A 57,671-nucleotide genomic window follows, 5' to 3' on the forward strand; every position below is an offset into this window, starting at 1 on the left:
TGACCACGGCAGCCTTGATGTCCGTGGATCCCCAGCTGGGGTGCGCGGCCCGGACCAGTGCAGCGATCCCAGCCACGTGCGGCGATGCCATCGACGTCCCCGACAGCGACTGCGGCTCGTTGCCGGACCCGGAAGCGGCCGAGAAGATCAGCGAGCCCGGTGCGGCGACGTCGGGCTTGGACCAGCCGAGCGAGCCGTGGGTGCCGCGCGCGGAGCTCGGGTTCAGCACGTCACCGGCAGACTCGTCCTCCACCGAGGCGGCCAGGTCCGGCCCGATCTCGGCCGTGAGCGTCCCGTTCTTGATCTCGGGCAGCAGGAGGTCCGTGGTCCCGGCGGTCATCTGCAGCCCGGGGATCGCGGCGATCCCGGAGATGCCGGCGGTGAACACGGCCGACTCGGTCGGGAGCAGCACGCCGACCGCGCCGGCGGCGGCCGCGTAGCCGAACCGGACGACGGACCCGCACCGGCGGGTCGAGTCGTTGTCGTCCCACCACAGGTAGGCGATCTTCCCGGCGACGGCCGCAGCCTGCTGCGGTGTGAACGCGGTGCAGCCGTCGAAGTCGCCACCCGGGTCGCCGACCGGTGCGGTGACGTCCGGACCGGTGTAGGCGATCGAGTTCTGGCCGGGGTGGAGCCCGACGAGCGCAGGGTTCGCGGCCGCGGTGACCTTCACGGCGTCGTAGGTCAACGGTGAGCCGACCGACCAGGCCACCGTCAGGGCGCTCGCCGAGTTGCCCGGGGAGCCGTCGATGTCGGTCACGTCACCGGAGTTGCCGGCCGAGTTCACGACGACCGTGCCGAGGGCGGTCAGCCGGTCGACGAGCAGGTTCTCGGGGTCGTCGGCGGGCGCGCCGTCCTCACCGAGGGACATGTTGACGATGTCGAGCCGGTCGCCGAAGTCGCCGTCGCCGTTCGGGTCGGCGGCCCGGTCCAGCGCCAACGAGACCAGCTCGGTGGAGCCGCCGGAGTCGCCGAACACCTTGAGGGAGTAGAGCCCGGCGCCGGGCGCGGTGCCCGGTCCGACCTGCCAGTCGGCGACGCTGCCGAGCGCGGAGTAGTCGCCGCGGAAGGTCGTGCCGTCGGGCAGGACGCCGAAGCCCGCGGCGGTGCCCGAGACGTGCGTCCCGTGCCCGTCGTTCCCCCCGGTGTACGGCGCGTCGATCGGGTTGTTGTCGGGCACCGGCACCGGGCTGGACCCGTCGATCAGGCCCTCCGGGTCGTAGTGCGGGCCGGCGAAGTCGTACCCGCCGATGAACTTCGTCGGGTCGAACGACCCTGCCGGGATCGGCTGGGAGCCGTCGACCCCGTACGCGGCCTGGTACGCGGCGACCGTGCCGGCCCCGCCGAAGTCGGCGTGGGTGTAGTCCAGGCCGGTGTCGACGACGCCGATCCGCACCCCCTCCCCGGTCACCCCGGTGTCCTGCCAGGTGGCCAGTGCGCGCGTGAACTCGACGGAGTGCGCGTTGTCGAGGGACTTCGGGATGACGCGATACACGGCCACGACGTCCGGCGACGACGCGAGGTTGCGCACCCGGGCGGCGTCGCCGGTGACGAGCGTGCCGGCCACGAGGTTGGTCAGCGTCGCGATCTGCTTGGGCGCGGGCGACGCCATCGTCCGCTTGGTCAGCTGCTGCGGGACGACCTCGTCGGCCAGCGCCTCGGTGCTGTCGGCCGCGGCCTGGACCTGTGCGGGGGTGCCGCCGTCGGCCGCGACGTCGGCGCCGGCGGCAGCGTCCAGCTGGACGAACGCGGTGACGGTACCGGTGACTCCGTCGAGGCCCTTCAGCTGGGCGGTGGCCCGCTTCGCGTCGGGCCGCGGGGGGAGCGACCCCGCCGCAGTGGGGCCGTCCGACGGTGGGGGCGCCGCCGCAGCCGTCCCTGCTCCGAACATCGCCACGCTGACCGTGAGCGACAGCGCTGCGAGTGTGGCGACGACCGATCGACGTGACATGTGTGAATCCCTCGTTTGCTGCGGACCGGCGAGCAAACACCCGGCGTGACCGGAGTCACACCGAGTGCCCGACTCGTGCACGTTACTGAGGAGTTTCCGTATTCGCCATCGCCGGGGCCACATCATCCCGCCTGGCGGCGGCGAACCGCTCAGCGCAAGGGCACGAAGCTGTACGAGCCGTGCGAGGTCACGGTGGTGCGCCCCTCGGCCCGGAGCACGACCTGCAGGGTGGATCTCACAGGGATCACCATCCGGCCGCCGTCCTCGGCGAGCTGCGCCACCAGCTCTGCCGGCATCGACCGGGGCGCCGCCGAGACCAGGATCCGCGGCCAGCCGCCCTCGACCGGCCGTCCGAGGACGTCCGGCGCGGCCGGCTCGAGCGTGGCCCACGGCATCCGCTGCGCGGCGAGGTTGGCCGCGCCCCACCGTGCGAGCTGCGGGTCGAGCTCCAGCCCGAGCACCGACCCGCCGGGGCCGACGAGCCGGGCGAGCAGCGCCGTCGTCCAGCCGGACCCCGCGCCGACGTCGAGCACGCGACCGCCCACGGGCACCTCCAGCAGCCGCAGCATCGTCGCGACCGTGCTCGGCTGGGAGTTCGTCTGTCCGTGCCAGAGCGGCAGCGGGCGATCCTGGGCGGCGTACGCACGCTGCTCGGCAGGCAGGAAACCCGTCCGCGCGAGCGCGCGCATCGCGTCGGCCACGTCGGCGGCGCGCTGCGGGTCAGCGCCCATGCCCATCGTCCGAGCCTACGAGCGCGCTCCGCCATCGGGGTGGTCGCGACCGTGGAGGTTCAGTGCCCGTGCCGTCGTGCCGAGGTCCAGGGCATGGGCGACGTCGACTCCTGGCTGGTGTGCGCCCCGACGCCGCGCGCCGGGGCCGCTCCGGTGCTGCCCGGGTCAGCCGGCGCGCTGCTCGCGCTCGCGGACACCGTGGTCGGCCTCGTCGTCGCCACCGCCGTTCTCGACCGGCGGGACCACCGGAAGCATGCCCGTGCGCGGCACCTCGGCCGCCGCGGGTGCCGGGACGAACTTCGGCTTGCGGCCCGGACGGCCACGCTCGCGACGGGTCTCGATGCCCTCCAGGGCGGTCGCGCGCCAGACCGCTCCGCCGTTGAGCCGGCCGTCGGGCTGGGGCAGCCACGGCACCTTGCGGGACAGCCAGACCCGGATGGTGGCGTGCTCGACGCCGAGCCGCTCGGCCAACCGGGCGATGTCGTAGAGGTCGTCGAGACCGGTCGGTGTCGGCGGCGCGGTCGAGTCGTCGGAGCGGTCGGCAGGGAGCACGGCGGAAGCCTAGCGGGCCCTCGCTGTGAATTGTGTGACGACACCGTAACGAGATGCGCACGAGATCTCCCCCGCGTTCGGGCTCAAGTTCACCTGGACGACCGTCCGAAACACTTAACGTGTCACGCGTGAGTAACAAGTTTCTCCGACGAGGTCGGCCCGAGAGCGGTCGGCACGCCTCAGCGCGCCCTGCGCCGGTCGTGCCGAAGGTGTCCCTGCCGCGTCCGGCCCGACTGGCCCAGGGAGGTGTGGTCGCCGCCCTCGCGGTGAGCCTCTGCGCCACCATGGCCGCGGGTGCGAGCGCCGGCAGCGCCGGAGCGCCGCTCGGCGCCTCCCACACCGCCCGCGCCGCCGCTGAGGTGGCCGCCGCCCGTCACGGCGCCGTCGACGTCGCCACCGACGCCCTCGAGGTCGCCCACGCCGTGCAGGCGGAGGGCAGCGAAGCCGCCGTCGACGCCGCGCAGCTCGCCGCGCTCGAGGCCGCGACCGCCAAGCTGAACCGGCTCGTCGCGGCGGTCGACCCGGTCGCAGCGGCCGAGGTCGCGGCCGCCACCGTCGCCGTCCCCGCGCCGGCGGCCCCTGCTGCCGCCCCCGCCCCCGCCCCCGCGGCGCCCGTCGCCCCCGCGACGCCCGCGGTGACCGACCCCGGCCCGGTCCCCGCAGCGGAGCCGGTGCTCGAAAAGTCGGCCGCCGACGCCCTCGTCGCGCCGACGGCGAAGGCAGCCACCGAGCAGCCGGCGCCGACGGACTCGCCGACGACCTCGCCCTCGGCGACGACCTCGCCTGTCGCGACGATCCCGCCGACCGACGGCATCGAAGACACCGCCACAGCGCAGCTGCGCGAAGCCGTCGCCGCGGTCGCCACCCTCACCGCCGACGTGCGCACCAGCGCCGAGGCGAACCGCCTCGCGGCCGCCGCTGCAGCCCAGGCCGCTGCGGACGCCGCTGCCCAGGCCGCCGCAGCCGCCGAGGCCCAGGCCGCCGCGGACGCCGCAGCAGCCGCCCAGGCCGCGGCAGCCGCCGCGCAGCGCGCCGCATGGAAGCAGTCCCTGCGGGGCTACTCGAACGGCCGCATCCCCGAGGCCGCCCTCTGCGGCGTCACCTTCGACGCCTCCGTGCACCTGCGCTGCGACGCCGCCCAGCAGCTCGACGTCCTCAACACCGCGTACCGCGCACACTTCGGCACCGACCTGGTGATCTCCGACTCGTACCGCTCGTACGCCGGACAGATCTCCTGCCTGCGCACCAAGGGCTACCTGTGCGCCACTCCCGGAACGTCCAACCACGGCAACGGCATCGCGGTCGACCTCGGCGGTGGCATCGAGGCCTTCGGCACCAGGCAGCACGCCTGGATGGACGCGAACGCACCCGGTCTCCAGTGGGTCCACCCCGGCTGGGCCGAGATCCGTGGCACCAAGCCTGAGGCGTGGCACTGGGAGTACTCGGGCTGACCGGTCCTACGATCGGGCCATGAGCTCCCCCGGGCACGGACGGACCTGGCCCCTCGTCGGCCGGGCTGCTGAGCTCGACGATCTCGACGACCTGCTCGCGACCGCGGCCGGCGGCCAGGGCGTCACCGTCCTGCTCGAAGGTGAGGCCGGGGTCGGCAAGTCCAGCCTCGTCGATGCCCTGCGCGGCTCCGCCCGGCTCCTCGACGTCCAGCTGAGCACCGCGCGGGCGTCGAGCATGCGACCGTGGCCGTTCGCGGTGCTGTCCGACGCGCTGCTGCAGAGCCCGTCGCGAACCCCGTTGGAGATCGAGCTCGCCGGGCTCCTCGACGCGTTCTACGCGGCGCCCACCGTGCCGGACGACGAGATCGTCCGCGCGGGCGCCATGTTCGCCGACCTGCTGCGCAAGCGCGGTGCCGCGCGCCCCTGGGCGCTCGTGCTCGACGACGTGCACGAGTCGGACGCGGCGTCGCTCGACGTCCTGCACGAGCTCGCGCACGAGGGCGCTCTGCACAACGCGCTGGTGATCCTCACCATGCGTCCCGTCCCGTACCGGCCCGAGCTCGCCGCCGTCGTCGCGGCCTGGACCCGTGCCGGCGCTCGGCACCTGGAGCTGCGGCCCCTGAGCGGTCGCGCGACGGTCGAGCTGGCGGAGCACCTCGTCGGCGGTCCGGTCGGGCCGTCGCTGCGAGGGACCCTCGCGACGACCGGCGGGAACCCGCGGTTCGTCGCGGACGTGGTGCGGACCGCACGCTCGTCGGGTGCGCTCGTGACCACGGAGGGCGTGCACGACGCGACGGGTTCCGTCTGGCTCGTCCCCCTGGACGAGGTGGTCCGCCGACGGATCGAGTACCTGGGCAACGACGTGCTGGTCCTGCTCGGTCAGGCGTCCGTGCTCGGCACGTCGTTCGTGATGACGGACCTGGCGATGCTCGCCCAGGAGCCTGTCGCCGACTGCTGGCGCACCCTTCGGCACGGGCTCGCCGCAGGTGTGGTCCGCGCGCGCGGCGACCGGCTCGTCTTCGGGCACGACCTGGTCCGGGCGGCGTTGTACAACGGACTGCCTCCCGACGAGCGCCGCGCCCTGCACGCCCGGGCTGCGGTCGCCCTGAGCGAGGCCGGCGCTCCGGCGCAGATCGTCTCGATCCACCTCGATCGCGCGCGCTGACGCCCGTCCCCTCCTAACGTGGACCCCTCGTCGACGTCCATCGAAGGAGTACCCATGGCTACCCGTACGTCTCGCACCGCGTGGAACGGCACCCTGCAGGAGGGCAGCGGCCAGGTCGAGCTGACCAGCTCCGGGCTCGGCACGTTCGACGTCTCGTTCCCCCGGCGCACGGCCGAGACCGCTGACGGGACGACGAGCCCCGAGGAGCTCATCGCCGCCGCGCACTCGTCGTGCTACTCGATGGCGCTGGCCGGCGAGATCGCCCGCGCCGGCGGCACCCCGATCGCGCACCAGGTCACCGCCGACGTCACCCTGTCGCCCGACCCCGCGGGCGGGGTCGGCATCAGCGCGATCCACCTGACCGTCCGCGCCGAGGTCGAGGGCCTGGACGCCGACGCGTTCGAGGCGGCCGCACAGGCCGCGAAGGTCGGCTGCCCGGTCAGCAAGGCCCTCACCGGCACGACGATCACCCTGGACGCAGCCCTCGACTGACCCCGCCGCCCACCCAGCAACGTCCGCACTCGTGTGGCCAATAACCCCCACGAGTGCGGACGTTGCTGAATCACTTCCGGCAACGTCCGCACTCGATGGGCCTATGGCGCCCTCGAGTGCGGACGTTGGCGGGAGCGGTGGGGCGCGGCCGGTTTCGTGGGCACCTGTGACGGGGTGGGCGTCTCCGATGGGAGACTGCGCGGGTGGCGGCCGTGACCGAGACTGTGGCAGGGAACGTGGACAGCGCGCAGGTCGTGGCGGCGCTGCGGTCCGCGATGCGTGGGTCGGTCGACGACTCCAGCCGTCGGCGGGCCGAGTACTCCACGGACGCGTCCAACTACCGGGTGGTCCCGCAGGTGGTGGCCTTCCCGCAGGACACCGACGACGTCGAGGCCGCGCTCGAGGTGTCGCGCGACCTGGGCGTTCCGCTGACCGCGCGCGGCGGCGGAACGAGCGTGGCCGGCAACGCGGTCGGCACCGGGATCGTGCTCGACTTCTCGCGGCACGTGAACCGCATCCTCTCGATCGACCCTTCGGAACAGACCGCTCGGGTCGAGCCGGGCGTCGTCATGGCCGCGCTCCAGAAGGCGGCTGCACCGCACGGGCTCCGCTTCGGTCCCGATCCGAGCACGCAGGCCCGCGCGACGCTCGGCGGGATGATCGGCAACAACGCCTGCGGCCCTCGCGCGGTCGCCTATGGCCGCACCGCCGACAACGTGCTCGCCCTCGACATGGTCGACGGGACCGGTCGGCGCTTCACCGCGTCGTCGGGCGCAGGTGCGCTCGACGTGGTCCCGGGTCTCGACGGGCTGGTCCGGGCCCACCTCGACGTCATCCGCACCGAGCTGGGTCGCTTCGGGCGGCAGGTCTCCGGCTACTCCCTCGAGCACCTGCTCCCCGAGAGGGGCACCGACCTCGCCAAGGCGCTCGTCGGCACCGAGGGGACGGTCGGCACGCTGCTCGGCGCGACCGTCCGACTCGTCCCGATCGCCGCCGCCCCGGTCCTGGTCGTCCTCGGCTACCCGGACATGCCCGCCGCGGCCGACGCCGTCCCCGCGCTGCTCGCGCACGCGCCCCTGGCGATCGAGGGCATGGACTCGCGCCTGGTGGACGTGGTCCGACGAGTGCGCGGTGCCGCCGCCGTCCCGACCCTGCCGCCCGGCGGCGGCTGGTTGATGGTCGAGGTCGGCGGTGCCGACCTCGACGAGGCCCTGTCCCGCGCGAACGCCCTCGCCGCCGACGCCGGAACGACCGCCGTCGGACTCTTCCCGCCCGGTCCCGACGCCGCCCGCATGTGGCGCATCCGCGAGGACGGTGCAGGCCTGGGCGGTCGGACGCCGTCGGGGGAGCAGGCCTGGCCCGGCTTCGAGGACTCGGCGGTGCCGCCGGAGCGGCTCGGCGCCTACCTGCGCGAGCTCGAGGCGCTCATGGCGGCGCACCGCGTCGACGGCCTGGCGTACGGGCACTTCGGCGACGGGTGCGTGCACCTGCGTCTCGACATCCCGCTCGGCCGGTCGGGCAACCCCCTGCGCGCGTTCATGGAGGACGCGGCCGCGCTGGTCGCCTCGCACGGCGGCTCGCTGTCGGGGGAGCACGGCGACGGTCGCGCCCGCTCCGAGCTGCTGTCGGTGATGTACACGCCGAAGGCCATCGGCCTGTTCGGCGCGTTCAAGGACCTCTTCGACCCCCGCGACCTGCTCAACCCCGGCGTGCTGGTCCGGCCTCGGCCGCTGGATGCGGACCTCCGACGCCCGTGGGCCCGCCCGCTGCTCGCCGACGGCCACGGGTTCTCCTTCGCGCACGACGCCGGCGACCTGACCACGGCCGTGCACCGCTGCGTCGGCGTGGGCAAGTGCCGCGCCGACAACACGGCGGCGGGCGGGTTCATGTGTCCGTCGTACCTGGCGACGAAGGACGAGAAGGACTCGACCCGCGGGCGAGCGCGCGTGCTGCAGGAGCTGGCGAACGGCACGCTGGTCTCCGGCGGCTGGTCGTCGCCCGAGGTGCACGAGTCGCTCGACCTCTGCCTGAGCTGCAAGGCGTGCTCGTCGGACTGCCCCGCAGGCGTCGACATGGCTCAGTACAAGTCGGAGATCTTGCACCGTACATATCGCGGGAAGGTGCGGCCGATGTCGCACTACGCCCTGGGGTGGCTGCCCCGCTGGGCTCGGCTGGTCACCGGGGTCCCCGGCCTCGCGGCGCTGACCAACGCGGTTCTGGGCATCCGACCGGTCGCCAAGGCGGTCCTGGCCGGCGGTGGCATGGACACGCGTCGCCAGATGATCACGTTCGCCCGCACCCCGTTCCGTGCGTGGACCCGCGGCGAGGGTCGCGACGACGTCACGCTGGTGACCGCCCGGGACAACAACACGGCCGACGTCCGGCCCGAGGGTCGTGCGAGCGACCTCTCGCTCGGGCGCGACGAGGGTGTGGGCAGGCCCAAGGTGCTGCTCTGGACGGACACGTTCTCCGACACCCTGTCGCCGACCGTCGCGCACGCCGCGGTGGCCGTGCTGCGCGACGCCGGGTACGAGGTGCTGGTGCCCGAGCAGAAGGCCTGCTGCGGCCTCACCTGGATCAGCACCGGCCAGCTGGACGGCGCGCGCAGGCAGCTGTCGCAGCTGCTCGAGGTCCTCGGGCCGTTCGCCGTCAACGGCATCCCGATCGTCGGGCTGGAGCCGTCGTGCACGGCCGTGCTGCGCTCGGACCTGCGCGACCTGTTCCCCGACGACCCCCGCGCGGTGGCGGTCGCCCGCGAGACCCGCACGCTCGCGGAGCTGCTCACGGCTCCCGCGCCGATCGGACCAGGCGACCGCTGGCAGGTGCCCGACCTGTCCGACGTCACCGCCGTCGTCCAGCCGCACTGCCACCACCACTCGGTGATGACGTGGAACCCCGACCGCGCGTTGCTGACGGAGGCGGGTGCGCAGTTCTCCGCTCTGGCCGGGTGCTGCGGGCTCGCCGGGAACTTCGGCATGGAGAAGGGGCACTACGACGTGTCGGTCGCGGTCGCGGAGAACTCGCTCCTGCCCGCGCTTCGGGACGCTGCCCCTGGTGACGTCTACCTGGCCGACGGGTTCTCCTGCCGCACGCAGGCGGAACAGCTCGCCGGCGTCGAGGGCATCCACCTCGCCGAGCTCCTCGCAGCGCACCTGCCGGCCCGCGAACCGACCGCCTGACACACCCCAACCGACGCGCCCGACCCCCGCGCGCCGAGGTCCGAGTGCACCCAGGCGGCGGCTGCAGGCTATGTCCGCCGCAGCTCGGTGAGCCCACGTCCGGGGTGCCACGAGCGCACGACCAGGTAGGTCGCGGTCTCGTCGAGCCGCGTGTGGACCACCTCGGTCACATCGAGCGCGAACGCGGTCGAGGGTGGCGAACCCTCGGGCGGCTCGATCTGGACCAGCCGTCCGGCCAGCTTGGCCTCACCGACCCACGAGGCGGGGTCCTTGGGCGGCTCCAGCGTGGGGGAGTGGACGGCGACGCGCGGGTCGCGCAGCACGTCAGCGAGCTTGCGGCTCTGCGGCATCATCCCGAGCGTGACGTCGTCGCCGATCTCGAGCTCGGTGCCGGAGATCCGTGGCGAGCCGTCGGCGCGGATCGTGGCCAGGGTCTTGTTGGTCCCGGAGCGGAACAGCGCCTCGACCTCGGCGGCGAGGTCGGGCACCTCGGCCCGGATGTCGGCCCATCGCGTCATGGCACCAGTTCTACCGGCAGCCGCCGACAGCCGGCTCAGGAAGCGGGCGTGTACCCGCTCAGCACGTAGCACTCCTCGTCGTCGATCGCCTGGGGGTCCGGGTCGAACGAGACCTTCGTGAGCAGGCCGGTGGCGTCGTACCCGACCTCGGACGGGTGCTCGGCCGCCGCGCGTGCGGTGAGCTCCTCGATCGACGGTGCGTCGTCGAGGACCCCAGGCATGTCCGCGGCTCTGCCACCCGGTTCGTCGAGGCCCTCGACCGCCGTGACCCGCCCATCCTCGACCGTGACCGAGAACGTGCCGATGAACCCTCGTTCGCCGCAGCTGGAGGCGAGCGAGTAGGTGTAGCTCGTGGCGAGCGCAGGAGCAGACGGGGCACTCGCCTCGGGCTCGGGGTCCGCGCACGCTGACAGTCCGAGGACGACGGCGAGGGCGACGGGGACGGCGACGACGGCACGGACCACTGCGGCGCTCCTCGGATCGACGACGACGAGGCCGACACCGTAGCGGACGCCGGCGGTTGGACACCCGACGCCGCACGGACCAGGGTGGGCGCATGCTCGTCGCCTTCTCCGTCGCCCCGCTTGGTGCGGGCGAGTCCGTGACCGCCGCCGTCGCCGATGCCGTGCGCGTCGTCCGGGAGTCGGGTCTGCCCAACCAGACCGACGCCATGTTCACCACGCTCGAGGGCGAGTGGGACGAGGTCATGGACGTGGTGCGACGAGCCACCGAGGCCGTCGGTCGGCACGGGCACCGGGTCAGCCTGGTGCTCAAGGCCGACATCCGACCGGGGCGCACCGGGGAGCTCACGGGCAAGGTCGCGCGCGTCGAGGCGGCCCTCGCGCAGGACTGACGGGTGCCACCGGGGTGTGTGATGCACCACGATCCGGCGGCAGGTTTCTGCGCATGCGGGTGATCGCGCCAAACTGATACCGGCGCGTCCGACGGACCGGCTGACGCGCCGGGTCCGCTGTGGGACAGTGTGGTCGCACGCGTGAGCAGACGGCCTCCGCGGGCGGCAAGAACTGAACGTGCGGCAGGCGGCGGCGTGCCCAGGAAGGCCGGGACTGATGCCCATCTTCGAGCTCGACGAGGGCCGACCGCGCCTTGTCCAGCCGATGCAGCCCCTGGCCGGCTCCTTCGCGCAGGAGGCTGCGGCGCTCCTGACCCACCACCTCGCGGCGATCGCCGGCGAGCCGCTGTTCGCGGTGCGTTCGCGCACCTCGTCGCCGGACCACGCGGACCTGCCCGGACTGCTGGCCCTCGACGCCACGGGCCGCCCTGTCGTGCTCGACGTCGGGCAGGTCCTCGACGACGACGCGATCATCTCGGCCCTGCGGCACGCCGGCGCGGCGGCACGGATGACGACGACCGACCTGGCCCGCGCCTACCACCCGGACCCCAGCCGGTTCGGCGCCGACTTCGCCGCGTTCCGCGAGCAGGCGGCGTTCGGTGCGCAGGCGACGCGTCGCGAGGGCGTCCGGCTGATCCTGCTCTGCTCGGAGGTCGCCGCCGAGGCGAGCGACACCCTGGCCTTCCTGCGTGGCCCCGGTCGCCACGTGGACGTCCTGCAGATCGGCGTCGTGCGCGGTGAGGACGAGCGCCGGCTGCTCGACGTCTCGCCGCTCGCCACCCACGAGGGCGCCCGCCGGTCCGTCGAGCCGACCGCGCTGCGGCTGGTCCGCACCAGCGAAGGGTTCACGGGGCCGACGACCTTCGAGCCGCCTCGCAAGCCGTCGTCGGGCGAGCTCCGGGCCGTGATCGCGCCGTCGCCTGCCCAGTCCACCCTGACCGAGCCGACGCCGATCGTCCGCCGCGCCGCACCCGTCGACGAGACGGTCCTGATCGAGCGGGTCGTGAGCGACGAGCCGGAGACCCGGGAAGATGCCGGCGAGCGGGCCGGCCGACGGGCGCCGGAGCGAACCACGGTGACGCACTCGCCGCCCTCCGCCCAGGCGCCACAGTCGACGCACGAGGCGCCCACGACGCTGACCCCGGTCGTCGGCCTCCGCGCGGCACAGGAGCAGACGCCGCCGCGCAGCACGCCCGCCCACCACCTGCCTGCGCACGTGGACGACGCGTCTCGCGACACGTCGAACGACATCGCCGGCCCCCGCCCGTTCCTGCCGGCGCCGACGAACGCGCACACCGAGGCGCCCAGCAACGACCAGGTCACGCGCGCTGCGGAGACCGCTGGACCTGACGAGCCCGCCGACGCCACACGCGAGGTCGAGCGCGTCTGGGCGGAGCTCGCCCGGGCCGCGCACCCGACCCAGCCGCTGCGCCCGGCCCGTCCGGCCACGCGGCCGTCGCCCTTGCCGGTCGAGCGCCGCGGCGGCCCCGAGCGGACCAACGGGAACGGCGTCCCGCTCGCGGTGCCCGAGCTGGCGACACTGGCCAAGAGCCGTCGCGCGGTCACGACGCTCGTCTGGGTCCGCGCACGCCGCGGACAGCGGATCGAGGCGATGCTCCGCTCGGACGGTCTGATCGAGCTGCCGACGGGTGAGGTCTACGCGAACCCGGACGAGGCCGCGTCGGTCTCGGTCGCGTCGGAGAACCCGGTCGACGGCTGGCGCGCCTGGCGCCTCGGCGAGGGCGGCCCGACGCTGGCGGAGGCCACGGGCATCCTCCGTCCGTGAGGTCCTACCCCCACCCGTACGCCGACACCCACCGGTCGATCTCGGCGTAGAACCGCGCGCGGACGGGCGCGGGCGACAGGGCCAGGTCGTGCAGCCCGTCGGGCACCCGGATCACCGTGACGTGGGACCCGAGCTGCACGGCTCGACGCGCCAGGAGCTCCACGTCGAGGACGACGTCGGCGGACCGCATGTCCTCGCTCCACCGCGGGCTGATGAGGGTGCGGCTGGAGCACAGCATGACGATGGGGACGCCGATGGACAGCCCGCGGGCGACGCGCGCGTGACCGCTCGTGACGGCCCGCAACCACGCGGCACGCACCGGGAAGGACGGGGTCGGGCGCCAGGTCGAGTTGTACGTCCACTCTCCGCCAGACGCGGCGTCGAGGGTGCGTGCGTAGTACCCGGGATCGATGTTGGGCAGCGGGGCCTTGGGCTGGAAGCGCGCGACGCGCGCGAGGGCCGGACCGGACACGTGCCGCAGCACCGACGACCCCTGGAGCTCGAGCCACGGGCTGTTCAGCACGAGCCCGCTGACCACGCCCGGGTGCCGCTGCATCCACAGCGCCGCGATCAGGCCCCCGGTCGAGTGGCCCATGACCATGAGCCGGCCGTGCGCCCCGAGCTCGTCGCGGACGACGGCGAGCGACGCCTCGATCTCCTCGTCGTACACGTCGAGGTCGTCGGTGTAGCCCGGGGTCTGGTGCGGGCGCAGGCTGCGGCCGTACTTGCGCAGGTCGAGCGCGTAGAAGGCGGCCCCCCGGGCGGACCAGTACTCCGCGAGTCCGGTTTGGAAGAAGTAGTCGGACCAGCCGTGCAGGTAGAGGACCGCGCGCGACGGGCGCAGCGGCTCAGGCGTGGGCGGCGCGTGCCTCACGAGGGTCGCGACGACGTCGCCTTCGTCGTCAGGGCGCAGCGCGAGCGTGTGGGCCAGGTAGTCGGGTCCGAGGACGTCCGGCTCCCAGACCGTCACGCGCCGACCTCGAGCACGATCTTGCCCGTCTGGCTCCCCTCCCAGAGCCGCGAGAGGGCCGCGGACGCGTCGGTCAGCGCGAACGTCGAGTCCACCAACGGCCGCACACCGGTCCGCGCGAGGAAGGAGAGGAGGTTCGACAGGTCGTCCCGCGACCCCATCGTCGTGCCCGCCACCGTGATCTCGTGGAAGAAGATCCGCGTCAGCTCGGCTGGCGACGCGTCCCCGCTCGTCGCGCCGGCGACGACGATGATCCCGCCCGGCTTCACGGACCGCACCGAGTGCGACCACGTCGCCTTGCCGACGGACTCCAGGACCACGTCGACCCGCGGCACACGCGCACCGGGTTCCACGGCCGCGGCGGCTCCCAACGACAGAGCACGGGAGCGACGCTCCTCGTCGCGACCCGTCACGACCACCTCGAGGCCGGCGGCGTTGCCGAGCAGGATCGCCGCGGTGGCCAGCCCGCCGCCGGACCCCTGCACGAGCACGCGCTGCCCGGGGGTCGCGCGGCCGGTCACGAACAGCATCCGGTACGCGGTCAGCCAGGCCGTCGGCAGGCACGCGGCCTCGACGAAGCTCAAGGCGGGAGGCTTGTCGACGAGGTTCGCCGTCGGCACCGCGACCTGCTCCGCGAGGGTGCCGTCGTAGCGCTCGGAGAGCAGCGAGCGCGGCTCGTCGGGAAGGCTGACGACGCCGTGCACGACGACCTCGCGGCCGTCCGCGGTCACCCCGGCGGCGTCTGTGCCGAGGATCATCGGCAGCTGCTCGGCGCGCAGGCCCACGCCGCGGAGCGACCAGAGGTCGTGATGGTTCAGGGCGGCCGCGCGAACCTCGACGACCGTCCAGCCCTCCCGCTCGGCCGGCGAGGGCCGATCACCGACCACCAACCCGTTCAACGGGGCGGACGGGTCGAAGCTGGCGGCGTACGCGGCGATCACGGCCCCAACGTAAACCTTCCCGCGCGGCGCGCGACCTGTGATCCTGTGCCCATGACCAGGGGATCAGTGAAGATCGGGCGCGTCGTCTCCGAGATGGACAAGGTGCGCGCCGGGATGCCGCACGCGGACGGCATCGGGGTGTTCCTCGACGTCTACCGACGCGTCACGGCGCTCGTCGCGCTGCGGGTCATGGACAGCACGTTCCACGACCCCGCGTTCACCGAGGCTCTCGACATCGAGTTCGCCGACCTCTTCCTCGACGTCCCGGAGGATGTCGCGGCCAAGCGCACGGTGTCGAAGGCGTGGGCGCCGCTGGTCGAGAGGCGTGCCGTGCGCGGCATCCTGCCGATCCAGTTCGCGCTCGCCGGGATGAACGCGCACATCAACCACGACCTCGCGCTCGCAGTCGTCGCGACGTGCGCCGCGCGGGATGTCGCGCCCGACGACGGCTCCATCCACCGCGACTTCGAGAAGGTGAACGCGGTGCTCGCCGAGGTCGTCCGCCCGATCCGCGACTCCTTCCTCGACGAGGCGATCGTCAAGCACGGCGCCGCCGTCGAACCGCTCGCGGACCTGGTCAGCAACTTCTCCATCGACAAGGCCCGCGACGCCGCGTGGATCGCCGCCCTGACGCTCTGGCACCTGCGCGACATCCCGTTCCTGGACCACGCTGCCCGGCAGACGTTGGCCTGCAGCGTCGGCCTGGTGAGCCGGCAGCTGCTGGTGAGGGTGCAGCTCTAGAGCAGGGGCAGCATCCGGCCCAGGTCCGGGACCGCGTCGCCGGTGTAGCGGGCATGCAGGGCGATCGCCAGCTCGTCGGTGTCGTACGGCTGGCGCCCCGCCGCGAGCCGTACCCAGCGGCGCGCGTCCGAGACCTCGAGGTCCCACCCTCCGCGTGCGACGGCGACCCGGAGCAGCGCATCGGCGACGAGCCGCAGGGCACCCGGCTCGACCGGGTCGACGCCCCGCGGCACCGACCGGGCCAGGTCGTCGGCGTGCACGACGAGCTCGAGGACTCGCGACACCGTCATCGTGCTGAGCAGGACCGGACCCCGCCGGGCCTGGACGACGCGGTCGGTCGGACCCAGCTCGTCGAGCCGCTCGAACGCCGCCTGCGCGCGCTGGTCGACCGCCCGCAGCGGGTCGCCGGCGATCTCGACCGCGAGCTCGCGCGTGACCTGCGCGATCCCTTCCTTGCGTTCGGCGTACGTCCCGACGTACTCGCCGAGCGTGAGGGGCACGGTGCCGTCGGGCAGGGGGACACAGACCGCCAGCGCTTCCATGGCGCGACCGAGGTGCGCGACGAGCTCTGCGACCGTCCAGCCGTCGAGGACCGACGGCTCGTCGGCGACCTCGTCGTCCACGACCTCGCCCACCCACCTGCGCAGGCGCTCCCACTGGTCGTGCAGGGCTGTGGTCGCGTCGGCGAGCTCACCGGGGGGCATCGACATGGCGCCCATCTTGGTCGTCGGGCGCCCGCTCCGTCGAGGTCGTCCGCGTCGCCCGCCTCGGGTGGCAGGCCGCGCGGTCCTTCGGACCTAGCGCCACTTGGGGCGGGTGGTGCGCCTGGGGCGTCATGAGCCGGGCGCGCGGCACTCAGGTGACCCATCAGTCCCAAGCGGCGCTAGCGAGGCGATCGCCTGCTGATCCCGGCGATGTCGATCCGGCGGACGACGTGACAATCGATCAGAACCGGCGTCCCGTGTTCTTCGTCGTCGAAGTCCTTCCGATTGGCATCGCCGCGGGTCTGTGCATATCCGGGCCGATCAGGCGTGGTCGGCTGGTTCTCGATCGGGATGACGCGAGGAGCGGTGGCTGGCGGCCTGCTCCAGGGCGAGGTGGACCGCCCTCCCGCATGGCCCGCGGAGGCACAGCACCGCGGCAGTGCTCCTCACCTAACGGCGGGCCGACTCCAGGAACTCGTTGACCAGCGAGCCGACCAGCTCCTCCTCGATGAGGAAGCCGTCGTGGCCGTAGTCGGAGTGCACGGTGCGCAGGACTGCGCCGGGGATGCCGTCGGCGATCCGCTCCGACTGCGACGGCGGGAAGAGCCGGTCGCTGTCGACGGCGATGACCAGAGCACGGGCGGTGATCGAGGCGAGCGCCGCCTTCACCCCGCCGCGGTCGCGGCCCAGGTCGTGCGTGATCATCGTGCGCGTGAGGACCACGTAGGTGTTTGCGTCGAACCGTCGCGCGAGCTTGTCGCCGTGGTGGTCGAGGTAGGACTGCACCGCGAACCGACCGCCCTCGAGCGGGTCCTCGGCGCCCTGCGGGATGCGGCCGAACCGCTGGTCCAGCTCGAGCGCGCTGCGGTAGGTCTGGTGGGCGATCTGCCGGGCGAGACCGAGTCCGACGTGCGGACCGTCGCCGTCGGCGGCGTCGTAGTAGTCGCCGTCGCGGTAGTTCGGGTCGGCGCGGACGGCGGCGATCTGGGTGTGGAACCCGGCGATCTGGTCGCCGGAGGTCTGCGCTGCCGTGGCGATCGCCGCGATGGCGTCGACCCGCTCGGGTGCGCTCGCGGCCCACTCCAGGACGCGCAGCCCGCCGAGCGAGGCGCCGATGACCAGGGCCCACGAGTCGATGCCGAGCAGGTCGGCGAGGCGGATCTCGGCGTCGACCTGGTCGCGGACGGTGAGGAGCGGGAAGCGACCGCCCCAGGGGCGGCCGTCGGGGGCGCGCGAGGCGGGACCGGTGGAGCCCTGACAACCGCCGAGCACGTTGGGGGCGACGACGAACCAGCGGTCGGTGTCGATCGGCGCGCCCGGCCCGATCATCGACTGCCACCAGCCGGGTGTCGGATGCCCGTCGCCCGCCGGACCGGTCACGTGCGAGTCACCGGTCAGCGCGTGCAGGACGAGGACCGCGTTGCTGCAGTCCTCGTTCAGGGTGCCCCACGTCTCGTAGGCCAGCCGAACGGCCGGCAGCCGACCACCCGACTCCAGGGCGAACGGTCCGAGGTCGGCGAACTGGCGGCGGCCCACCGGATCCCCGTCGCGCCACGCACTGCTCGCCCGGATCAACGGGCGGTCCGACGGCGCCGGGCGCGAGGCCAGGGTGGACGGACGTGCGCGGGACGTCGTGAAGAGCGGGCGCGCGGCCGAGCCGCCCGAGTCCACGGAGGACTCGGACGGCGTCGGCTGCGAGTGCGTCATAGAAAGATCAGGCTCCCTTGGCGGCGCGGAAACCCGCGTCCAGGTCAGCAAGGATGTCATCGATGTGCTCGATTCCCACAGCGAGCCGCACCAGACCGGGTGTCACACCCGACAACGCCTGCTCCTCCGGGGTCAGCTGCGAGTGGGTGGTCGAGGCGGGGTGGATGACCAGCGACCGCACGTCACCGATGTTCGCGACGTTCGAGTGCAGCTCCAGCGCGGACACGAACGCCTGACCGGCCTCGGTGCCACCCTCGATCTCGAACGCGAGGACCGCACCGGCGCCGCGCGGGGCGTACTTGAGCTGGGCTGCGTGCCACGGGCTCGACTCGAGACCCGCGTAGTGGACCTGGCCGACGTCCTCGCGGGCCTCCAGCCACGCGGCGACCTTCTCCGCGTTCGCGACGTGTCGCTCGACGCGCAGCGAGAGCGTCTCGATGCCCTGGGCGATCAGGAACGCGTTGAACGGTGAGATCGACGAGCCGAGGTCGCGCAGCAGCTGCACACGCGCCTTGAGGATGAACGACAGGTTGATCCCGAACAGCCCGCCCACGCCCAGGTCCCGTGCGAAGACGAGGCCGTTGTAGGACGGGTCGGGGGTGTTGTAGTTGGGGAACCGCTCCGGGTACTGCGCGAAGTCGAACGAGCCGCCGTCGACGATCACGCCGCCGATCGCCGAGCCGTGCCCGCCGAGGTACTTCGTCGCGGAGTGCACGACCACGTCGGCGCCCCACGTCAGCGGGTTGATCAGGTACGGCGTGGCGACGGTGTTGTCGACGATCAGCGGGACGCCGTACTCGTGCGCGACGCCCGCCACCAGCTCGATGTCGAGGATGTCGGACTTCGGGTTCGGGATGGTCTCCGCGAAGAACAGCTTGGTGTTCGGGCGGATCGCGTCCTTCCAGGCCTGCGCGTCGTGCGGGTCGGTGACGAACGTGGTCTCGATGCCCAGCTTCGGCAGCGTGTAGTGCAGGAGGTTGTACGTGCCGCCGTAGAGCGACGGGCTGGCGACGATGTGGTCACCCGCCTCCGCGATGTTGAGGATCGCGAGCGTCTCGGCGGCCTGGCCGGAGGACACGAGCAGCGCTCCGACGCCACCTTCGAGGGACGCGATGCGGTTCTCGACGACCTCCTGGGTCGGGTTCCCGATGCGCGTGTAGATGGGGCCGAGGTCCTGCAGGGCGAACCGGGCCGCGGCGACCTTGGCGTCCGGGAAGACGAAGGACGTCGTCTGGTAGATCGGCAGGGCGCGCGCACCGGTGGCCGGGTCCGCGGTCTGGCCGGCGTGGATCTGGCGGGTCTCGAAGTTCCAGCTCTCGTTGCTCATGTCTGTGCTCCTGGCTCGGGTGGGTCTGATGGATCCGCAGGAGGCACCGGGCAGCCGACATCCGTCCCGCGAAGGGTGGGGAGTGGGGCGCACGGATCGAGCCATGGCTCGGGCGGGTCTCAGGGCCGTCGATCAACCGACGACGACCTGCCCGCGGGCACAGCCGAGCGTGCGCTGGTCAGCGACACATTCGGCGGGACATGACAGGGACTCTAGGCAGGTCCGTCCGGGAGATGGAACCGACGTCTCATCAAGCGAGACATCTTCACCTGGTGCACCGCTGCGTCGCCGGATCGTCGACCACGCGCCCCCGGCTGTTCGTCCTGCGGACCCGCACAGGCCGCACACAGGCGCCTCGGATGCGTTCAACTTCATCGGACGCACCGGGGAGTCGAGCCCGATGCCGCGACGAAAGGACGGGATGCGGACGGTGGCGCCCGTGTTCCAGCTCTACCGGTTCTCCGACGACGACGCGGTGTGGTGGCGGCTCGTGAGCCCGAACGGCCGTGGGCTCGCCCGGACCGCGCTCGCCATGCCCAGCGCGGCGGCCGCGCACGCCTCCGTCGAGGCGGTGCGGATCGCCGTCGGGTCCTTGGTCCCCGTTCTCCGGCTCACCGACGCCTACCGGTGGCAGTGGATGCTCACGCAGGACGACGTGCCGGTCGTGCAGGGCATCGGCGACCAGGACCGCCGCGTCCGGTGCGCGCACGCCTGCCGCAGCTTCGTGGACCTCGCCCCGGTCGCCGCCCTCGATCTCGCGGTCGCCACGTTCCGCCGTTCGTCCGCTCCACCCGTGAGCGCGCGGCGCTCCGCGACGTGAGGCGTGCGGGCGTGCTCGTCGGTGGTGTGATCAGCCTGCTCGTCGTCGTGCTGACGTCCGTCGCCCGGACCGATGACGGACCTGCCCCGGCCCGCTGGACCCTGGCGGCCGCAAGCCCGCGGGCAGCCGTCTCGGCAGCCACCGGGGCGGCCCCTGGTGAACCGGCCGGCGCGGCAGAGGTCGTCGACTCCGGACCGGCGCCGCTGCACGCCTCGACGGAGTGGGTAGCCCGGGTTGCGTCCGCTACCGGCATCGCCGCGGTTGCCGTCCGGGCCTACGCAGCGGCGACACTCACCCTGGCCCGCGACAGCCCGCGCTGCCGGGTGGGCTGGACCACCCTGGCCGGCATCGGGGCGGTCGAGTCGGGTCACGGTACCCACGCAGGGGCGGTCCTGCTCGACGACGGCCGCCCGAGCGTGCCGGTGATCGGGCCGGCGCTGGACGGGTCGAACGGGACCGCGCCGATCCGGGCGAGTCCGCAGGACATCGCGTGGACCCAGGACCCGACCTGGGCGCACGCCGTCGGACCGATGCAGTTCCTCCCGTCGACGTGGCGGCGCTGGGCTTCCGACGGCGACGGCGACGGGGTGAGCGACCCGAACGACCTCGACGACGCGGCGCTGGCCGCGGGGCGCTACCTGTGCGCTTCCGGTGGGAACCTGGCCAGCGGTGCCGGGTGGCACCTCGCCGTCGCCTCCTACAACCACGACGACTCCTACGTCGCGCTCGTGCTGGCCACGGCGGACAGGTATGCCGGTCTGGCCTCATGACCCTGCTCGGCCGGCGCTACCGGATCGGCGAGCTCGTCGGCCGAGGCGGCTCGGCGGACGTGCACGTGGCGGTGGACGAGCTGTTGGACCGTCGCGTCGTGGTCAAGGTCCTGCGCGAGCCGGCGAGCGCCGACCTGTGGGCGGCCGTGCGGGCTGCGGCCGGGCTGCGCCACCCGCACGTCGTCGAGACGCTCGATGCGGGCACGGATCCGACGGGCCGGCCCTACGTGGTGCTGGACCTCGTGGACGGTCCGACGCTCGCCCAGCTGGTCGACGAGGGTCCGCTCCCGTTCGGAGACGTGCTGGCCATCGGGACGGGCGTGCTGGAGGGGCTCGCCCATGCGCACGCCCATGGAGTGCTCCACCTGGACCTCTCCGCGGGCAACGTGATGCTCCGGAGGGCGGACGACGGCACGCCGGATCCGGGTGCCGCCGTCGTGCTCGACCTCGGGGCGGAGCGTCGGCCGATCGTCGGCGGCGGGCTGGTCGCCGTGACCCCGCACTACGCGTCCCCAGAGATCGCCACGGGCCAGGCCGGCGACGAGCGATCGGACGTCTACTCGGCCGGCGCGCTCCTGTACGAGCTGGCCACGGGTCAGCTGCCGTTCGGCTCCGTGGGAGAGGACGCCGGTTCCGTGCTGCGGGCGCAGGTGCACCGGGTCGCGCCGCCACCGTCGTTCCTGGATGGCGACCTGCCGAGGGCCTTCGACCGGCTCGTCGCGCGCGCCCTCGCCAAGGATCCGAGGGACCGCCACCCCGATGTGACCGCTCTTCTCGACGAGGTCGTGCAGCTTGCGCGCGCCGTCGACCTGCCGGCCGGTGGGCCGCGTCGCACGCGCGACGGCGGACGGGCCGTCGTCGTCCGGACGACGAGACCGCTCGAACCGGTCGCGGTGACACCCGTGCGGGCGATGGTCGAGAGCGCGGGGGTGCGGGGGGCCCGCGCAGCGACGACGCAGGCGGCGCCCGAGAGCGCCCCGACGCCCCGAAGTGGGTCAGGTCCCCGGTGGCTCGCCGCCTTCGCGGCCGTCCTCGTCGTCGCGGTCGTCGTCGGGCTGGTGCACTCCGGGCTCGGTGCCGCGGGCGCCGCCCAGCCCGAGGTGCCGCCCGTGCGGGCCTCGACCCCGACGACCGCGACCGTGACGGGCACACCGACCGCCCACGCGACGCGCCACGCCACCGCGCCGCCGCCCCCGACCACACCGACCCTCGTCGCGCTGCCGTCCCTCGCCGGCCTGAGCCTCGACGACGCGCGTGCGGCAGTCGCCGCTGCGGGTCTGCGTCTGGGGGGCGTGCAGGAGGCCGACGGGCCGACGCCCCCGGGCGTGGTCCTCGCGATGACGCCGGCGCCGGGAGACGTGGGGCCGGACGCGGTGGTCGACCTCGTGGTCGCCTCCGGCTACACGGTGGTGCCGGAGGTGGGGGGGACGACCGCCGCCGACGCGAGTGCGGCACTGCGCCGGCTCGGGCTGGTCGTCACCGAGCTGCCGACGCCCGGCGGGGTCGCGGGGACAGCGCTGCGCACGGCGCCGAACGCCGGCCGACGGGTCCCGGTCGGGTACACCGTGATCCTCCTCGTCGGCGCTCCGCCCGTCGTCGAGCCGACGGCCTCGCCGAGCGCCACGCCGGTGCTCTCCCCGACTCCCGGGCCGACCCAGGCCGACCCCTGAGCCGTGGGCCCAGAGGCACCCTCGTGCCGTCCCGCGTTCACCCGCCGTCCGTCCAACGGCCGTCAGCGCTGGTTCTACTGGCGTGGCGCCGCGACCGGCGTCCGACAGCCCGGGACGTCCGGCCGCCACGCGAGAGGAGCACGACCCGGTGACGACGGAGCGACGTGCGGTTCGAGCCGAGCCTGCGGGGTCGGGTGCCCGGGCCGGCGGCCGCCCTGGGCGGATTCGCCGATGACCACGCAGCTCCGCGAGGAGACCCCGGACGTCGTCCCTGCGACACCTCGACCCATCTCCCGCCGTCCCACGGGCTCGGACCGCGTGTTCACGATCGGAAGTCGGTCGGTGGGCGCGGTCGTGCTCGTCATCACCGGCGGCATCGGCTTGTTCCTGGCCATCCAGGCGTTCCCCACCCTGCGGCACTACGGCCTGCACTTCCTCACGGAGACGGAGTGGGACCCGGACACCCAGAAGGTCGGCATCCTGTCGGTGCTCGTCGGCACGGCGACCGTCGCGCTGGTGGCGATGTGCATCGCGTTCCCGCTGGCCCTCGCCACCGCGCTCTACATCAACGAGTACGCGCGCCCCAAGATGCGCTCGACGCTCGTGTCGGTCGTGGACCTGATGGCGGCCGTGCCCAGCATCATCTACGGCTTGTGGGGGTTCTTCCTCATGCAGCCGTACCTGAGCGGGGTGTCGCGCTGGCTCCACGCCTACCTCGGCTGGTTGCCGTTCTTCCACGTCGACTCCGACCCGCACGCGGCCCAGTGGGACCAGACGCGGTACACGTCGTCGGCCTTCATCGCCGGGGTGGCCGTCTCGATGATGGTCCTGCCGATGGCGTGCTCGGTGATGCGTGAGGTCTTCTCCCAGGCTCCGCCCGGCGAGCGCGAGGGGGCCTTGGCGCTCGGCGCGACGCGGTGGGGCGTGATCCGGTCGGTCGTGCTGCCGTTCGGACGCGGCGGCATCATCGGCGGAACCATGCTCGCCCTCGGGCGTGCGCTCGGCGAGACCATCGCCGTCGTCCTCATCATCTCACCGTCGTTCGACCTCAAGTTCCAGCCGCTCGAGGTGGGCACCAACACCGTCTCGGCACTCATCGCCGGGCGCTTCGGCGACGCCAGCCCGGCACAGCTCTCAGCCCTGCTGACGGCGGGCTTCGTGCTGTTCGCCATCACGTTGGGCATCAACACGCTCGCCGCCGGCGTGATCTCCCGGTCGCGCTCTGGAGCAGGGACGGACATCTGATGACAGTCGCTCCGGAACGTGCCGTCGAGATGGAGATCGACACCCTTCCGCGCACCTGGCTGCGCCCCTCCGAGGACCGTGCCGAGCGAGCCACCGCGCCGATCCCGCGGCCTGTCTCGCGGTCGACGGCCCAGGACCTCCTCGTCGGCGTCGGATCCCTCGCCTCGGCGTTGGCGCTGGCCTGGGTGGTCTGCTACCGACTCCTGCCGTGGGGCACCGTCCTCGGGTATGTGATCGTCTCGTTCGTCCTGTTTCTCGTCGTCCTGGCGTTGGCGTTCTCGTCGACCGCTCCCGGGCCGGTCGTCGCGGACCGCGTCGTTGCCGCAGCCGTCACGGGTGGCGCCCTGCTGGTCGGCCTCGCCATCGTCTCGGCCGTCGTGTTCACGTTCGTCCGCGCCGCACCGGCGCTGCCACACCCCAACCTCTTCACGCAGGACATGTCGCTGACCGGTCCGCGTGACCCGCTCACGTCCGGCGGCGTGCTGCACGCCATCGTCGGCACGCTGATCCAGATCGGTATCGCGATCCTCATCACGGTGCCGCTCGGGATCGGCACCGCGGTGTTCATGACCGAGGTGGGCGGGAAGTTCGCGCACGTGGTGCGCACGGTGGTCGACGCGATGACGGCGCTGCCCTCGATCGTCGCGGGCCTGTTCATCTACACGGTCTTCATCATCACGTTCGGGCTCAAGCCCTCCGGTCTCGCGGCGGCCCTGGCGCTGTCCGTGATGATGCTGCCGATCATCGCGCGGGCCGCGGACGTCGTGCTGCGGGTGTTCCCCAGCGGGCTTCGCGAGGCCGGGCTCGCGCTGGGAGCGCCCCGGTGGCGGACGGTGTGGCACGTGGTGCTACCGACGGCCCGGCCGGGCCTGGCGACGGCGCTGATCCTGGGCGTCGCGCGCGGGGTCGGCGAGACCTCGCCGGTCCTGCTGACCTCGGGCGCGTCCACCTTCCTCACGGTCAACCCCGTCGGCACCCCCATGAACTCCCTGCCGCTGTTCGTCTTCACGGCGGTCCGCAGCGGCCAGCCGATCCTCGTCCAACGGGGGTTCGCCGCCGCGGCGATCCTGCTCACCCTCGTGCTCACGCTCTTCATCGTCGCCCGACTCGTGGCCCGCAAGAAGGACTCCCGATGACCCCGCGTACGCCGGCTCCGACCCAGTCCCTGTCCCGCTCGTGGTGGCAGGCCCTGCGCAGCAGGGCGGTGAGCGCCTGCCTCGTCCTGGCGACGTGCGTCCTCGCCGTCATCGGCGCCGCCGCATCCCCTGCTCAGGCGCAGCCGCCGTACGTGCGGATCGCCGGCACGGGGTCCAGCTGGAGCCAGACGATCTTCTCGCAGTGGACCCGGGACGTGGCCGCCAACGGCCTCGAGGTGGTCTACACCGGCGGCGGCTCCTCGAAGGGACGCGCGGACTTCAAGAACAACGTGACCACCTTCGCGATCAGCGAGATCCCCTTCCAGGGCAAAGATCCGGTCACCAAGGAAGAGGACAGGTCTGATCGGCCCTACGCCTACCTGCCGATCGTGGCCGGCGGCACCGCGGTGACGTACCACGTCGAGATCTCCGGCAAGCTCATGCGCGAGGTACGGCTGTCGGGTGAGACCGTGACCAAGATCTTCACCAACAAGATCACCAACTGGAACGACCCGCAGATCGCGGCCGACAACAACGGCCGACAGTTCCCGAACCTGGCGATCACCCCGATCGTCCGGTCGGACGGGTCCGGCACGATCGCACAGTTCACGGCGTGGATGGACAAGGCGTACCCGGCCCTCTGGCACGACTTCTACGGTCGGTCAGGCCTCACCTCGCAGTACCCGGTGAAGGGTCGGACGCTCGCGCAGCCGGGCTCCGACGGTGTCATGAACTACATCACGTCGTCGGCGGGCAACGGGACGGTCGGCGTGGTCGAGTACGCCTACGCGCAGACCGCGGACTACCCCGTCGTGAAGATCCGCAACGCTGCGGGGTACTACCTCGAGCCGACCAAGTTCAACGTCGCGGTCGCGCTGACCAAGGCGCGCATCAACACGGACAAGAGCTCGAACCTCTACCTGACGCAGGTGCTCGACGACGTGTACACCGACACCGACCCCCGGACGTACCCGTTGTCCAGCTACTCGTACATGATCATCCCGACCGCGGCGACGGGAACCGCGTTCGGCACGAGCGGCCAGACCGAGAAGGTGACGTCGTCCGCGCGGCAGACGCTGGCCGACCTGATGTTCTACTCGTTGTGCGAGGGACAGTCGAAGGCGGGCCCGTACGGCTACTCCCCGTTGCCGCTCAACCTCGTCCAGGCGGGGTTCGAACAGCTCGCCAAGCTCAAGGCCGTCGACGACTCGGTCGACCTGGCCGACCGCGACGTCACCAAGTGCAACAACCCGACGTTCGTGCCGGGCGACCTCTCGAAGAACCACCTGGCGGAGGTCGCGCCGCAGCCGCAAGCGTGCGACAAGGACGGCGCTGGGCCGTGCCTGACTGCCGCCGCCGGTGGGCCGGCTGCACCGGCCGGCCCGGCCGCCGCGCCGGGTGGCCCCGCACCCGCCGCCGGTGAGCCCGGCGCCGGTGGGGCCGCGGGCGGTGGCGCAGCAGGCGGCGACGCGGCGGCGGGGGGCGGCGCGGACGGAGCAGCATCCGGGGGGCAGATCGACCCCGAGACAGGTGAGGTCATCGGGGCCTCGGCCGGCGGGGGCGCCGCGTCCGGCGCCGTGTCGACCCAGCTACCCGCGCGGTCGGTCGCGGGTACCCCGGTCTTCGCGGGCCTGGCCGCCCTCGAGCTCGCCGCGATCATCCTCGTGCCGGGACTGTTCGCGCTGCGTGCGCGACGGGCGGCGAACGCCGGCGGCGGTTCGTGAACCGCCGGGAGGCTCGCGGCCGCAGGGAGGTGTTCGGGGTGTGGCTGGCCGTCGTCGCCCTGACCGCGGTGATTGTCGGTGCACCGGCGCTCGCGGGCGCTGCCGTCGCGGCGGACGGCGGCGAACCTGCGTTCACGGCGACCAAGACGGTCGTGCGTGACCACGTCGACCCAGCAGGTGGAGACCCGGTGGTGCAGGACTCGAGCACGGTGACGGTCACGGTCGACCAGACCCAGGGGCTGCAGGGCATGCAGGGCGTGCGGGTCTCCTGGTCGGGCGCTCGGCCGACGGCGAACATCACGGGCAACATCACGGAAGCGAACGCGTTCCAGGTACAGGAGTATCCGGTCGTCATCCTGCAGTGCCGTGGGACCGAGCCGACGCCGACGACGTGCTGGACGACGATCTACAACAAGCGGCAGCTGACCACCGACCCGAACGACTATGAGGGCGTAGGTCTGTGGAAGTACGACCGGCACTGGCAGGACGGCGAGCTCGCTGCCCTGATCGGGACGCCGCCGGCGGACCAGGTCTACCTGCCGTTCGTCGACGCCGCGGGCAAGACCTGGTCCATGGATGGCCTCGAACACCAGCCGCCCGAGGCGACGAACGGTTACGACCAGCCGGTCCCGGACCAGGAGGCCGCCGCCCCGACGAGCCCTGACGGCAAGGGCACCTACCTGTTCAGCGTCCGTTCGTCGGCCCAGAACGCGTCCCTCGGGTGTTCCGACACCGTCGCGTGCTCGCTCGTGGTCATTCCGATCATGGGAACCAGCTGTGCATCGGAGGGCGCTCTGCCGAAGCGTTACCCGTGCACGGCCGAGGGCAAACAGGAGCCCGGCTCGACCTATCCCCAGGCGGGCGGCCCCAACGCGACCGTGACGGGCATGTCCTGGTGGACGCCGTCGAACTGGGGGAACCGTGTCGTGGTCCCGCTCACGTTCTCCCCGAGTGCCAGCTTGTGCAACGTCCTCGACACGGCGCAGGAGCCCGTCCCCTTCTACGGGTCGGAACTCGTCGGGCAGGCCACCCTGCAGTGGGCCCCGGCCTACTGCCGCAGGGCTGACCGGTTCAAGTTCCGGGGGAACACCATGGCCGAGACCGTGGCGTTCCGCAATCTGGTCGCCGGTGAGATTCCGGCCGCGCTCCTCACGTACCCCGGCGCGGCCCACAGCGACGATCCGCCGGTCGGCTATGCGCCGGTGGCCGTGAGCGGGTTTGCCGTGGCATTCGTCTGGGACCGACCGGGGAGCCGGGGTCAGGAGATGCACCTGCGGCTGACGCCCAGACTCATCGCCAAGCTGCTCACGGGTTCGTACAGCGCCGCAACCGCACGGGTTGACGATGCCGGTGGCCTGACGGAGTCCGGCAAGATCTGGCCCGACGTCGCACACAACCCGGCGTCGCTCAACGACGACCCGGAGTTCATCGCCCTCAACCCCGGACTGTCCGGCCCGGAATACCCGGGCACGACGGGCCTGCAATCCGCGCTGACGAGCATGATCTCCGTGTCGGTCCCCAGTGACGTCATGCGCGCGTTGACCTCATACCTCGCGGCCGACCCTGAGGCGGCGGCTTTTCTGGCGGGCGAGCCGGACCCATGGAAGATGACCGTGAACAGCACCTACAAGGGCATTGCGCTGCCCCTGGATGCCTGGCCGCTGCAGGACGTACGACAGGAGCCACCGGGACCGGACTACACGGATCCGAACTCGGGGATCGTGCACAACTGCACGCGGGAGGTGCCCATCCCGTTCTACAACCGCGTGCTTGCGCCCGTTTCCTCGCTCGCCGCAATTGCCGACGCCGTGCTCGCCGCCGCGCCGACCAGCCTCGACCGACCTGCTTTCGTCCAGGCGACCGTGGACGGCGGGACCAGCCTCTGCGTGACCAAGCGCATTCCCAAGCAGATCTACGGCTCGCGCAAGCTCCTCGGTCTCGTGACGCTCGCCGATGCTCGCCGATTCGGGTTGCCGACGGCCTCGCTGCGCAGCTCGGGCACAGGCGAGTCGGCAACGTTCGTCGACGCCGACCAGACCTCGATGGCGGCGGCCGTCGTCACGGCGAAGCGGACCGAGGTGGGTGAGCCCTACCTGATCGACGCCGCGGCGCTGCACGGTGTGCCGGCCGCCTACCCCGGCACGATGACGGTGAGCGTCGCCGCGCCGCTCACGGGTCTCCCCCCGGAGACAGCCGGTCACGTGGCGCAGTTCGTACGGGTGGCGACGACCGAGGGACAGGTCCCGGGCCCCGGTGTCGGCCAGCTGCCCAACGGCTACCTCCCGATCACCGCGGCCGGGCCGACCGCACCCTTGTACAAGGCAGCGCAAGAGGTCGCGGCCTCGATCGAGGCCCAGTCGGGTGCCATGGGGTCGGTGAGTCCGACGACGCCGCCCCCGAGCGCGCCCGCTCCAGCAGCGCCACCGCCCGTGACCTCGCCCCCGGCGCCGCCTACGGCGCCGGTCCCGGCGACCGTCCCGAGCGCCGCCGGGCCCGTCACCGTCGATGGTCTGCCGGCTCCGAAGCCGACGTCTGCGGCGGCAGCTACCGCGCCCGGGAAGACCCCTCAGCAGCAGAGCACGGTCGCGGCTGCGGCCGTCCCTGCTGTGCTCGCAGCCGGGGTCGTGGGGCTCGTCGGAGCACCCCTCGTGCGCAGCTTCTCGACGCGACGGCGCGGCGCGTGACCGCCACGGCCGCGCCGACGGCACCGACCGTGAACGAGGTGGAGCCCTCAGCGACAGAGGCGGCCGTCGGCCTACCGCGTCGCAGCAGGGGTGCGCTTCGTCCTCGGCAGCCGGCTGCGCCACGACCGCCGACCCCCGGGGGAGCGGTCGTCGTCTCGGCGATGCTCGTCGTGGCCGTGCTGTGTGGCTGGTTCGTGCTGCAGCTCGTGGTGCTCGGGGGCTTCCAGCAGTCGCGGGCGCAGTACGGGCTCTACGCGGACTTCCGGCAGGCGCTCGTCGCGCAGACGGCGCCGCTCGGCGGCACGATCGCCGCGGGGACACCGGTCGCGCTGCTCACGGTGCCGACCCTCGGACTGCAGCAGGCGGTCGTCGAGGGCACCTCGTCGGGGGACCTGCTCGCCGGGCCGGGCCACCGGATGGACACCGCGCTCCCGGGGCAGGTCGGCGTGTCGATCGTGTACGGGCGGGCGTCGACGTACGGCGCACCGTTCCGGTCGGTGCCGTCGTTGCAGCCCGGCGACGGCATCCGCGTGACCACCGGCCAGGGTGAGTTCGTCTACCGCGTCGACGGGGTCCGCCGCGCCGGTGACCCGCTGCCGGCCGCGCTTCCCACCGGTGGGAGCCGGCTCACGCTGGTGACCGCGGAGGGCGACGGCCCGTTCGCCGCACTCGCGCCCAGCCGGACCGTCTACGTCGACGCGACGCTGCAGGGCGACCCGGCCGTCGGAGCGCCCGGCCGACCCTCGGCGATCCCCGACTCCGAGAAGGCCATGGCGGGCGACCCGTCGGTGCTGCCGGTGCTCGCGCTGGCGCTGCAGGGGCTGCTCCTCGCGGCCGTCGGCACCCTCCTGCTCCGCCGGCACCTGTCGGGTCGGGTGCTCTGGGTGATCGCCGCACCGGTCCTCCTCGCGATGGCGTGGCTCGCGGGCGGCTACGCGGTCCAGCTCCTCCCGAATCTTCTGTAGCTCCGGGGTCCGCCCGCGGGCCGTCCCTCGGCGGTTGTCCGGCAGTCCTGCGTTCACCCGGACGGCGGCGGGAGTTCGTCGGGGGCCGGGAGGTTCGTGGAGGCCCGGTGACCGCCGGGAGCCGCCATGGAGTACAGAGGGGAAGTTCCTCGATCATGCGTCTTTCCGTGAGGTCCGGTCGGACCTTTGCAGTTACCGCCATCCTTGCCCTGGCCGCAGGCGTGGCAGCCGCCAGCTCCGCGTCCGCAGACCCGTCCCCGCAGACCCGCGACATCGTCGGCGTGGGCTCGGACACCTCGGAGTTCCTCGTGCAGGGCCTGGCCGACGGCGCCGGTGTCGGCGCGGGCTACGTCCAGGGATACAACGCGAGCGCCAACGCTCGGCTCGTCTCGTTCAACGCGACGGGACCCAGCCCGGTCGTCCTGAAGGCCGGCACCGCCGCGGTGACCCGCCCCAACGGCTCCGGTGCCGGCAAGAACACGCTCTTCGGCGCCAGCAACAACACGAACGTCGACTTCGCCCGCTCGTCGTCCGGCCCCTCGGCTGCCGAGAACGCGGCCGGCCTGTGGCACGTGCCGTTCGCGCTCGACACCCTCAAGACCGCGACCGCCACCACGTCGCACGCGCCGGCCAACATCACGGTCGCTCAGCTGGTGGGCATCTACCAGGGCACCATCACCAACTGGAGCCAGATCGGCGGCACCAGCGGCGTCATCGTCCCGATGATCCCGCAGTCGGGCTCCGGCACGCTCAACTTCTTCCTGGCTCAGCTGCAGGCCGCCAACGGCGGCACGGCCGTCACGCTGGCCGGCTCGGTGCAGACGGTCCAGGAGCACGACTCCGCTCCCATCGCCGCGAACATCAACGCCGTCGCGCCGTTCTCGGTCGCGCGGTTCAACACCACCGCGTCGGGCATCAAGCTCGAGGGCGGCTTCTCGGCCGACCGTGCGATCTACAACGTCGTGCGCAACCCCTTCCGCAGCACCGCCGCGTTCACCGCGATCTTCGGCACGGACGGCTTCATCTGCTCCGGCGGTGGCCTCGCGCTGATCGAGGCGGCCGGCTTCAAGCAGCTCGCCGGCCCGCTCGACGGCGGTGTCTGCGGCACCGCGACCCAGACCGCCACCAGCAACTTCACCGTCAACTGACTCTAGAGACGAGAGAGAGACACACGCTCATGCGTACTTTCACGAAGAGCATCGCGGCCCTGGCCGCGGGAACGCTCATCGCCGCGGCTGCCGTCGCGCTCGCAGCACCGGCTTCGGCCGTCGACGCCTCCCCGGACCTGCCCGGCGACGTGCTCTGGTTCAACACGGTCGGTCCGCTGGCCGGCCAGACGCCCGCGACCCAGATCCTCACGGGCGCGAACGCGACGAACCGCCCGTGGGCCACGCTGACCACGGCGAACCCCTGCCCCGCGGGGTCCACCTCGATGGCGCAGTACATCCGTATCCCCGGTGCCCCCGGTGTTCCCGAGATCGACTGGACGCAGGTCCAGATGGGTGCCAACGCCACCCTCAAGGACGCGGACGGCCGGTTCTACACGACGACGACCTCGCAGGCGGACCGCCTGAACAAGGCCGAGGTCCAGGCCTACCAGGCCGCCCACCCCGGCACGAACACCTACCCGTTCATCTCGGTGTGCCAGAACGGTCCCGCCATCACCGGTAACTTCCGCACCCTGGTCGACATCACCACCACGACCCCCGCGGACATCACCAGCTATACCTGGACCATCCACTCCGCGCCGATCACCGTCGCGGCCGTGCCGACGACCACGACCGTCTCCGCCTCGGCGACGTCCGTGAACGAGGGCACGCCGGTCAACCTGACCGCCACGCTGGCACCCGCCGGCGCGACGGGCTCGGTCACGTTCCTCAACGGCGCGACCTCGCTCGGCAGCGCAGCGCTCTCCGGCGGCACGGCCACCCTCAACGGTGTCGTGCTCCCCGTCGGTGTCGCCTCCGTGACCGCGTCGTACGCCGGTGCCCCCGGCTTCAACGCCTCGGTCTCCGCGCCGCTGTCGGTCACCGTGATCGACGTGCCCGACGTCGCGACGACGACCACCCTGGTCGTCACCCCGACGCTCGGTACGGTCGGCGCCGCCAACGGCCTCCCGCTCGCGGGTGCCACGACCGCGTTCGCGGCCTCGGTCACGTCCGCCACGCCGCTGACCGGCACCTGCGAGTTCTTCTCCGGCGCCACGTCGCTCGGCACGGTCCCGGTCACGGCCGGTGTCGTCCCGGCGTTCAGCACCAACAACATCGGCGCCGGTGCCCAGACGTTCACGGCCAGCTGCGGCGGCGCCGGCTTCGTCTCCTCGACCTCGGCGCCCGTCGCGCTGACCTTCCTCAACGCGGGCGCCCCGGCCACCCCCGACGACCAGACCGTGATCGTCACGATCCCGGCCGGCTCGATCGTCATCACCACGCCGTACACCCCGGCGGCCCCGCTCGACCTCGGCAACGCGGTCTTCGACTCGGCCACGTCCACGTACCACGCGGCCGCGGCGTTCAACGGCATCGTCATCACCGACACGCGCGCCGGGAACCTCGGCTTCAACGCGTCAGTCGTCTCGAGCGCCTTCACCAACGGCTCCGGTGGCACGTTCTCCGGCGGCTACTCGGGCCTGACCGGCCTGGCCGCAGACGCCATCGCCGGCAACCTGCTCAACCCGGCCGACGTCACGGTGTCGAACCACGCACCGCTGACCGACGGTCTCGACGTCCCGAAGGTCTTCGCGACCTACCCCGCGGGCCACGCGCTCGGCTCGGTGGGCCTCCACGGCACCTTCGGGATCGCCGGCGTGCCGACCTCGGTGCCGGCCGGTACGTACACCAGCACGGTGACCTTCACCGCAGTCTGATCGAAGGCGCTCAGTCCTCGACGTGACCGGCTGAACAGGACGGGCGGGGTGCCGACGGCACCCCGCCCGTTCCCGCCCGTCCCCGTGGCGCAGCGCTTCATCGACAGTTCATGCGGCAGGCGTTGTCCCAGGCGGGCAGGGGTTGGACAGTCTCATCCGCTCGTCACTTGTTCGACCTAACCCCGGAGTGCCGCAGATGTTCCGTCCGGCCCGCAACGTCGTCGGTGTGCTTGTCGCCCTCGGCATCGCCACCACGCTCGCCACGCCGGCGAGCGCAGCTCAGCACGCCGCCGTCCCGGCCGTCTCGGCCGCGTCGGCCGTCTCGGCCGCGTCGGCTGTCTCGGCTGTCTCGGCCGTCTCGGCCGACGAGGCGCCGCAGCCCACTCCGAGCGCCAGCGCCGCCCCCGACCTGATCACGTTCGGCATCTCGCCGTCGGGGAGCGAGCGACCGGACGACCGGCCGTTCCTGCGGTACACGGTCGCCCCCGGCAGTGTCTTCCACGACAACGTGGCGATCATCAACCTCGACGACGCACCGATCCCGCTCGACGTGTTCGCGGGCGACGTCAAGACCGGACCACGAGGCGGCCTCGTCGTCCCGGGTCGCGACACCGCACCGACCGGGTCGGGCGCGTGGGTGAAGGTGGACACCTCGCACGTCGACGTGCCGGCGCAGAGCCAGGCCGCCGGGGTGGGGTTCACCGTCGTGCCGTTCACGGTGACCGTCCCGACCAACGCCCAGCCGGGTGACCACGTCGCGGCTGTCGTCGCCGCGATCACCGTCAAGGGCCGGGCGACGGCGGACGTGCCCACCGTCAACCTCGACCAGCGCGTCGCGGCGCGCCTCTACATCACCGTCGACGGTGACCTTGCGCCCGGCCTGGTGATCACCCACCTCACGTCCACCTACGAGCGCGGCTCGCTCGTCGGCGCAGGTGCCGTCGCGACGTCGTACACGGTGGCCAACACCGGGAACGTCCGCATGGCCGTCACGCCGCGCGTGCGGGTGGCGGGTCCGTTCGGGCTGCTGGAGCGCACGGTCGCAGGTCCGCGCATCGACGAGCTGCTGCCCGGGTCGACGGTCGTGCAGAAGGTGACGGTGCCCGACGTCTGGCCTCTGGTGCGGCTCTCCACGACGGTGCTCGCGACGGGCCTGGCCCCGTCGGCCGCGGACGGCGTCGACCCGGGCGTGGGCACCGTGTCGGCCACCGTCGGGCTCTGGGCGGTCCCGTGGCTGCTCGTGGCGGTCCTCGTCCTCCTCGTCGCCGTGGTCGTCTGGCGAACGGTCCGGCGGAGACGTCGGCGAGCGGTCGACTCGCCGTCCGGCGGTGCGGCCGAGCAGACGCTCGTGCAGTCGGGCGTCCCCGGCGCCTGAGCGGGGACCTTGGCGTCGTCCCCCGGACATGCGTCCGAGTGCTCGCGTTCACCTCGCCCCGGAAGTCTCACGGTGACCCGAGCGGGTCGAGACGAGCTGCGTCCAGGAGGACATTGCGATGGGTATCAGGAAGACCATTGCCGCTGTGGTGGCCGGGACGCTCGTCGCGGCGGCCGCCGTGGCGCTGGCAGGGCCGGCGTCGGCCGTCGACGAGTCTCCGGATCTTCCGGGTGACGTGCTGTGGTTCAACACGGCGGGTCCGCTGGCCAGCCAGACGCCGGCCACCCAGATCTTCTCGGGCTCGGACGCGACGAACCGCCCGTGGATCACGCTGACCACGGAGAACCCGTGCCCGGCAGGCACCACCTCGATGGCGCAGTACATCCGGGTCCCGGGTGCCGCCGGTGTGCCGGAGATCGAGTGGACCCAGGTCCAGATGGGTGGCAACGCCACGCTGAAGGACGCGGACGGCCGGTTCTACACGACGGCGACCTCGCAGGCGGACCGCCTGAACAAGTCCGAGGTCATCGCCTACCAGGTCGCCCACCCGGGCACCAACCACTACCCGTTCCTCTCGGTGTGCCAGAACGGTCCGGCCGTCGTCGGCAACTTCCGCACGATGGTGGACATCTCCGGGAACAGCCTGACCACCCTCGCCTGGACCATCCACTCCAAGGTGATCGCTGGGGGCACCGGCCCGGTCGCCGTGGCGACGACCACGACGCTCGCCGCGACGCCGTCGGGGGTCGACCTGGTCCTCACCGCGACGGTCGCACCGGCTGCCGCGGCCGGAACGGTGACCTTCAAGGAGGGTGCGACGGTCCTCGGCAGTGCACCCGTCTCAGGCGGGACCGCGTCGCACACGGTGACCGCGCCGGCGACCGGTAACCACACGTACACGGCCAGCTTCACCCCGACCGACCCGGCGGCCTACGTGGCGTCGACGGTGACCCAGAGCGTCGCTCTCGGCCTTGCCGGTGGCTCGCTGACCGTGACGCTGACCGTCCCCGGCGCACCGGCCGAGCCGGGCGCCCTGACGCTGAGCGTCCCGAGCGCACCCGTCGCCCTGGCCGGCGTCCGTGACGCCGGCAACACCCGGATCACCGCGTCCGGAGCCCTGCCGCAGATCGTCGTCACGGACACGCGTCGCGACGACCTCCTGACGGGCTGGCGCGTCAGCGTCCAGGCAGGGGACTTCACCGGGACCAAGGGGACGGTCGGGGCGAAGTACCTCGGCTGGAAGCCCGCCACACCGGTGATGGCCAAGGACGGTGCCGCTCCGCTCCTCGTGCAGGCCGGGGTGGAGGCCGCGTCGTTCCTGGACGACCCGGTGAGCACGGGGCTGGGCGCCAGCAAGACCTTGGCGGAGACGACCGCGAGCGGACGCGGCGCGACGACGCTGGGGGCGGCGCTCAACCTCGCCATCCCGCCCAGCACCGCCGAGGGCAGCTACACCTCGACGATCACCGTGACCCTCGTCGGGAACTGATCCACGAGATGCCGGGTGCGGAGGCGCACCCGGCATCCGTGGCCCGACCTGATCCACCAGCAGGAAGTACACACATGCGAAAGACCGCAGCCCTCCTGACCGCGGTGCTGGTCGTTGCGGCCGCCGTGGGCCTCACGGCCGGTGCCGCCGTCGCCGACGACGCGACCGTCGCCTGGTCGGTCAGCCCGGCGACGGCCGACGGCAAGCTCGACGCACGCTCGCGGGTCGAGCTGCAGCTCGATCCCGGCGCCGGCGTGCACGACCAGGTGCTCGTCGCCAACGCCTCCACGGTCGAGCAGACGTTCCGGGTCTACGGCGCCGATGCGTTCAACACGGCCGACGGCGGCTACGACCTGCAACCCGGTGCGACGACGCCTCAGGACGTGGGCGCGTGGATCACGTTCGCCGCGCCGACGGTGACCATCCCGCCGTTGGCGTCGGCCGTGGTCGGTTTCGACGTCGCCGTCCCCGCCGGTGCCTCGCCGGGCGACCACGCGGGCGGCATCGTGGTCTCGCAGGCCGCGCCGAGCACGGGCGGAGTCGTCGTCGACTCGCGGGTCGCGCTCCGCCTCGCCGTCCGGGTGACGGGTGAGCTCGCTCCGGCTCTCGAGGTCCGCTCGGTCACGGCGTCGTACTCCGGCACGGTCAAGCCGTTCGCGCCGGGTCGGGCCACGGTCCGCTACACCCTGGTCAACACCGGCAACGTCAAGGTCGTGGGCAAGCCGCGGCTGCGCGTGAGCGGACCGTTCGGCCTGGGCCGTGTCGACGTGGCTCCCGGCAACACCCAGGAGGTGCTGCCGGGGGAGTCGTTCGTCGTCGAGTCGCAGCTCGACTCCATCCTGCCGTTCGTGGCGATGACGGCGACCGCCGACGTCGCGATGAGCGCGGCGCCGGGCCCCGACACCGAGATTCCGCTCGTGTCCAGCACGGGCCACACCCTGTTCTTCGCGCCGCCGTGGGCGTTGCTCCTCGTGCTCGCGCTGGCCGCCGTCGCCGTCGTCGTCGTGCTCCGACGGAGGCGCGCGCGTCGCCGCGAGGGCGAGGCTCTCTGGCACGAGATGGTCGCGGAGGCGGGACGGTCGGGGACCCCGGGGGCCCTCGTCGGCCCCGGCGACGCGGCGGCTGGCGCGGGCGTGCGCCACCAGGCCGTCGGCGTTGTCGCCCTGCTCCTGCTCGTCGGCGCCGGCGTCGCGGCCGCTCCGCCGGATCCGGTCGTCGAGGCCGGCAGCCTCACCCTCAGCGTCCCGCCGGCCACCGTCCCACCGGCGGCCCCTGTCGCGCCACCGGCAACGGCGGCGCACGTGCCCGGTCAGGAGACCGCGGTCACCGGCTCGCACGACGCCCTCACGCAACCCCCACCAGCCGCCGGCGGGGACGGCGCGCCGGTCGCGGGCCCGACCCCGACGGCGCAGGCCGTCGCCGCCGACCAGGTCTGGCGAGCGCGCCATGGCCTGTCCCCGGCGCAGTGGGCGCTCGTCGTCCTGGGCGCCGGCGCGGCCGTCGTCGCCGGTGGTCTGGCTCTCCGGCCGCTCGTGCGGCGCCAGGCGGCGGGGGTGCGGCCGTGAACGATCCGACCCTCGCGTCGCCCCTCGCCCGCCCCGAACGGCTCACGGTGCTCGTGCCGCCGGTCCCACCAGTTCCGAGTGTCGACGACGTCCCCGCGATGCCGCCTTCCCGCACCGCCGTCCAGACCGACGAGCCGCGCCGGACGCCGTTGCCGCAGTCCTACGCGCCGCGGGATCTCGCCAACCTGCGCGCCGAGGGCATCTCGGCGTGGTTCGGCACGCACATGGTGCTCGACCGCGTCTCGCTCAACATGCCCGCGGGGATCATCACGTCGCTGATCGGGCCCTCCGGCTGTGGCAAGTCGACCTTCCTGCGGATCCTCAACCGCATGCACGAGCTCGTCCCGTCGGCTGCCATGGCCGGTCAGGTCCTGCTCGACGGCGCCGACGTGTACGACCCGAAGCGCCGACTGACCGATGCGCGCCGACACATCGGGATGGTGTTCCAGAAGCCGAACCCCTTCCCGGCCATGAGCATCCGCGAGAACGTGCTCGCCGGTCTGCGGCTGACGGGCATGAAGGCCTCGAACTCGGACAAGGATGCGCTGGTCGAGTCGTCCCTGCGCCGGGCGGGGCTGTGGGCGGAGGTCGCCAACCGGCTCTCCGCTCCGGGCGGAGGACTGTCCGGCGGTCAGCAGCAGCGGCTGTGCATCGCCCGCTCGCTCGCCGTCCGTCCCCGGGTGCTGCTCATGGACGAGCCGTGCTCCGCCCTCGACCCGACCTCCACCCGGGTCATCGAGGAGACCATGCTCGAGCTCGCGCAGGAGGTGACCATCGTGATCGTCACGCACAACATGCAGCAGGCGGCGCGCGTGTCACAACAGTGCGCGTTCTTCCTCGCGTCGCAGGGGACGCCCGGCGTGATCGTCGAGCACGGTGACACGTCCGCGATGTTCCAGTCCCCCCAGGACGAGCGGACGGCGGCGTACGTCGAGGGGCGGTTCGGGTGAGCGTTCGTCGAGCAGTCGCGGTCCTGGCAGTGCTCGCACCGCTGGACGCCGGCGGGCGCCGAGGCCCCGCCGCACGCGCAGGGGGCGACTTCGCCGGTCCCACCGGCCCCACCGGCACCGAGTACCTGGGGTGGCAGCCGGCGCGCCCGTCGAGTGCCCTGGAGCCTGGCAGCCCGCTGTCCGTGCAGGCCGGGCCGGCTGTGGAGTCCAGGTACGCGGCGTCCAGGAGCGCCGGCCTGGGGACGAGCCGGCTCCTGGCCGAGTCGCTCGTGCCGGGTCGCGGTGTCACCACGCTCGGCGGCGTGCTCCAGCTCGCCGGACCCGCGTCGACCGCTGGTGGCGCGTACACCTCCACGCTGACGGTGACGCTCGTCAGCTCCTGATCGGGCCTCGTCGTACTGCCCAGGACGTGTGGTCGAGTGAGCGTCCTGACTCGACCTGCTCACGAGCCCGACGGCCCACAAGTCAACGGCCGACGGCCGGATCGACCGGCAATCGGGTGATCCGGCCGTGCAGGTGTCCGGTTCGTCCCTAAGCACACCTGTGTGACTCATGGGACTCGTGTGACAGGTGTTCACTTCTGAGGTTTCCGCGGGTAGCGTCCCCGAGGGGGCGACCGTCCGGTCGCACCCACGAGACGCATACCGACGACGGCTCGCCCGGCGTCCACCTGGAGGACCGTGAGCCCGCGCGCCGCAGCCCGCTACCGACTTCCGTCGGTGGTCGCGACGGTCGCGCTCGTCGGGACCCTGCTCGTCGGTGCAGCGTCGGACGTCGTCGCCGCGCCTCCGCAGCCCACGCCGCCGTCCGCGCAGGACGTGCAGGACGCGCAGGGAGCGGTCGCCGCCGCGTCCCGATCCGTCGCCGGGATGGAGGTCCGCCTCGCCCAGCTGAGCGCGACGACCGACGGGGCGAATCTCAAGGTCCAGCAGGCCGGTGAGGCGTACACCCAGGCCCTGTCCGACGCAGACGTCGCGGCGCAGGCGTCAACCGACGCCGCGGCCGCGTCGGCCGACGCCGCCGCTGTCGCCGAGACCGCGCGGCGACAGCTCGTCGCGATCGCGCGGGAGATCGCGCGGTCCGGTGGCTCGACCGACATGTTCCAGGCGCTGCTGTCCGCCGACGGCTTCCAGGACGTGGCCAGCCGCAGCTCCGCACTCGACCGGATCAGCGGCAAGACCGACGAGGCCGTGCAGCAGTACAGGGCCTCACAGCTCGTCTCGACGATGCTGGCCAAGCGAGCCACGGCGGCCGCCGACGACGCGGCCGCGGCCAAGGCGGCATCCGCCGACGCCCTGAAGAGTGCCGAGCAGGCCCAGGCGGACGCGGTCCAGGCCGAGTCGGACGCCGCCGCTGAGCGCGACACCCTGATCATCCAGCTCGCCGCTGCCCGCCAGACGAGCGCCGACGTCGAGCGCGCGCGTCAGGACTTCGTCGACCAGCAGCGCCGTGACCGCGAGGACGCCGCAGCACGCGCGGCCGCGCTCAAGCCGGCGCCCGTCGCCGTAGCCCCCCCGGTCGTGCACGGCGGCTCCACGACGCCCGCGGTGACGACCCCGCCCGTACAGACCCCACCACCCACGACGCCGCCGGCGAACACCCCGCCGGCGAACACCCCGCCTGCGAACACCCCGCCTGCGAACACCCCGCCCGCGAACACCCCGCCTGCGAACACCCCGCCTGCGAACACCCCGCCCGCGACGACGCCACCTGCGACGACCCCGCCGGCGCCCGCTCCTCCGGTGGTCACGCCCCCGGCGACGCCCTACGGCCTCGGGACGGGAACGTCGCGTGGGTCCGCAGCCGGTGGCGCGGCGGCGCTCGCGTGGGCGGAGACCAAGATCGGCTTGCCGTACCTCTGGGCGGCGACCGGCCCGAACGCCTACGACTGCTCCGGCCTGACCATGAGCGCCTGGCGCGCGGCCGGGGGCGTCAACCTCGCTCGGACGTCACGCGACCAGTACAGGCAGGTGCTGAAGATCAGCTACAACGACCTGCGCCCGGGTGACCTCGTCTTCTGGTCGACCGATCCGCACAACCCCGGCGCGGTCTACCACGTGGCCATGTGGGCCGGGAACGGGATGATCATGGAGGCACCGCAGCCTCTGAGCCCGCTCCGGCTGACCAAGATGCGCTGGGGCTCGACGATGCCCTTCGCCGGCCGCCCGTAGCCCCCACCACCCAACGTCCGCACTCGTGGGGCCAATACCCCCGAGGAGTGCGGACGTCGCCTACAGCCACTCCGCAACGTCCGCCCTCGTGAGGGCTATTGCGCCGAGGAGTGCGGACGTCCGCGGGGAGGAGCGCTGCGTCATGGCCGCCAGCCGGCTTGGCGTAGCGCTCGCTCCACCGCATCCAGGTGCTTGCTCGGGTCGAGCCGCAGGCCGAGGCTCGGGATCCGGAGCACCACGTCACCGAGCAAGGCGATCTCGTTGTGGCGCAGGCTGTCCTCGACCCACCGGTCGAGCTGCAGGTGGCCGATCCCGTCGATCTCGACGGTCACTCTCCAGCGGCTCCACCGCACGTCGAGATAGGCGCGGCCCCCGGCGTCCACCACCACCTGGCGATCGGGCTCGGGCAACCCTCGGCGTCGGCAGTGCGCCGCGAAGTCGAGCTCGTTGAGGCTCGCGACCCCGGAGTCGATCTCGTGGAGCAGGCCGCGCAGCAGCGTCCGACGCCTGTCGCGGCGCACGAGGTCGAGTGCGCCGGCCACCGCGGACACGGAGGTCAGACGTTGCTGGATCGGGCTCACCAGCAGCAGAGCGGCCTCGCGATCGGTCCTCGCCCACAGGGCGGCTTGGACGGTTGCCGCCTCGGCCGTCATGCGGACGATGCCCTCTGTGGTGACGTCGTCGTCGCGCCAGCGCCTCGTCTCGTGGACGCGCACACCGATCGGTGCAGGCACAGGGTGCGACGACTTCGGGGCGGCGATGTGGATGTCGCCGTCGTCGGCGATCCCGTGGAGGCCGCAGGCGATCAAAGCCGTGACCCCGCCGAGTGCAGCGCGCGGCACGGTGCCGACGATCGACCGGGGTGCGCACTCGAGGACAGCGAGCCACCAGTCGAGCCGGACGCCGGCCACCGGTGGTGCGACCACGAGCGTCTGCCGGCCCAGCACCCGCCATCGTTCGCCCCGGATCTCGGCTCGCACCTGATCGGCGGTGATCCCGAGCGCCCTGACCTGTGACCTTGTGAGGAGCCCCGCCTGCCCACGAGCGTGCGACCGCGCGAGCTCGCGGCGTGCTCGACGCTGGCTCTCGTTCGTCATGACGCAACGCTGCCCGTCGCAAAGCCGCCGTGACGACGCTCCACGGAGCCTGTGGAAACCGCGACCCTGTGGACGGCTCACCACGTCCGCACTCCGGAGGCCCATACCCCCCACGAGTGCGGACGCAAGCCCTGCGAAACGGCAACGTCCGCACTCCGGAGGCCCATACCCCCACGGAGTGCGGACGCAGCCAGGTGCGCACCTCGCTGGTCGCTACACCGGCACCGTGAGGCAGTCCTGCCCCCGAGAAGCAGCAACGTCCGCACTCGGGGGGCCAATACCCCCCACGAGTGCGGACGGTGCCGTGAGATCAGCGCACAGACAGCTCAGTGGCTGTAGTAGTTCGTGTCGATGGCGCGCTGGCGGCTGAGCTCGATCTCGGCCTCCGCCTCCGCACGACCGACCCAGTGGGCGCCCTCGACGGACTTACCGGGCTCCAGGTCCTTGTACACCTCGAAGAAGTGCTGGATCTCGAGGCGGTGGAAGTCGGAGACGTCGTCGATGTCCTGGCGCCAGGCAGCGCGCTGGTCACCGGTGGGGACGCACAGGACCTTGTCGTCGCCGCCGGCCTCGTCGCGCATCCGGAACATGCCCAGGGCGCGGCAGCGGATCAGGCAGCCGGGGAACGTGGGCTCCTCGAGCAGCACCAGAGCGTCCAACGGGTCACCGTCCTCGCCGAGGGTGCCCTCGATGAAGCCGTAGTCGTCGGGATAGCGGGTCGAGGTGAACAGCATCCTGTCGAGCCGGATACGCCCCGTCGCGTGGTCCACCTCGTACTTGTTGCGCTGGCCCTTCGGAATCTCGATCGTGACGTCGAACTCCACAGCTCTCCTCCGCCCCGCGTCCGCGCCCGGGGATTCCGGGAACCGGCAGTCGCAGCGACACTCGTCGTGCGGCGCGCCGGGTGTCAGGGGCGCCTTCGTCTCGGACAGTAGTCTGACGCACCGAACGGCCGGTAACGAGTGGAGACAGAACGGGAAGGGGTGATCATGACCACAGCGGGACGGGTCGTGGGCACCAGCCTGCTCGTGGTGGTCCTCGCCGCGGCCGCCTACGTCACCGGCGACGCCTACGACATGGTCCCCGGGCTGGTCACGCTCGCCCCGGCGGCCGCCCAGCCGGAACCCTTCCCCACGGCTCCCGGAGCGGTCGAGCCGGCGGCCCTGACGCCCGCCCTGACCGACCTCGACCCGCAGGTTCCCGTGCCGGGCGACGCGCAGCTGCAGGCGCTCGTCGACGGGCTCGTCGCGGACCCGCGGATGGGGGCCAGCGTCGGGGTGCTGGTGCAGGACCAGCTCACCGGGGACACGCTCGCAGGTCATCTTCCCGACGCGGGCCGCACGCCTGCCTCGACGGCCAAGCTGGTGACGGCGATCGCGTCGCTGAGCACGCTCAGCCCGGACACCACCCTGCCGACGACGGTCGTGCAGGGCGACGGCAAGCGGATCGTCCTGGTCGGTGGCGGCGACATGATGCTCGCCGCGGGCGCCGGCGACCCGTCCGCGACGGAGGGGCATGCGGGCCTGGCGGACCTCGCCGCACAGGCCGCCAAGGCGCTGCAGCTGGAGGGCAGGACGACGGTCGAGCTCGGTGTCGACGACAGCCTGTTCTCCGGCCCGGCGCTGAACCCGACGTGGGCGACGGGCGACATCGCCGCGGGGTTCGTCGCGCCGGTCACCGCGCTGGCCGTCGACACGGCCAAGATCAAGCCGGGCGAGTACCCGCCGCGCTACTCGGACCCGTCGATCGCCGCGGCGAAGATGTTCAAGGCCCGGCTCGCCGAGAAGGGCATCACCGTCAGCGGCGAGCCGTTCCGCGCAGACAAGCCGTCGAAGGGCCACGAGATCGGGCGCGTGGAGTCGGCGACCCTCGACAGGATCGTGCACCACTTCCTCGACACCTCCGACAACACGATCACCGAGGTCGTCTCCCGGCTCGTGGCGATCGACGAGGGCCTCCCGGCGACCTTCGAGGGCGCTGCCGCGGCGGTGCTGCACGTGGTCGACGTCGCGGGCGTCGACACGGCGGGTGCGCACCTGGTCGACGCGTCGGGCCTCGGCGCGGGCTCGGTCCTGCCGCCCAGCCTGCTCACCGGCCTGGTCCGCCTGTCCACGGACCCCGAGCACCCGAACCTGCGCGACGTCGCGACGGGCATGCCGATCGGCGGTCTGACCGGCACCCTGTCCGACCGCTACTCGCAGTCGCAGGCCCGGGGCCTCGTGCGCGCCAAGACCGGGAGCCTTCCGCACGTCACGGCGTTGTCGGGAACCGTCCTCGATGCCGACTCGCGGCAGCTCGTCTTCGCGGTCCTCGCCGACGCCACGCCCGACGGCGGGCAGTGGGGCCCGCGCGCGGCGATCGACGAGTTCGTCGGCACGCTCGCGGCGTGCGGCTGTCGCTGACGAACCCGTTGCGCCGACGGCTGAACGCGAGATGCGCCCGCGAGAGCGGCGGCTAACGTGACGGTGTGGAGCCCTCCCCGAACGATCTGAGAGCCGGTCTCGTCGACTGGCAACGCGCCGCGAGGATCGCGGGTCGGCTGGCGAAGCCGGGCCCGACGGCCGAGCGCGGACAGCTGGAGAGCCTCGTCGACGAGCTGCGCGACGCGGCGGGCCGGGCGGCCGGGCATGTCGCGACGATCACGCAGCTCGAGGCTCAGGACGGCACGGACCCGAAGGACGTGTCGAACGTGCTGGTGGTCGACCGGCCCCGGTGGGCGCAGGCGAACGCGGAGATGTTCGGCGTCATGACGGGCGGCGTCGACGTGCCGGCAGGCCAGGCCGCGCGCGCCGCGGGCGCGGTCCAGGTCGGTGGGGTGCTCGCGCTGCTGTCCACCAAGGTGCTCGGCCAGTTCGACCCCTTCACGCCCCAGGACACGTTCCACGGCCGCCTGCTCCTCGTCGCGCCGAACGTCCTGCACCACGAGCGCAAGCTCAAGGTCGACTCCTCGGACTTCCGGCTCTGGGTGGCGCTGCACGAACAGACCCACGCGATGCAGTTCGCGGCGGCGCCCTGGCTCGCGGAGCACGTGCGGTCCCGGGCCGCAGAGCTGCTGGGCGACCTCACAGGTGAGGGTGCCAGGTCCGACCTGCTTGGCTCGGTGACGCGGGCGCTGAGCGACGGCGGCGGCGGGATCCTCGAGGCGCTCTCGCCCGAGCAGCGGACGGTCTTCGAGGAGGTCGGCGCGGTCATGGCGGTCCTGGAAGGGCACGCCGACGTGACGATGGACGAGGTCGGTCCGTCCGTCGTCCCGACTGTCAGGTCCATCCGCAAGGCGTTCGAGGCCCGCCGCGACCAGGCGTCCAAGGGCAGGGGTCTCGACCAGGTGCTGCGCCGGTTGCTGGGACTCGACGCGAAGCTCGCCCAGTACCGCGACGGCGCGAAGTTCGTGCGGGAGGTGCGCAGCTCCGTCGGCACCTCCGGGTTCAACGCGGTCTTCGCGACGGCGGAGAACCTGCCGCTGCCCCGCGAGATCGCGGACCCGCGGGCGTGGGTGCGCCGGGTGCACGGGTAACCGGTGGCGACGTGACTGGTCCGGCGCCGGCGGTCGCGGCGGTGCGATCCGCGGTCGCCACGCACCTCGGCGACGTCGAGCCGGGGGAGCAGGTGCTCGTCGCGTGCTCCGGGGGAGCGGACTCGCTCGCGCTCGCGGCGGGTGCGGCGTTCGTGGGGACGCGGGCGGGCTGGCGGGTCGGGGCGGTGATCGTCGACCACGGACTGCAGGACGGCTCGGCCGCGATCGCAAGGACGGCCGCGGACGCGTGCGGACGCCTCGGCCTCGATCCGGTCGAGGTGGTGCGCGTCGTCGCGACCGGCCCAGGCGGACCGGAGGCGGCAGCCCGCGCGGCCCGCTACGCGGCGCTCGAGGCGACCGACGCCACCGCGATCCTGCTCGGGCACACCCTCGACGACCAGGCCGAGACGGTCCTGCTCGGCCTCGCACGCGGTTCCGGCGCGCGGGCGCTGGCGGGGATGCCGGCGACCCGCGGCCGGTTCCGACGCCCCCTGCTCGGACTGCGCCGGGCCGACACCGAGGCGGCCTGCGCGGCCCAGGGACTGACGCCTTGGCAGGATCCGACGAACGACGGCTCGCACCCGGACGCCCCCCTGCGCAGCCGGGTGCGCTCCGAGGTGCTGCCGACCCTCGAACGCGTCCTCGGTCCCGGGGTGGCGCAGGCGCTCGCCCGCACCGCGGCGCAGCTGCGCGACGACGCGGACGCACTGGACGGGCTGGCGGCCGAGCTCCTGGCCGGAGCAGCGGGTGAACCTGAGGCTGAACCTGGGGTGGACGCGCGCTGGCTGGACGTCGAGCACCTGCGCAACGCCCCGGACGCGGTTCGCCGGCGAGCCCTGCGCACCGCCATGATCGCTGCGGGGAGCCCGGCCGGTGCGCTGAGCCGGGCGCACGTCCTGGCCGTCGACGCGCTGGTCGTGGACTGGCGCGGGCAGGGTCCGGTCGCCCTCCCCGGCGGGGTCGCCGCTCGCCGGGCGTATGGCAGGCTTGCTCTCGGACCCACAGAAACCGGCGCCTAGGCACGGTCGACGTACTGCAACGACGAGGAGCGATCTCGGTGGACCCGGCGGACATGGGCAACGACCTCGAGCGGGTCCTCCTCACGGAAGAGCAGCTGCAGAGCCGTCTCGACGAGATCGCGGGGCAGATCGACGCCGACTACGCGGGACGCGATCTCCTGCTGGTCGGCGTTCTGAAGGGTGCCGTGATGGTCATGGCGGACCTCGCGCGGCGCCTGCACTCGCCGGTGCAGATGGACTGGATGGCCGTGTCCTCCTACGGCTCGGGTACCAAGTCCTCGGGCGTGGTCCGGATCCTCAAGGACCTCGACGCCGACCTGACCGGCCGGCACGTCCTCATCGTCGAGGACATCATCGACTCCGGCCTGACGCTGTCCTGGCTGCTGTCCAACCTTCGCTCGCGCGGCCCGGCCACGGTCGAGGTCGCGACGATGCTGCGCAAGCCCGATGCGGCCAAGGTCGAGGTCGACGTCCGGTACGTCGGGTTCGACATCGGGAACGAGTTCGTCGTCGGCTACGGCCTCGACTACGCCGAGAAGTACCGCAACCTCCCGTTCGTCGGAACGCTGGCCCCGAGCGTCTACGGGGCCTGAGCAGCGCCGGGATGCACCGTTGCGCGTGTGCGCCCTCGGTGAACACGGGCGGGCGTCCGCAGGTTCATCGGGTAACTTCGAGCAACCAGACCCGCGAGCGGAGGATGAGGGGCTCGGCCCCGATCACCCATGAACGTCAAGCGTCTTTCTCGTAGCCTCCTCGTGTGGATCGCCGTCGCGGTGGCCATCGCGGCCTTCGGCTTCACCTCGTTCAACCAGCCCAAGGTCAGCAGCATCGACACCTCGGACGGCATGGCCCTGATCGAGTCGGGCAAGGTCGACCAGGCGAAGATCACCGAGGGCGTCCAGCGCGTCAACCTCACGCTCGCCGACGACTTCACCAAGGGTGACAAGAACTTCGGCAAGCTCGTCCAGTTCAACTACGTGGTCCCGCAGGGCGAGACCGTGGTCGACGCGATCGCGAAGGCGAACCCCAAGGACGGGTACACGTCGGACGTGCCGCAGAGCCCGTGGTGGATCAGCGTCCTGACGTTCCTGATCCCGCTGATCATCATCGTCGGGCTGTTCTTCTTCCTCAGCTCGCAGATGCAGGGTGGCGGCTCGCGCGTCATGAGCTTTGGCAAGTCCCGCGCCAAGCTGGTCAACAAGGAGTCCCCGCAGGTCACGTTCGCGGACGTCGCGGGTGTCGACGAGGCCGTCGAGGAGCTCGAGGAGATCAAGGACTTCCTGGCCGAGCCCGCCAAGTTCCAGGCGGTCGGCGCGAAGATCCCCAAGGGTGTGCTGCTGTACGGGCAGCCCGGAACCGGCAAGACCCTGCTCGCCCGCGCCGTCGCCGGCGAGGCCGGGGTGCCGTTCTACTCGATCTCGGGCTCCGACTTCGTCGAGATGTTCGTGGGCGTCGGCGCGAGCCGCGTCCGCGACCTCTTCGACCAGGCCAAGCAGAACGCCCCGGCCATCATCTTCATCGACGAGATCGACGCGGTCGGTCGGCACCGTGGCGCCGGCATGGGCGGCGGGCACGACGAGCGCGAGCAGACGCTCAACCAGATGCTCGTCGAGATGGACGGCTTCGACCCGAACGCGAACGTCATCCTCATCGCCGCGACCAACCGCCCGGACATCCTCGACCCCGCACTGCTGCGCCCGGGCCGCTTCGACCGTCAGGTCGCCGTGGACGCACCCGACCTGAAGGGTCGCGAGCAGATCCTCAAGGTGCACTCGCAGGGCAAGCCGATGGCCCCGCACGTCGACCTGAACGTCGTCGCGCGCCGCACGCCCGGCTTCACGGGTGCGGACCTGGCCAACGTGCTCAACGAGGCTGCGCTGCTCACGGCTCGCACGGGCCAGCAGATCATCACGGACCACACGCTCGACGAGGCGATCGACCGCGTGATCGCCGGCCCGCAGAAGCGCACCCGGGTGATGAACCCCAAGGAGATCAAGATCACCGCGTACCACGAGGGCGGGCACGCCCTGGTGGCGGCGGCGCTGCGGTACACGGATCCGGTCACCAAGGTGACGATCCTGCCGCGCGGCCGAGCCCTCGGGTACACGATGGTCATGCCGACGGAGGACAAGTACTCGACCACCCGCAACGAGCTGCTGGACACCCTGTCCTACGCGATGGGTGGGCGCGTCGCCGAGGAGCTCGTCTTCCACGACCCGACGACGGGCGCCAGCAACGACATCGAGAAGGCGTCGGCCACGGCCCGCAAGATGGTCACGCAGTTCGGCATGAGCGCCCGGCTCGGCGCGATCCAGCTGGGGCAGGCGTCCGGCGAGGTGTTCATGGGCCGCGACATGGGCCACCAGCGCGACTACTCCGAGGACGTCGCCGCCTCCATCGACCTCGAGGTGCGTTCCCTGATCGAGCGCGCCCACGACGAGGCCTGGGAGATCCTGGTGGAGTACCGCGATGTCCTCGACCACCTGGTGCTGGAGCTGCTCGAGAAGGAGACGCTCAACCAGCAGGAGCTCGCCACGATCTTCGAGCCGATCACCAAGCGCCCGCCTCGTCAGGTCTGGCTGTCCAGCGACCAGCGCGCCGTCTCCGAGCGTCCCCCGGTGATGACGCCCGCCGAGCTCAAGGCGCTCAACGGCAAGCCGATCATCCCCGAGGACGAGGCCGCCGAGGCGTTCGGGTTCCCGGGCGAGCAGATCGTGCAGCTCCCGCCGGGGCAGACGCCGGACAAGAGGTAGCCGGGGGTGGGCGACATCACGCCGGCCCTCGGCCACAAGGGTGCCGCGATCGCGGCGTACGACCAGTCCCGCGTCGAGGCGGCGATCCGCGAGCTGCTGCTGGCCGTCGGTGAGGACCCGGACCGCGAGGGTCTGCGCGAGACGCCCGCGCGCGTGGCGCGCTCCTACAAGGAGATCTTCGCCGGGCTGTTCCAGGAGCCCGCCGACGTCCTGACCACGACGTTCGACCTGGGTCACGACGAGATGGTGCTGGTCAAGGACATCGAGGTGTACTCGACGTGCGAGCACCACCTGGTGCCGTTCCACGGCGTCGCGCACGTCGGCTACATCCCCGGTGCGGACGGCCAGATCACCGGCCTCAGCAAGCTCGCACGGCTCGTCGACGTGTTCGCGCGTCGCCCGCAGGTGCAGGAGCGGCTGACGGCGCAGATCGCCGACGCCCTGGTGACCGAGCTGGCGCCCCGCGGCGTGCTCGTCGTGGTGGAGTGCGAACACCTCTGCATGTCGATGCGCGGCGTGCGCAAGCCGGGCTCGCGCACCGTGACCTCCGCCGTCCGTGGGCAGATGCGCGACGTCGCCACGCGGGCCGAGGCCATGAGCCTCGTGCTCGGTCGCTGACGCACCTCGCGCGCCATGTCCGCGACGCCGAGGCCCACCAGCGTGAAGGGGATCCCGGACGCCGAGCGGACCCTCGTGATGGGCGTCGTCAACGTCACCCCGGACTCGTTCTCGGACGGCGGCCGCTGGTTCACGCCCTCGGCGGCGGTCGCGCACGGTCTGGAGCTGATCGGCCAGGGCGCCGACCTGCTGGACGTCGGCGGCGAGTCGACCCGTCCCGGCGCGCGCCGTGTCCCCGTGCAGGACGAGCTGGACCGGGTGCTCCCGGTGGTCGACGGTCTCGTCGCGCGGGGTGCCGTCGTCAGCGTGGACACCACGCGTGCGGTCGTCGCCCGCGAGGCTGTCGCGCGGGGTGCCCGCCTCGTCAACGACGTCTCGGGCGGACTCGCCGACGACGCCATGTACGGCGTGGTCGCCGAGACGGGCGTCGCCTATGTGGCCATGCACTGGCGCGGTCACGCGGATGTCATGGACGACCTGGACGACTACGACGACGTCGTCGCCGACGTCCGGCGCGAGCTGGCCTCGCGCGTCGCGGGTCTGCGCTCCGCCGGTGTGCGCGACGAGCAGATCGTGCTCGACCCGGGCCTGGGGTTCGCGAAGGCCGGCGCGAGCAACTGGCCGCTGCTGGCGCGGCTTCCCGAGCTGGTGGGGGACGGCTTCCCGGTGCTGGTCGGCGCGAGCCGCAAACGCTTCCTCGGGCACCTGCTCGCGGGTCCCGGCGGCGAGCCGGCGCCGCCGCTAGCGCGTGACGGCGCGACCGCCGCGGTGTCCGCGCTGGCCGCGGCCGCGGGAGCCTGGTGCGTCCGGGTGCACGAGGTGGCAGGCTCTGCCGATGCGGTGCGCGTGGCGGCTGCCTGGCGAGCGGTCCCCGACCCGGGCGACGAGGACGAGCTCGCAGTCGACGAGGACGCACGAACCGGAGGGAGTACGCGGTGACCACCGACGAGCAGTGGGAGGGCGGCGTCCTGGACGGCGGGGGCCGGCTGCTCGACCAGATCCGCCTCACGGGCATCACGACCACCGGCTACCACGGCGTGTTCGAGTTCGAGCGGCGCGAGGGTCAGACGTTCGTCGCGGACGTCGTCGTGCACATGGACACCCGCCGGGCGGCCGCTCGCGACGACCTGGCGCACACGCTCAACTACGGCGTGCTCGCCGAGCAGGTGTCGGCGGTGCTGTCGGGCGATCCGGTGGACCTGATCGAGACCGTCGCGGAGCGCATCGCGGCCACGGTGCTCTCGCACGCGATCGTGCAGGCCGTCGACGTCAGCGTGCACAAGCCGCAGGCGCCCATCGAGGTGCCGTTCGGGGACGTCGTCGTCCGCATCCGCCGCGACCGCGCCAAGCTGCCGGCGGCGGAGCCGTACCTGCCGCGTCCCCAGACCGACACGGTGGCCCACGTGCGCCACAGCCCCACGCCGACCGCGTCGTTCCCGGTCACGCCGCCGCCCGGTGCTCCGGTGGTCGCCGGTGTCGCGGCAGCGGCCGCCGCACCCGTCGTCCCGCCGACCGTCCCCTGGTCGGCGATCGTTCCCCCGATCGGCTCGGAGCCCGTGCCGGCACCGGGGGAGGGACCGGATGGTGCCACGGCCGTCGTCGTCCCCACGACCTTCGAGCCGACCGGCCTGACTCCGGCGCCGTTCGCCCAGCCGCCGGGCAACCCGACGGCTGCCGTCGCCTCCACCGGTGATGCGCGGGACGCGGACGCCAGGACCGGCGACGTCGGCTCGCAGCTGGTCGAGACGAGCACGGACGCGGTCGTCGGGGAGGTCGTGTCGGACGCTCTCGACGTCCCACCCTCGACGGTCGTCGACGTGGTCCTCGCGCTGGGGGCGAACATCGGGGCGGCGCAGGAGACGCTGCGCGCCGCGGTCCACGCCCTGTCGCACACCCCCGGCCTCGAGGTGGTGCAGGTGTCGCCGCTCGCGCGCACGGCAGCCGTCGGAGGACCGGAGCAGGCCGACTACCTGAACGCGGTGGTGCTGGCCCGCACGATGCTCGCCCCGCGCGAGCTGCTGCGCGTGACGCAGGCGATCGAGCAGGAGCACGGTCGGCTCCGCGCGGAGCGGTGGGGGCCGCGGACCCTGGACGTCGACATCATCGTGTTCGGCTCGGTCCTCGCCGTGACGGACGACCTCGAGCTGCCGCACCCGCGGGCGCACGAGCGCGCGTTCGTCCTGGAGCCGTGGGCGCAGCTCGACCCGCAGGCCGTGCTCCCCGGGCTCGGCGGCGGGCCGGTCGCCGCCCTCGCGGCAACCGCACCGGACCGTGACGGCATCCGCTGGCTCGCCCTCGACTGGCTCACGGCGCCGACCCCGCCGACCCCGCCGCCCGCGCCGGCCCTGACGGACGACGGCGCGCCCGACGAGGGAGCAGAGGCACCCCGGTCGTGATGCACACCACCCGCTGGCAGAACCTCCTGCTCACGGCCGGGGTCGTCGCGGCCGGCACCTGGATCGTCCTGCGAGCCCTGGCGTCGCGCGGTGCGCTCCCCCCGAGCGTGCCGTGGCTCGTCGTCGTGGTCGAGCTCGGCATCGCCGCGGTGGTCTTCGTGCTCGGATGGCACGTGCGCCAGTACCTGCAGGGCAAGCGGCCCGACCTCGATGCGTTGCGCGCAGCCCGGACCGTCGTTCTCGCGAAGGCCTCCTGCTACACGGGCGCCCTGCTCGCCGGCTGGTACGGAGGACACGTGCTGGCCCTGCTGACGGGGACCGACGAGCCGGGCAACGGCAGCCGGGTCGTGTCGGCGGCCGTGGCGATGGCGGGTGGAGTCGTGCTGGCGGTCGTCGGCCTCGTGGTCGAGCGGTTCTGCCGGATCCCGCCACCGGAGGCTGGCGCGGACGCCGCCCGCGAGCGTCCGGCGCCCGACCCGACCACCCCGTGACGGCGCGCGACGTGCTCGATTCCTCCGGTGACAGGATGGGGAGATGACCTCTGACGCGTTTCCGGTGAGCCGGGAGCCCTTCGACCCGAGCGACGTCATCTGGACGCCCGTGTCCCGCAAGCTGATCGGCGCCCGGCTCACGGTCGCCGCGATCGTCCTCGTCCCGCTCCTGCTCGTGACCGGCGTGATCGCGGTCGCCGCGGGGGAGCCCTGGCTCTGGACGCTGCCCGCGGCCGTCGTGCTGCTCGGCCTCTGGATCAGCTGGCTGGTGCGACGCCAGGTCGGCGCGATGGCGTACGCGGAGCGCGCGGACGACCTGCTGGTGCGGCGGGGCATCATGTTGCGCTCGCTGGTCGTGGTGCCGTACGGGCGGATGCAGTACGTGGACGTCAACGCCGGCCCGCTGGCCCGCCGGTTCGGTATCGCGACGGTGCAGCTGCACACGGCAGCGCCCGCCACGAGCGCCGCGATCAACGGTCTTCCTCCGCAGGAGGCCGCACGCCTGCGCGACCGGATGGCCTCGCGGGGCGAGGCCCGGTTGGCGGGGCTGTGACCGAGCAGTCCCCTGTCACCTCGGGTGCCCCGCCGGTGCAGTCGGAGCCCGCCGAGGGTCCCGACGCCATCACGGGCTGGCGTCGGATGCACCCGATCACGCCGGCGCTCAAGGGCTGGCGGATCGTGGTCGCGGTGGTCACCATCGTGGTGATCCAGTCCGACAACCTGCGGGAGGCCGTCGACCTGCGGCACGGCAAGGCGTGGCTCCTGGTGCTGGGCGTGCTCGCGGTGGTCGCCCTCGTCGGGTTCGCCTACTCGTCGCTGGCCTGGCGGGTCACGCGGTTCGCTGTCACGGACGAGGCGGTCCACCTGCGCACCGGGGTGCTGTTCCGGCAGCAACGGCAGGCGCGCCTCGACCGCCTGCAGGCCGTCGACGTCGTGCAGCCGCTCCTGGCGCGGCTCGTCGGGCTGTCGGAGCTCAAGATCGAGACCGCAGGCGGCGACGGCTCGGGCGTCTCGCTGGCGTTCCTCCGAGAGGCCGACGCGGAGGTGCTGCGCTCCGAGCTGCTCGCGCTGGCTGCGGGGCTGCAACGGCCGACCAGCGTGCCGACGGCCTCGGCGCCGATCTCGACGGACGTGCCGCCCGCGGCGGCCGTCGCGCAGGCGCCGGCTCCGGCACCCTTCGACGCGGCGCCCGAGCGCGAGGTGTACGAGCTGCCGATGGGGCGGCTCATCGTCGCGACGCTGCGCTCCGGTGCCGTGCCCGCGCTCGTGCTGGCGGTCGCCGGCATCGTCGTCGCCGTCGTCGCGTCGCGCGACATCGGGGCGCTGTTCTACATGCTTCCCGCTCTCTTCGCCGGCGCCGCGTTCGTCTGGAACCGCGTGAACCAGGGCGCCAACTTCCGGGCGGCGATCTCGCCGGACGGCATCCGCCTACGGCACGGTCTGACCGAGAACCGAGCCCAGACGGTGCCCCCGGGCCGCGTCCAGGCCATCCGGCTCTCGCAGACGCCCCTCTGGCGCCGCAAGGACTGGTGGCGCGTCGAGATCAACGTGGCCGGCTACGGCCAGGGCAGCGAGTCGCAGCGGGATACTGTGCTGCACCCCGTCGCGACCCGCGCGGAGGCGATGACCGCCCTGTGGCTCGTCCTGCCGGACCTCGGGGTCGAGGACCCGGTCGCGCTGGTCGACGCTGCGCTCGACAGCACCGGCGACGACGCGGGGTTCACCGGCGCTCCCCGCAGCGCCCGTTGGGTGGACCCGATCGGTTGGCGGCGGCACGGGTTCCGCGTCACCGAACGGGCGCTGGTCACCCGGTCGGGCCGGTTCTGGCGGCAGGTGGACGTGGTCCCGCACGAGCGCACGCAGTCGCTCGGCATCGAGCAGGGCGTCGTCCAGCGCAAGTTCGGACTGGCGTCGTTCGTGCTGCACTCGACGCCCGGGCCCGTGTCGCCGCGGGTCGAACATCTCGGTGCGGCGGTCGCTGCTGCGCTCCTCGACGAGCAGTCGGCCCGGGCCCGCACGGCCCGCGCGACGGCGACGCCCGAGCAGTGGATGCGCGCTGTCGGCGTCCCGACGGGTACCGCTGACGCGCCCCCGGAACCCTCGACATGAGCGACCCGGCAACGCGGCCGGGCCGGCTCGGGGTCGGTGTCGTCGGTGCCGGACGGGTGGGCGCGGTGCTCGGCAGCGCGCTGCGTGGCGCCGGCCACCCGGTCGTGGCCGTGTCGGCGATCTCCGAGGCCTCTCGCGAGCGCGCCGCCGCGCTGCTGCCGGGGGTGCCGGTGCTCGACATCCCGGAGGTCGTCCGCCGCGCGGAGCTGGTCCTGCTCGCCGTCCCGGACGACGCGCTGGCCCCTCTGGTGCGAGGACTCGCGGACGTGGGCGCGTGGCAGGCCGGCCAGATCGTCGTGCACACCTCCGGGCGGTTCGGCATCGACGTCCTGACGCCTGCGCGCGCGGTCGGCGTGATCCCCCTGGCCCTGCACCCCGCGATGACGTTCACGGGCACGTCGCTGGACCTGTCGCGACTGGTCGGCTGCTCGTTCGCCGTGACGGCGCCGGCGCCGGTGCTGCCCATCGGGCAGGCGCTCGTCGTGGAGATCGGCGGCGAGCCGGTGGTGCTCGACGAGGGCGCGCGTGGCCTCTACCACGCGGCCCTGGCGCACGGTGCGAACCACCTGGTGGTCCTCGTCGCCCAAGCGGCCCAGGCGCTCGCGGACGCGGGCGTCACGGATCCCGGGAGGATGCTCGCGCCCCTGCTCGAGGCCGCCCTCGACGGAGCGCTGCGTGCCGAGTCGCCGACGGACCCCGTCACCGGCAGCCGGGGTTCCGGCGCGATCAGCGCGTTGACGGGGCCCGTGCGACGTGGAGACGCCGGCACGGTCCGAGAGCACGAGGAGGCGCTGGCCCGTTTCGCCGCACGCACGGGCGCGGTCGACGTCGTCGAGGGGTACCGTGCTCTGGCCCGTTCGGCGGCCGGGCGGGCGCTCGCCGCCGGCCTGATCTCGGCGACGGCCGCGCAGGACGTGCTCGACGGCATCAACGAGGGCTCCCCGGCGTTGCAAGGGGACGTGAGATCGCAGCAGGATCCGCAGGAGGACGCAGAATGAGCACGCAGACCACGACGCCGACCCTCGTGCACACGCGCGAGGAGCTGGCCGCGGCCCTGGCGGTGCAGGACGTGCAGGCGGTCCCGCGCTCCGAGGGGCGTGCCGCGCACACCGCCCGGCCGCACCGGCGGGCGGTCGTGATGACGATGGGTGCGCTCCACGCCGGGCACCTGTCCCTCGTCGCGAAGGCCCGCGAGCTGGCCGACGCCGTCGTGGTGACGATCTTCGTGAACCCGCTGCAGTTCGGCGCGGGGGAGGACCTGTCCCGGTACCCGCGCGACCTGCACGGTGACCTCGCCCTGCTGTCGGGGCCGGGTCTGCTCGGCCCGGACGACATCGTGTTCGCCCCCGACCAGTCCGTGATCTACCCCGACGGTGAGCCGATCGTGCGGGTCGCCGCGGGCGCGATCGGGGATGCGCTCGAGGGCGCTCACCGGCCTGGGCACCTCGACGGGGTGCTGACCGTCGTGCTCAAGCTGATGCACCTGACCCGCCCCGACGTCGCCCTGTTCGGCCGCAAGGACGCCCAGCAGCTCGCGGCCGTCCGGCGCATGGTCCGCGACCTCGACGTCCCGGTCGTGGTGCACGGCGCGCCGTTGGTTCGCGACGAGGACGGCCTGGCGCTGTCGAGCCGCAACGCGTACCTCTCCGCCGACGACCGTCGCCGGGCGCTCGGGCTCTCGCAGGCGCTCACCCTCGCGGCGCGGGAGCACGCGGCCGACGCCATCCGGTCCACGGCGCTCGACACGCTGCAGGCCGCGGGGATCGACGAGGTCGACTACGTGGCGCTCGTCGAGCCGGCCACGTTCACCGAGGTCGACGCCTCCTATCGGGGCGAGGCCCTGCTCCTGCTCGCCGCCCACGTGGGTTCGACGCGGCTGATCGACAACGCCCCTGTGGAGGTCTCCGCGTGACGAGCCTGGTCCGCACGATGATGACGGGCAAGATCCACCGTGCGACCGTCACGCACGCCGACCTGCACTACGTCGGGTCGATCACGGTCGACGCCTCGCTCCTGGCCGCCGCGGACGTCCTGCCCGGACAGCAGGTGGACGTCGTGGACGTGACCAACGGGGCGCGCCTGACGACCTACGCGATCGCCGGGGCACCGGGCGCCGGCGAGGTCTGCGTGAACGGCGCGGCTGCGCACCTCATCCACCCGGGCGACATCGTGATCCTGATCGCCTACGGCCAGCTCTCCGACGCGGAGGCGCGGACCTACGAGCCCCGGGTCGTGCTCGTCGACGAGCGGAACCGGATCGCTGCCCTCGGCGACGACCCGGGTCAGGTCCCCAATGGGTGGCCGGACCTCGAACCCAGCGGGCTGCCGCTCGCACAGGGCCGCGCGCTGGTCGGGCGAGGCCTGTGACGGCCCTCGTGGGCCAAGCGGACGCGCTCCGGACCCACGCCACGGTCACGACTCTCGCCACCCGCCTTGCCGCGCCCGCACCGGGGTGGACCGTCCGGGCGGACGCGGTCGTCGTCGGTTCGGGGATCGCCGGCCTCACCGCCGCGCTCGAGCTGCGCACCCGGGTGCCACGGGTCCTGCTCGTCACCAAGGACATCCTGGCGTCGGGCTCGACGGTCTGGGCCCAGGGCGGGATCGCGGCGGCGCTGGACCCGTCGGACTCGCCGGCCGCGCACCTGCAGGACACCCTCGTCGCGGGTGCTGGCCTGTGCGACCCGCGTGCGGTCGAGGTGCTCGTGACCGAGGGCCCCGCGCGCGTCCGGGAGCTGGTCACGCGCGGGGCGGTCTTCGACCGTTCCCCCGACGGCACCATCTCCCTCACCCGGGAGGGCGGCCACCACGCCGACCGGATCGTGCACGCGGGCGGCGACGCGACGGGCGCCGAGATCTCGCGGGCGCTCGTCGCGCAGATCGAGGCGGTGCGCAACGACCCGGGCATCGAGGTCATCGAGCACGCGCTGGTCCTGGACGTGCTGACCGGCCCACCGACCGCGGACGGCCGCCCCGGTCGGGCCTGCGGCGTGACGCTCCACGTGATCGGTGAGGGCCAGCGCGACGGCGTCGGCGCGGCGCTGGGCGGCGCGGTGGTGCTGGCCACGGGCGGGATCGGGCAGGTCTACCGCTCGTCGACCAACCCGTCGCAGGCGACGGGCGACGGGATCGCCGCGGCGCTGCGTGCGGGCGCGGTGCTCGGGGACGTCGAGTTCGTG

At 72.9% G+C, this 57,671-nt stretch carries 50 protein-coding genes (2 of these 50 running past the window's edge); 38 read left to right on the top strand and 12 right to left on the bottom strand.

Translation table 11 applies throughout. From position 1 onward, the window contains the following. The 3 genes from I847_RS27625 to I847_RS0116775 all read right to left on the bottom strand — a co-directional run. Nucleotides 1-1,951: the 5' portion of a S8 family serine peptidase gene (locus I847_RS27625; RefSeq protein WP_028050608.1), read on the bottom strand. The gene continues 2,213 nt to the left of window position 1, outside the view; only the first 1,951 of its 4,164 coding nucleotides appear in the window; it begins with the start codon at nucleotides 1,949-1,951; its stop codon lies beyond the left edge, outside the window. A gap of 149 nt (nucleotides 1,952-2,100) precedes the next feature. Then, nucleotides 2,101-2,688 (bottom strand): protein-L-isoaspartate O-methyltransferase, encoded by a 588-nt coding sequence (locus I847_RS0116770; RefSeq protein WP_081681070.1) that lies wholly within the window; start codon nucleotides 2,686-2,688, stop codon nucleotides 2,101-2,103. A 159-nt stretch (nucleotides 2,689-2,847) separates the two neighbouring features. Further along, nucleotides 2,848-3,234: a hypothetical protein gene (locus I847_RS0116775; RefSeq protein ID WP_028050610.1), complete on the bottom strand. Its 387-nt coding sequence runs from the start codon at nucleotides 3,232-3,234 to the stop codon at nucleotides 2,848-2,850. A gap of 128 nt (nucleotides 3,235-3,362) precedes the next feature. Here I847_RS0116775 and I847_RS27630 point away from each other — a divergent pair, with 128 nt between their 5' ends. The 4 genes from I847_RS27630 (at nucleotide 3,363) to I847_RS24440 (ending at nucleotide 9,521) form a co-directional block, all read left to right on the top strand. Further along, on the top strand, nucleotides 3,363-4,685 hold the full coding sequence (locus I847_RS27630) for a M15 family metallopeptidase (RefSeq protein ID WP_155856201.1): 1,323 nt from the start codon (nucleotides 3,363-3,365) through the stop codon (nucleotides 4,683-4,685). 19 nt (nucleotides 4,686-4,704) lie between these two features. After that, nucleotides 4,705-5,850: an AAA family ATPase gene (locus tag I847_RS0116785; protein ID WP_028050611.1), complete on the top strand. Its 1,146-nt coding sequence runs from the start codon at nucleotides 4,705-4,707 to the stop codon at nucleotides 5,848-5,850. A 54-nt stretch (nucleotides 5,851-5,904) separates the two neighbouring features. After that, nucleotides 5,905-6,342 carry an OsmC family peroxiredoxin gene (locus tag I847_RS0116790; RefSeq protein WP_028050612.1) on the top strand — a complete coding sequence of 146 codons (438 nt, stop codon included), beginning with the start codon at nucleotides 5,905-5,907 and terminating at the stop codon, nucleotides 6,340-6,342. Between the two features lie 275 nt (nucleotides 6,343-6,617). Then, complete coding sequence (locus I847_RS24440; RefSeq protein WP_051275089.1) at nucleotides 6,618-9,521, top strand: FAD-binding and (Fe-S)-binding domain-containing protein; 2,904 nt, start codon at nucleotides 6,618-6,620, stop codon at nucleotides 9,519-9,521. 68 nt (nucleotides 9,522-9,589) lie between these two features. Here I847_RS24440 and I847_RS0116800 read toward each other — a convergent pair whose 3' ends face one another. After that, nucleotides 9,590-10,039: a pyridoxamine 5'-phosphate oxidase family protein gene (locus tag I847_RS0116800; RefSeq protein ID WP_028050613.1), complete on the bottom strand. Its 450-nt coding sequence runs from the start codon at nucleotides 10,037-10,039 to the stop codon at nucleotides 9,590-9,592. Between the two features lie 35 nt (nucleotides 10,040-10,074). After that, on the bottom strand, nucleotides 10,075-10,503 hold the full coding sequence (locus I847_RS24445; protein WP_051275013.1) for a DUF6174 domain-containing protein: 429 nt from the start codon (nucleotides 10,501-10,503) through the stop codon (nucleotides 10,075-10,077). Between the two features lie 92 nt (nucleotides 10,504-10,595). Between I847_RS24445 and I847_RS0116810 the strand changes: the two genes are divergently transcribed. Together I847_RS0116810 and I847_RS0116815 are read left to right on the top strand one after the other, a co-directional pair. After that, nucleotides 10,596-10,892 carry an MTH1187 family thiamine-binding protein gene (locus I847_RS0116810; RefSeq protein ID WP_028050614.1) on the top strand — a complete coding sequence of 99 codons (297 nt, stop codon included), beginning with the start codon at nucleotides 10,596-10,598 and terminating at the stop codon, nucleotides 10,890-10,892. A gap of 217 nt (nucleotides 10,893-11,109) precedes the next feature. Continuing rightward, nucleotides 11,110-12,678 carry a hypothetical protein gene (locus tag I847_RS0116815; protein ID WP_028050615.1) on the top strand — a complete coding sequence of 523 codons (1,569 nt, stop codon included), beginning with the start codon at nucleotides 11,110-11,112 and terminating at the stop codon, nucleotides 12,676-12,678. A 4-nt stretch (nucleotides 12,679-12,682) separates the two neighbouring features. On the opposite strand, the gene I847_RS0116820 is transcribed toward I847_RS0116815, so the two are convergent. Further along, nucleotides 12,683-13,648, bottom strand: coding sequence for an alpha/beta hydrolase (locus I847_RS0116820; protein ID WP_028050616.1), 966 nt, complete (start codon nucleotides 13,646-13,648; stop codon nucleotides 12,683-12,685). Then, nucleotides 13,645-14,589: a quinone oxidoreductase gene (locus I847_RS0116825; RefSeq protein WP_028050617.1), complete on the bottom strand. Its 945-nt coding sequence runs from the start codon at nucleotides 14,587-14,589 to the stop codon at nucleotides 13,645-13,647. Before I847_RS0116825 ends, I847_RS0116820 begins: the two co-directional genes overlap by 4 nt. Nucleotides 14,590-14,640: 51 nt before the next feature. Between I847_RS0116825 and I847_RS0116830 the strand changes: the two genes are divergently transcribed. After that, nucleotides 14,641-15,330, top strand: a complete 690-nt coding sequence (locus I847_RS0116830; RefSeq protein ID WP_028050618.1) for a DUF5995 family protein — start codon at nucleotides 14,641-14,643, stop codon at nucleotides 15,328-15,330. Here I847_RS0116830 and I847_RS0116835 read toward each other — a convergent pair. The 3 genes from I847_RS0116835 to I847_RS0116845 form a co-directional block, all read right to left on the bottom strand. Beyond that, nucleotides 15,327-16,040 carry a maleylpyruvate isomerase N-terminal domain-containing protein gene (locus I847_RS0116835; RefSeq protein WP_231384261.1) on the bottom strand — a complete coding sequence of 238 codons (714 nt, stop codon included), beginning with the start codon at nucleotides 16,038-16,040 and terminating at the stop codon, nucleotides 15,327-15,329. The genes I847_RS0116830 and I847_RS0116835 overlap by 4 nt on opposite strands. Nucleotides 16,041-16,484: 444 nt before the next feature. Next, nucleotides 16,485-17,741 (bottom strand): homoserine O-acetyltransferase, encoded by a 1,257-nt coding sequence (locus tag I847_RS24450; protein WP_081681071.1) that lies wholly within the window; start codon nucleotides 17,739-17,741, stop codon nucleotides 16,485-16,487. Between the two features lie 7 nt (nucleotides 17,742-17,748). Continuing rightward, on the bottom strand, nucleotides 17,749-19,068 hold the full coding sequence (locus I847_RS0116845) for a bifunctional o-acetylhomoserine/o-acetylserine sulfhydrylase (RefSeq protein ID WP_028050620.1): 1,320 nt from the start codon (nucleotides 19,066-19,068) through the stop codon (nucleotides 17,749-17,751). A 400-nt stretch (nucleotides 19,069-19,468) separates the two neighbouring features. On the opposite strand from I847_RS0116845, the gene I847_RS0116850 reads away from it, so the two are divergent. The 16 genes from I847_RS0116850 to I847_RS25920 all read left to right on the top strand — a co-directional run bounded on the left by I847_RS0116850 (nucleotide 19,469) and on the right by I847_RS25920 (nucleotide 40,498). Beyond that, nucleotides 19,469-19,888, top strand: coding sequence for a hypothetical protein (locus tag I847_RS0116850; RefSeq protein ID WP_155856202.1), 420 nt, complete (start codon nucleotides 19,469-19,471; stop codon nucleotides 19,886-19,888). Nucleotides 19,889-19,899: 11 nt separating this feature from the next. Continuing rightward, nucleotides 19,900-20,658, top strand: coding sequence for a lytic transglycosylase domain-containing protein (locus I847_RS24455; protein WP_051275015.1), 759 nt, complete (start codon nucleotides 19,900-19,902; stop codon nucleotides 20,656-20,658). Next, nucleotides 20,655-22,328 (top strand): PASTA domain-containing protein, encoded by a 1,674-nt coding sequence (locus I847_RS0116860; RefSeq protein ID WP_028050622.1) that lies wholly within the window; start codon nucleotides 20,655-20,657, stop codon nucleotides 22,326-22,328. The genes I847_RS24455 and I847_RS0116860 overlap by 4 nt, the downstream gene beginning before the upstream one ends. Before the next feature lie 231 nt (nucleotides 22,329-22,559). After that, the gene (gene pstC, locus I847_RS0116865; RefSeq protein WP_028050623.1) at nucleotides 22,560-23,573 is read left to right on the top strand and encodes a phosphate ABC transporter permease subunit PstC; all 1,014 of its coding nucleotides are present in this window, start codon (nucleotides 22,560-22,562) and stop codon (nucleotides 23,571-23,573) included. Then, a complete protein-coding gene (pstA, locus tag I847_RS24460; RefSeq protein WP_081681072.1) occupies nucleotides 23,573-24,709 on the top strand; it encodes a phosphate ABC transporter permease PstA in 1,137 nt (378 codons plus the stop codon). The genes pstC and pstA overlap by 1 nt, the downstream gene beginning before the upstream one ends. Continuing rightward, nucleotides 24,706-26,433 (top strand): substrate-binding domain-containing protein, encoded by a 1,728-nt coding sequence (locus I847_RS24465; protein ID WP_081681073.1) that lies wholly within the window; start codon nucleotides 24,706-24,708, stop codon nucleotides 26,431-26,433. The genes pstA and I847_RS24465 overlap by 4 nt, the downstream gene beginning before the upstream one ends. 38 nt (nucleotides 26,434-26,471) lie before the next feature. Beyond that, complete coding sequence (locus I847_RS0116880) at nucleotides 26,472-29,117, top strand: hypothetical protein (RefSeq protein WP_155856203.1); 2,646 nt, start codon at nucleotides 26,472-26,474, stop codon at nucleotides 29,115-29,117. After that, a complete protein-coding gene (locus tag I847_RS24470; RefSeq protein WP_051275016.1) occupies nucleotides 29,114-30,082 on the top strand; it encodes a class E sortase in 969 nt (322 codons plus the stop codon). Before I847_RS0116880 ends, I847_RS24470 begins: the two co-directional genes overlap by 4 nt. 155 nt (nucleotides 30,083-30,237) lie before the next feature. Then, entirely contained in the window at nucleotides 30,238-31,230 is a 993-nt protein-coding gene (locus I847_RS25905) for a substrate-binding domain-containing protein (protein ID WP_081681074.1), read from the top strand. Between the two features lie 29 nt (nucleotides 31,231-31,259). Then, nucleotides 31,260-32,948, top strand: coding sequence for an Ig-like domain-containing protein (locus tag I847_RS0116900; protein WP_028050625.1), 1,689 nt, complete (start codon nucleotides 31,260-31,262; stop codon nucleotides 32,946-32,948). Nucleotides 32,949-33,144: 196 nt separating this feature from the next. Beyond that, nucleotides 33,145-34,323 (top strand): hypothetical protein, encoded by a 1,179-nt coding sequence (locus I847_RS24485; RefSeq protein ID WP_051275018.1) that lies wholly within the window; start codon nucleotides 33,145-33,147, stop codon nucleotides 34,321-34,323. Nucleotides 34,324-34,441: 118 nt separating this feature from the next. Further along, complete coding sequence (locus I847_RS25910) at nucleotides 34,442-35,812, top strand: Ig-like domain repeat protein (RefSeq protein WP_081681075.1); 1,371 nt, start codon at nucleotides 34,442-34,444, stop codon at nucleotides 35,810-35,812. Between the two features lie 74 nt (nucleotides 35,813-35,886). After that, nucleotides 35,887-37,377, top strand: a complete 1,491-nt coding sequence (locus I847_RS25915; protein WP_051275019.1) for a DUF916 domain-containing protein — start codon at nucleotides 35,887-35,889, stop codon at nucleotides 37,375-37,377. Between the two features lie 224 nt (nucleotides 37,378-37,601). Next, nucleotides 37,602-38,327, top strand: coding sequence for a phosphate ABC transporter ATP-binding protein (locus tag I847_RS0116920; RefSeq protein WP_231384297.1), 726 nt, complete (start codon nucleotides 37,602-37,604; stop codon nucleotides 38,325-38,327). Then, a complete protein-coding gene (locus tag I847_RS0116925) occupies nucleotides 38,324-38,710 on the top strand; it encodes a hypothetical protein (protein WP_155856205.1) in 387 nt (128 codons plus the stop codon). Before I847_RS0116920 ends, I847_RS0116925 begins: the two co-directional genes overlap by 4 nt. A gap of 297 nt (nucleotides 38,711-39,007) precedes the next feature. Beyond that, on the top strand, nucleotides 39,008-40,498 hold the full coding sequence (locus I847_RS25920; RefSeq protein WP_051275020.1) for an NlpC/P60 family protein: 1,491 nt from the start codon (nucleotides 39,008-39,010) through the stop codon (nucleotides 40,496-40,498). A 140-nt stretch (nucleotides 40,499-40,638) separates the two neighbouring features. Here the strand turns inward: I847_RS25920 and I847_RS24505 are convergent, their stop codons facing one another. Both I847_RS24505 and I847_RS0116940 read right to left on the bottom strand, forming a co-directional pair. After that, on the bottom strand, nucleotides 40,639-41,595 hold the full coding sequence (locus I847_RS24505) for a hypothetical protein (RefSeq protein ID WP_034610794.1): 957 nt from the start codon (nucleotides 41,593-41,595) through the stop codon (nucleotides 40,639-40,641). Nucleotides 41,596-41,921: 326 nt separating this feature from the next. After that, entirely contained in the window at nucleotides 41,922-42,419 is a 498-nt protein-coding gene (locus tag I847_RS0116940) for an inorganic diphosphatase (RefSeq protein WP_028050629.1), read from the bottom strand. 165 nt (nucleotides 42,420-42,584) lie between these two features. Between I847_RS0116940 and I847_RS0116945 the strand changes: the two genes are divergently transcribed. The 15 genes from I847_RS0116945 to I847_RS0117020 form a co-directional block, all read left to right on the top strand. Then, a complete protein-coding gene (locus I847_RS0116945) occupies nucleotides 42,585-43,997 on the top strand; it encodes a D-alanyl-D-alanine carboxypeptidase/D-alanyl-D-alanine-endopeptidase (protein WP_028050630.1) in 1,413 nt (470 codons plus the stop codon). 65 nt (nucleotides 43,998-44,062) lie between these two features. Then, entirely contained in the window at nucleotides 44,063-45,109 is a 1,047-nt protein-coding gene (locus I847_RS0116950) for a zinc-dependent metalloprotease (RefSeq protein WP_028050631.1), read from the top strand. Between the two features lie 11 nt (nucleotides 45,110-45,120). Then, nucleotides 45,121-46,128, top strand: coding sequence for a tRNA lysidine(34) synthetase TilS (gene tilS / locus I847_RS0116955; protein ID WP_028050632.1), 1,008 nt, complete (start codon nucleotides 45,121-45,123; stop codon nucleotides 46,126-46,128). A 38-nt stretch (nucleotides 46,129-46,166) separates the two neighbouring features. After that, nucleotides 46,167-46,721, top strand: coding sequence for a hypoxanthine phosphoribosyltransferase (gene hpt, locus I847_RS0116960; RefSeq protein WP_028050633.1), 555 nt, complete (start codon nucleotides 46,167-46,169; stop codon nucleotides 46,719-46,721). Nucleotides 46,722-46,850: 129 nt separating this feature from the next. Beyond that, nucleotides 46,851-48,881, top strand: a complete 2,031-nt coding sequence (gene ftsH / locus I847_RS0116965; RefSeq protein ID WP_028050634.1) for an ATP-dependent zinc metalloprotease FtsH — start codon at nucleotides 46,851-46,853, stop codon at nucleotides 48,879-48,881. Between the two features lie 15 nt (nucleotides 48,882-48,896). After that, nucleotides 48,897-49,499: a GTP cyclohydrolase I FolE gene (gene folE / locus I847_RS24510; RefSeq protein ID WP_034611056.1), complete on the top strand. Its 603-nt coding sequence runs from the start codon at nucleotides 48,897-48,899 to the stop codon at nucleotides 49,497-49,499. Between the two features lie 15 nt (nucleotides 49,500-49,514). Continuing rightward, nucleotides 49,515-50,438, top strand: a complete 924-nt coding sequence (gene folP, locus I847_RS24515) for a dihydropteroate synthase (RefSeq protein WP_081681077.1) — start codon at nucleotides 49,515-49,517, stop codon at nucleotides 50,436-50,438. Beyond that, a complete protein-coding gene (gene folK, locus I847_RS24520) occupies nucleotides 50,435-51,895 on the top strand; it encodes a 2-amino-4-hydroxy-6-hydroxymethyldihydropteridine diphosphokinase (RefSeq protein WP_081681079.1) in 1,461 nt (486 codons plus the stop codon). Before folP ends, folK begins: the two co-directional genes overlap by 4 nt. Continuing rightward, nucleotides 51,895-52,386 (top strand): DUF3180 domain-containing protein, encoded by a 492-nt coding sequence (locus tag I847_RS0116990; RefSeq protein WP_034610797.1) that lies wholly within the window; start codon nucleotides 51,895-51,897, stop codon nucleotides 52,384-52,386. Before folK ends, I847_RS0116990 begins: the two co-directional genes overlap by 1 nt. A gap of 43 nt (nucleotides 52,387-52,429) precedes the next feature. Then, entirely contained in the window at nucleotides 52,430-52,939 is a 510-nt protein-coding gene (locus I847_RS0116995; RefSeq protein ID WP_028050636.1) for a PH domain-containing protein, read from the top strand. Then, on the top strand, nucleotides 52,936-54,495 hold the full coding sequence (locus I847_RS24525) for a PH domain-containing protein (RefSeq protein WP_231384262.1): 1,560 nt from the start codon (nucleotides 52,936-52,938) through the stop codon (nucleotides 54,493-54,495). Before I847_RS0116995 ends, I847_RS24525 begins: the two co-directional genes overlap by 4 nt. Next, nucleotides 54,492-55,493 (top strand): Rossmann-like and DUF2520 domain-containing protein, encoded by a 1,002-nt coding sequence (locus I847_RS24530; protein ID WP_051275021.1) that lies wholly within the window; start codon nucleotides 54,492-54,494, stop codon nucleotides 55,491-55,493. Before I847_RS24525 ends, I847_RS24530 begins: the two co-directional genes overlap by 4 nt. Then, nucleotides 55,490-56,407: a pantoate--beta-alanine ligase gene (gene panC, locus I847_RS0117010; RefSeq protein WP_028050637.1), complete on the top strand. Its 918-nt coding sequence runs from the start codon at nucleotides 55,490-55,492 to the stop codon at nucleotides 56,405-56,407. The genes I847_RS24530 and panC overlap by 4 nt, the downstream gene beginning before the upstream one ends. Next, nucleotides 56,404-56,862: an aspartate 1-decarboxylase gene (panD, locus tag I847_RS0117015; protein ID WP_028050638.1), complete on the top strand. Its 459-nt coding sequence runs from the start codon at nucleotides 56,404-56,406 to the stop codon at nucleotides 56,860-56,862. Before panC ends, panD begins: the two co-directional genes overlap by 4 nt. Continuing rightward, on the top strand, nucleotides 56,859-57,671 hold the beginning of the coding sequence (locus tag I847_RS0117020; RefSeq protein WP_028050639.1) for an L-aspartate oxidase. 921 nt of this gene lie beyond the right edge of the window; only the first 813 of its 1,734 coding nucleotides appear in the window; it begins with the start codon at nucleotides 56,859-56,861; the stop codon falls past the right edge of the window. The genes panD and I847_RS0117020 overlap by 4 nt, the downstream gene beginning before the upstream one ends.

This window comes from Cellulomonas sp. URHD0024, assembly GCF_000426185.1.
In the GTDB taxonomy this organism is placed as follows: domain Bacteria; phylum Actinomycetota; class Actinomycetes; order Actinomycetales; family Cellulomonadaceae; genus Cellulomonas.

Bases quoted from the DNA above. Each gene is read 5' to 3' on its own strand.
- I847_RS25905 (WP_081681074.1), top strand. From the start codon at position 30,238: ATGCGTCTTTCCGTGAGGTCCGGTCGGACCTTTGCAGTTACCGCCATC.
- pstA (WP_081681072.1), top strand. From the start codon at position 23,573: ATGACAGTCGCTCCGGAACGTGCCGTCGAGATGGAGATCGACACCCTT.
- I847_RS0116835 (WP_231384261.1), bottom strand. From the start codon at position 16,040: ATGTCGATGCCCCCCGGTGAGCTCGCCGACGCGACCACAGCCCTGCAC.
- I847_RS25915 (WP_051275019.1), top strand. From the start codon at position 35,887: ATGCGAAAGACCGCAGCCCTCCTGACCGCGGTGCTGGTCGTTGCGGCC.
- I847_RS24450 (WP_081681071.1), bottom strand. From the start codon at position 17,741: ATGACGCACTCGCAGCCGACGCCGTCCGAGTCCTCCGTGGACTCGGGC.
- I847_RS0116920 (WP_231384297.1), top strand. From the start codon at position 37,602: ATGGTGCTCGACCGCGTCTCGCTCAACATGCCCGCGGGGATCATCACG.
- I847_RS25910 (WP_081681075.1), top strand. From the start codon at position 34,442: ATGGGTATCAGGAAGACCATTGCCGCTGTGGTGGCCGGGACGCTCGTC.
- I847_RS0116785 (WP_028050611.1), top strand. From the start codon at position 4,705: ATGAGCTCCCCCGGGCACGGACGGACCTGGCCCCTCGTCGGCCGGGCT.
- pstC (WP_028050623.1), top strand. From the start codon at position 22,560: ATGACCACGCAGCTCCGCGAGGAGACCCCGGACGTCGTCCCTGCGACA.
- folP (WP_081681077.1), top strand. From the start codon at position 49,515: ATGTCCGCGACGCCGAGGCCCACCAGCGTGAAGGGGATCCCGGACGCC.
- I847_RS24465 (WP_081681073.1), top strand. From the start codon at position 24,706: ATGACCCCGCGTACGCCGGCTCCGACCCAGTCCCTGTCCCGCTCGTGG.
- I847_RS24440 (WP_051275089.1), top strand. From the start codon at position 6,618: ATGCGTGGGTCGGTCGACGACTCCAGCCGTCGGCGGGCCGAGTACTCC.
- I847_RS24485 (WP_051275018.1), top strand. From the start codon at position 33,145: ATGTTCCGTCCGGCCCGCAACGTCGTCGGTGTGCTTGTCGCCCTCGGC.
- I847_RS0116995 (WP_028050636.1), top strand. From the start codon at position 52,430: ATGACCTCTGACGCGTTTCCGGTGAGCCGGGAGCCCTTCGACCCGAGC.
- panC (WP_028050637.1), top strand. From the start codon at position 55,490: ATGAGCACGCAGACCACGACGCCGACCCTCGTGCACACGCGCGAGGAG.
- I847_RS0116770 (WP_081681070.1), bottom strand. From the start codon at position 2,688: ATGGGCATGGGCGCTGACCCGCAGCGCGCCGCCGACGTGGCCGACGCG.
- I847_RS0116845 (WP_028050620.1), bottom strand. From the start codon at position 19,068: ATGAGCAACGAGAGCTGGAACTTCGAGACCCGCCAGATCCACGCCGGC.
- I847_RS24530 (WP_051275021.1), top strand. From the start codon at position 54,492: ATGAGCGACCCGGCAACGCGGCCGGGCCGGCTCGGGGTCGGTGTCGTC.
- I847_RS0116810 (WP_028050614.1), top strand. From the start codon at position 10,596: ATGCTCGTCGCCTTCTCCGTCGCCCCGCTTGGTGCGGGCGAGTCCGTG.
- I847_RS0116800 (WP_028050613.1), bottom strand. From the start codon at position 10,039: ATGACGCGATGGGCCGACATCCGGGCCGAGGTGCCCGACCTCGCCGCC.
- I847_RS0116850 (WP_155856202.1), top strand. From the start codon at position 19,469: ATGCCGCGACGAAAGGACGGGATGCGGACGGTGGCGCCCGTGTTCCAG.
- I847_RS0116900 (WP_028050625.1), top strand. From the start codon at position 31,260: ATGCGTACTTTCACGAAGAGCATCGCGGCCCTGGCCGCGGGAACGCTC.
- I847_RS0116815 (WP_028050615.1), top strand. From the start codon at position 11,110: ATGCCCATCTTCGAGCTCGACGAGGGCCGACCGCGCCTTGTCCAGCCG.
- I847_RS0116990 (WP_034610797.1), top strand. From the start codon at position 51,895: ATGCACACCACCCGCTGGCAGAACCTCCTGCTCACGGCCGGGGTCGTC.
- I847_RS0116790 (WP_028050612.1), top strand. From the start codon at position 5,905: ATGGCTACCCGTACGTCTCGCACCGCGTGGAACGGCACCCTGCAGGAG.
- I847_RS24505 (WP_034610794.1), bottom strand. From the start codon at position 41,595: ATGACGAACGAGAGCCAGCGTCGAGCACGCCGCGAGCTCGCGCGGTCG.
- ftsH (WP_028050634.1), top strand. From the start codon at position 46,851: ATGAACGTCAAGCGTCTTTCTCGTAGCCTCCTCGTGTGGATCGCCGTC.
- I847_RS0116860 (WP_028050622.1), top strand. From the start codon at position 20,655: ATGACCCTGCTCGGCCGGCGCTACCGGATCGGCGAGCTCGTCGGCCGA.
- I847_RS0116830 (WP_028050618.1), top strand. From the start codon at position 14,641: ATGACCAGGGGATCAGTGAAGATCGGGCGCGTCGTCTCCGAGATGGAC.
- I847_RS0116945 (WP_028050630.1), top strand. From the start codon at position 42,585: ATGACCACAGCGGGACGGGTCGTGGGCACCAGCCTGCTCGTGGTGGTC.